Annotated in this window: 54 protein-coding genes and 1 tRNA gene; 20 read left to right on the top strand and 35 right to left on the bottom strand. The window is 53.9% G+C overall.

The features are described 5' to 3' along the window. The first annotated feature begins 469 nt into the window (after positions 1-469). A complete protein-coding gene (locus F3F93_RS07880; RefSeq protein ID WP_176958725.1) occupies positions 470-931 on the top strand; it encodes a hypothetical protein in 462 nt (153 codons plus the stop codon). Between the two features lie 4 nt (positions 932-935). Here F3F93_RS07880 and ggt read toward each other — a convergent pair whose 3' ends face one another. Genes ggt through F3F93_RS07855 form a run of 5 tightly spaced genes read right to left on the bottom strand, consistent with a single transcriptional unit; the run spans position 936 to position 5,358 of the window. Then, a complete protein-coding gene (gene ggt / locus F3F93_RS07875; protein WP_176958637.1) occupies positions 936-2,558 on the bottom strand; it encodes a gamma-glutamyltransferase in 1,623 nt (540 codons plus the stop codon). After that, entirely contained in the window at positions 2,555-3,508 is a 954-nt protein-coding gene (locus F3F93_RS07870; RefSeq protein ID WP_241697043.1) for an A/G-specific adenine glycosylase, read from the bottom strand. Before F3F93_RS07870 ends, ggt begins: the two co-directional genes overlap by 4 nt. Then, positions 3,486-4,397, bottom strand: coding sequence for a TonB C-terminal domain-containing protein (locus tag F3F93_RS07865; protein WP_176958635.1), 912 nt, complete (start codon positions 4,395-4,397; stop codon positions 3,486-3,488). Before F3F93_RS07865 ends, F3F93_RS07870 begins: the two co-directional genes overlap by 23 nt. Continuing rightward, entirely contained in the window at positions 4,384-4,920 is a 537-nt protein-coding gene (locus F3F93_RS07860; protein ID WP_176958634.1) for a Gx transporter family protein, read from the bottom strand. The genes F3F93_RS07865 and F3F93_RS07860 overlap by 14 nt, the downstream gene beginning before the upstream one ends. A gap of 3 nt (positions 4,921-4,923) precedes the next feature. Next, positions 4,924-5,358, bottom strand: coding sequence for a NusG domain II-containing protein (locus F3F93_RS07855; RefSeq protein ID WP_176958633.1), 435 nt, complete (start codon positions 5,356-5,358; stop codon positions 4,924-4,926). A 48-nt stretch (positions 5,359-5,406) separates the two neighbouring features. Here F3F93_RS07855 and F3F93_RS07850 point away from each other — a divergent pair, with 48 nt between their 5' ends. Together F3F93_RS07850 and F3F93_RS07845 are read left to right on the top strand one after the other, a co-directional pair. After that, complete coding sequence (locus F3F93_RS07850; protein WP_176958632.1) at positions 5,407-6,075, top strand: SDR family oxidoreductase; 669 nt, start codon at positions 5,407-5,409, stop codon at positions 6,073-6,075. Positions 6,076-6,300: 225 nt separating this feature from the next. Continuing rightward, complete coding sequence (locus F3F93_RS07845; RefSeq protein ID WP_176958631.1) at positions 6,301-7,119, top strand: mechanosensitive ion channel domain-containing protein; 819 nt, start codon at positions 6,301-6,303, stop codon at positions 7,117-7,119. 170 nt (positions 7,120-7,289) lie between these two features. Here the strand turns inward: F3F93_RS07845 and F3F93_RS07840 are convergent, their stop codons facing one another. The 4 genes from F3F93_RS07840 to hcp all read right to left on the bottom strand — a co-directional run bounded on the left by F3F93_RS07840 (position 7,290) and on the right by hcp (position 13,085). Further along, positions 7,290-8,414 (bottom strand): hypothetical protein, encoded by a 1,125-nt coding sequence (locus F3F93_RS07840; RefSeq protein WP_176958630.1) that lies wholly within the window; start codon positions 8,412-8,414, stop codon positions 7,290-7,292. A 46-nt stretch (positions 8,415-8,460) separates the two neighbouring features. Next, positions 8,461-10,044: a phosphoenolpyruvate carboxykinase (ATP) gene (locus F3F93_RS07835; protein WP_176958629.1), complete on the bottom strand. Its 1,584-nt coding sequence runs from the start codon at positions 10,042-10,044 to the stop codon at positions 8,461-8,463. 134 nt (positions 10,045-10,178) lie between these two features. Further along, a complete protein-coding gene (locus F3F93_RS07830) occupies positions 10,179-11,225 on the bottom strand; it encodes a 2Fe-2S iron-sulfur cluster binding domain-containing protein (protein ID WP_176958628.1) in 1,047 nt (348 codons plus the stop codon). A gap of 198 nt (positions 11,226-11,423) precedes the next feature. Next, a complete protein-coding gene (gene hcp / locus F3F93_RS07825) occupies positions 11,424-13,085 on the bottom strand; it encodes a hydroxylamine reductase (RefSeq protein WP_176958627.1) in 1,662 nt (553 codons plus the stop codon). 269 nt (positions 13,086-13,354) lie between these two features. Between hcp and F3F93_RS07820 the strand changes: the two genes are divergently transcribed. Beyond that, positions 13,355-13,750, top strand: coding sequence for an Rrf2 family transcriptional regulator (locus F3F93_RS07820; RefSeq protein WP_176958626.1), 396 nt, complete (start codon positions 13,355-13,357; stop codon positions 13,748-13,750). A 33-nt stretch (positions 13,751-13,783) separates the two neighbouring features. Here F3F93_RS07820 and lipA read toward each other — a convergent pair whose 3' ends face one another. Then, a complete protein-coding gene (gene lipA, locus F3F93_RS07815; protein WP_176958625.1) occupies positions 13,784-14,707 on the bottom strand; it encodes a lipoyl synthase in 924 nt (307 codons plus the stop codon). Positions 14,708-14,839: 132 nt separating this feature from the next. On the opposite strand from lipA, the gene F3F93_RS07810 reads away from it, so the two are divergent. After that, positions 14,840-15,295 (top strand): RNA-binding protein, encoded by a 456-nt coding sequence (locus F3F93_RS07810; RefSeq protein WP_176958624.1) that lies wholly within the window; start codon positions 14,840-14,842, stop codon positions 15,293-15,295. Positions 15,296-15,365: 70 nt separating this feature from the next. On the opposite strand, the gene F3F93_RS07805 is transcribed toward F3F93_RS07810, so the two are convergent. Continuing rightward, positions 15,366-16,436 (bottom strand): 3-deoxy-7-phosphoheptulonate synthase, encoded by a 1,071-nt coding sequence (locus F3F93_RS07805; RefSeq protein WP_347239229.1) that lies wholly within the window; start codon positions 16,434-16,436, stop codon positions 15,366-15,368. A gap of 172 nt (positions 16,437-16,608) precedes the next feature. Between F3F93_RS07805 and F3F93_RS07800 the strand changes: the two genes are divergently transcribed. Further along, complete coding sequence (locus F3F93_RS07800; RefSeq protein ID WP_176958622.1) at positions 16,609-17,172, top strand: hypothetical protein; 564 nt, start codon at positions 16,609-16,611, stop codon at positions 17,170-17,172. Here the strand turns inward: F3F93_RS07800 and yegQ are convergent. The 13 genes from yegQ to miaB form a co-directional block, all read right to left on the bottom strand. Then, a complete protein-coding gene (gene yegQ / locus F3F93_RS07795) occupies positions 17,156-18,511 on the bottom strand; it encodes a tRNA 5-hydroxyuridine modification protein YegQ (RefSeq protein WP_176958621.1) in 1,356 nt (451 codons plus the stop codon). The genes F3F93_RS07800 and yegQ overlap by 17 nt on opposite strands. Positions 18,512-18,514: 3 nt before the next feature. Continuing rightward, the gene (locus F3F93_RS07790) at positions 18,515-19,777 is read right to left on the bottom strand and encodes a TAXI family TRAP transporter solute-binding subunit (RefSeq protein ID WP_176958620.1); all 1,263 of its coding nucleotides are present in this window, start codon (positions 19,775-19,777) and stop codon (positions 18,515-18,517) included. Between the two features lie 18 nt (positions 19,778-19,795). Continuing rightward, complete coding sequence (locus F3F93_RS07785) at positions 19,796-20,314, bottom strand: histidine phosphatase family protein (RefSeq protein ID WP_176958619.1); 519 nt, start codon at positions 20,312-20,314, stop codon at positions 19,796-19,798. A gap of 87 nt (positions 20,315-20,401) precedes the next feature. After that, positions 20,402-21,025 (bottom strand): thiamine phosphate synthase, encoded by a 624-nt coding sequence (locus F3F93_RS07780; protein ID WP_176958618.1) that lies wholly within the window; start codon positions 21,023-21,025, stop codon positions 20,402-20,404. 3 nt (positions 21,026-21,028) lie between these two features. Next, on the bottom strand, positions 21,029-21,433 hold the full coding sequence (locus F3F93_RS07775; protein WP_176958617.1) for a DUF2782 domain-containing protein: 405 nt from the start codon (positions 21,431-21,433) through the stop codon (positions 21,029-21,031). Positions 21,434-21,499: 66 nt separating this feature from the next. Further along, positions 21,500-23,467, bottom strand: a complete 1,968-nt coding sequence (locus tag F3F93_RS07770; RefSeq protein ID WP_176958616.1) for a bifunctional aldolase/short-chain dehydrogenase — start codon at positions 23,465-23,467, stop codon at positions 21,500-21,502. 27 nt (positions 23,468-23,494) lie between these two features. Continuing rightward, complete coding sequence (locus tag F3F93_RS07765; RefSeq protein ID WP_176958615.1) at positions 23,495-24,013, bottom strand: Smr/MutS family protein; 519 nt, start codon at positions 24,011-24,013, stop codon at positions 23,495-23,497. After that, a complete protein-coding gene (locus F3F93_RS07760) occupies positions 24,014-25,003 on the bottom strand; it encodes an NAD(P)H-dependent glycerol-3-phosphate dehydrogenase (protein WP_176958614.1) in 990 nt (329 codons plus the stop codon). A gap of 25 nt (positions 25,004-25,028) precedes the next feature. Next, positions 25,029-26,486 carry an apolipoprotein N-acyltransferase gene (gene lnt / locus F3F93_RS07755; RefSeq protein ID WP_347239228.1) on the bottom strand — a complete coding sequence of 486 codons (1,458 nt, stop codon included), beginning with the start codon at positions 26,484-26,486 and terminating at the stop codon, positions 25,029-25,031. Further along, positions 26,479-27,321 carry a hemolysin family protein gene (locus tag F3F93_RS07750; RefSeq protein ID WP_176958613.1) on the bottom strand — a complete coding sequence of 281 codons (843 nt, stop codon included), beginning with the start codon at positions 27,319-27,321 and terminating at the stop codon, positions 26,479-26,481. The genes lnt and F3F93_RS07750 overlap by 8 nt, the downstream gene beginning before the upstream one ends. Next, positions 27,318-27,803, bottom strand: a complete 486-nt coding sequence (gene ybeY / locus F3F93_RS07745; protein ID WP_176958612.1) for an rRNA maturation RNase YbeY — start codon at positions 27,801-27,803, stop codon at positions 27,318-27,320. Before ybeY ends, F3F93_RS07750 begins: the two co-directional genes overlap by 4 nt. Then, complete coding sequence (locus F3F93_RS07740; RefSeq protein WP_176958611.1) at positions 27,800-28,750, bottom strand: PhoH family protein; 951 nt, start codon at positions 28,748-28,750, stop codon at positions 27,800-27,802. Before F3F93_RS07740 ends, ybeY begins: the two co-directional genes overlap by 4 nt. A gap of 18 nt (positions 28,751-28,768) precedes the next feature. Continuing rightward, on the bottom strand, positions 28,769-30,127 hold the full coding sequence (gene miaB / locus F3F93_RS07735; RefSeq protein ID WP_176958610.1) for a tRNA (N6-isopentenyl adenosine(37)-C2)-methylthiotransferase MiaB: 1,359 nt from the start codon (positions 30,125-30,127) through the stop codon (positions 28,769-28,771). A gap of 101 nt (positions 30,128-30,228) precedes the next feature. On the opposite strand from miaB, the gene F3F93_RS07730 reads away from it, so the two are divergent. Then, positions 30,229-31,353, top strand: a complete 1,125-nt coding sequence (locus F3F93_RS07730) for an HDOD domain-containing protein (protein WP_176958609.1) — start codon at positions 30,229-30,231, stop codon at positions 31,351-31,353. 53 nt (positions 31,354-31,406) lie between these two features. Here F3F93_RS07730 and F3F93_RS07725 read toward each other — a convergent pair whose 3' ends face one another. The 5 genes from F3F93_RS07725 to F3F93_RS07705 all read right to left on the bottom strand — a co-directional run bounded on the left by F3F93_RS07725 (position 31,407) and on the right by F3F93_RS07705 (position 38,878). Next, positions 31,407-32,261, bottom strand: coding sequence for an HDOD domain-containing protein (locus F3F93_RS07725; RefSeq protein WP_176958608.1), 855 nt, complete (start codon positions 32,259-32,261; stop codon positions 31,407-31,409). A 1-nt stretch (position 32,262) separates the two neighbouring features. Continuing rightward, entirely contained in the window at positions 32,263-34,236 is a 1,974-nt protein-coding gene (locus tag F3F93_RS07720) for a GspE/PulE family protein (protein WP_176958607.1), read from the bottom strand. Positions 34,237-34,296: 60 nt separating this feature from the next. Beyond that, positions 34,297-37,770, bottom strand: a complete 3,474-nt coding sequence (gene smc, locus F3F93_RS07715) for a chromosome segregation protein SMC (protein ID WP_176958606.1) — start codon at positions 37,768-37,770, stop codon at positions 34,297-34,299. A 150-nt stretch (positions 37,771-37,920) separates the two neighbouring features. Then, positions 37,921-38,607: an ABC transporter permease gene (locus tag F3F93_RS07710; protein WP_176958605.1), complete on the bottom strand. Its 687-nt coding sequence runs from the start codon at positions 38,605-38,607 to the stop codon at positions 37,921-37,923. Positions 38,608-38,802: 195 nt separating this feature from the next. Beyond that, positions 38,803-38,878 (bottom strand) — tRNA-Ala (locus tag F3F93_RS07705). Between the two features lie 74 nt (positions 38,879-38,952). On the opposite strand from F3F93_RS07705, the gene trpE reads away from it, so the two are divergent. Genes trpE through trpC form a run of 4 tightly spaced genes read left to right on the top strand, consistent with a single transcriptional unit; the run spans position 38,953 to position 42,756 of the window. Next, positions 38,953-40,383 carry an anthranilate synthase component I gene (trpE, locus tag F3F93_RS07700; RefSeq protein ID WP_241697042.1) on the top strand — a complete coding sequence of 477 codons (1,431 nt, stop codon included), beginning with the start codon at positions 38,953-38,955 and terminating at the stop codon, positions 40,381-40,383. Next, on the top strand, positions 40,380-40,946 hold the full coding sequence (locus F3F93_RS07695) for an aminodeoxychorismate/anthranilate synthase component II (RefSeq protein ID WP_176958604.1): 567 nt from the start codon (positions 40,380-40,382) through the stop codon (positions 40,944-40,946). Before trpE ends, F3F93_RS07695 begins: the two co-directional genes overlap by 4 nt. Next, positions 40,943-41,974, top strand: a complete 1,032-nt coding sequence (gene trpD, locus F3F93_RS07690; RefSeq protein WP_176958603.1) for an anthranilate phosphoribosyltransferase — start codon at positions 40,943-40,945, stop codon at positions 41,972-41,974. Before F3F93_RS07695 ends, trpD begins: the two co-directional genes overlap by 4 nt. Then, positions 41,971-42,756, top strand: coding sequence for an indole-3-glycerol phosphate synthase TrpC (gene trpC, locus F3F93_RS07685; protein WP_176958602.1), 786 nt, complete (start codon positions 41,971-41,973; stop codon positions 42,754-42,756). The genes trpD and trpC overlap by 4 nt, the downstream gene beginning before the upstream one ends. A gap of 40 nt (positions 42,757-42,796) precedes the next feature. Here the strand turns inward: trpC and bamC are convergent, their stop codons facing one another. Both bamC and F3F93_RS07675 read right to left on the bottom strand, forming a co-directional pair. Next, positions 42,797-43,489, bottom strand: a complete 693-nt coding sequence (gene bamC / locus F3F93_RS07680; RefSeq protein ID WP_176958601.1) for an outer membrane protein assembly factor BamC — start codon at positions 43,487-43,489, stop codon at positions 42,797-42,799. Positions 43,490-43,642: 153 nt separating this feature from the next. Further along, the gene (locus tag F3F93_RS07675) at positions 43,643-44,986 is read right to left on the bottom strand and encodes a hypothetical protein (RefSeq protein ID WP_176958600.1); all 1,344 of its coding nucleotides are present in this window, start codon (positions 44,984-44,986) and stop codon (positions 43,643-43,645) included. Positions 44,987-45,277: 291 nt separating this feature from the next. Here F3F93_RS07675 and F3F93_RS07670 point away from each other — a divergent pair, with 291 nt between their 5' ends. Continuing rightward, the gene (locus tag F3F93_RS07670; protein WP_176958599.1) at positions 45,278-46,999 is read left to right on the top strand and encodes a tetratricopeptide repeat-containing sulfotransferase family protein; all 1,722 of its coding nucleotides are present in this window, start codon (positions 45,278-45,280) and stop codon (positions 46,997-46,999) included. A 56-nt stretch (positions 47,000-47,055) separates the two neighbouring features. Beyond that, the gene (locus tag F3F93_RS07665; RefSeq protein WP_176958598.1) at positions 47,056-48,399 is read left to right on the top strand and encodes a glutamate--cysteine ligase; all 1,344 of its coding nucleotides are present in this window, start codon (positions 47,056-47,058) and stop codon (positions 48,397-48,399) included. A 27-nt stretch (positions 48,400-48,426) separates the two neighbouring features. Here the strand turns inward: F3F93_RS07665 and F3F93_RS07660 are convergent, their stop codons facing one another. Further along, positions 48,427-48,783 (bottom strand): VOC family protein, encoded by a 357-nt coding sequence (locus tag F3F93_RS07660; protein ID WP_176958597.1) that lies wholly within the window; start codon positions 48,781-48,783, stop codon positions 48,427-48,429. A gap of 1 nt (position 48,784) precedes the next feature. Then, positions 48,785-49,711, bottom strand: a complete 927-nt coding sequence (locus F3F93_RS07655) for an ROK family protein (protein WP_176958596.1) — start codon at positions 49,709-49,711, stop codon at positions 48,785-48,787. A 38-nt stretch (positions 49,712-49,749) separates the two neighbouring features. On the opposite strand from F3F93_RS07655, the gene folD reads away from it, so the two are divergent. The 6 genes from folD (at position 49,750) to F3F93_RS07625 (ending at position 55,637) form a co-directional block, all read left to right on the top strand. Continuing rightward, entirely contained in the window at positions 49,750-50,631 is an 882-nt protein-coding gene (gene folD / locus F3F93_RS07650; RefSeq protein ID WP_241697041.1) for a bifunctional methylenetetrahydrofolate dehydrogenase/methenyltetrahydrofolate cyclohydrolase FolD, read from the top strand. Beyond that, positions 50,631-51,722, top strand: coding sequence for a glycine cleavage system aminomethyltransferase GcvT (gcvT, locus tag F3F93_RS07645; RefSeq protein WP_176958595.1), 1,092 nt, complete (start codon positions 50,631-50,633; stop codon positions 51,720-51,722). The genes folD and gcvT overlap by 1 nt, the downstream gene beginning before the upstream one ends. Positions 51,723-51,764: 42 nt before the next feature. Next, a complete protein-coding gene (gene gcvH, locus F3F93_RS07640) occupies positions 51,765-52,139 on the top strand; it encodes a glycine cleavage system protein GcvH (protein WP_176958594.1) in 375 nt (124 codons plus the stop codon). 84 nt (positions 52,140-52,223) lie between these two features. Then, positions 52,224-53,582 carry an aminomethyl-transferring glycine dehydrogenase subunit GcvPA gene (gcvPA, locus tag F3F93_RS07635; RefSeq protein ID WP_176958593.1) on the top strand — a complete coding sequence of 453 codons (1,359 nt, stop codon included), beginning with the start codon at positions 52,224-52,226 and terminating at the stop codon, positions 53,580-53,582. Then, positions 53,579-55,066: an aminomethyl-transferring glycine dehydrogenase subunit GcvPB gene (gene gcvPB, locus F3F93_RS07630; RefSeq protein ID WP_176958592.1), complete on the top strand. Its 1,488-nt coding sequence runs from the start codon at positions 53,579-53,581 to the stop codon at positions 55,064-55,066. The genes gcvPA and gcvPB overlap by 4 nt, the downstream gene beginning before the upstream one ends. An 82-nt stretch (positions 55,067-55,148) precedes the next feature. Next, a complete protein-coding gene (locus tag F3F93_RS07625) occupies positions 55,149-55,637 on the top strand; it encodes a hypothetical protein (RefSeq protein WP_176958591.1) in 489 nt (162 codons plus the stop codon). Here F3F93_RS07625 and F3F93_RS07620 read toward each other — a convergent pair. Together F3F93_RS07620 and F3F93_RS07615 are read right to left on the bottom strand one after the other, a co-directional pair. Continuing rightward, a complete protein-coding gene (locus F3F93_RS07620; RefSeq protein WP_176958590.1) occupies positions 55,591-56,037 on the bottom strand; it encodes a hypothetical protein in 447 nt (148 codons plus the stop codon). The two genes, F3F93_RS07625 and F3F93_RS07620, sit on opposite strands and share 47 nt — an antisense overlap. After that, positions 56,034-57,221 carry an FAD-dependent oxidoreductase gene (locus tag F3F93_RS07615; protein ID WP_176958589.1) on the bottom strand — a complete coding sequence of 396 codons (1,188 nt, stop codon included), beginning with the start codon at positions 57,219-57,221 and terminating at the stop codon, positions 56,034-56,036. Before F3F93_RS07615 ends, F3F93_RS07620 begins: the two co-directional genes overlap by 4 nt. A gap of 143 nt (positions 57,222-57,364) precedes the next feature. On the opposite strand from F3F93_RS07615, the gene F3F93_RS07610 reads away from it, so the two are divergent. After that, positions 57,365-57,517, top strand: coding sequence for a hypothetical protein (locus F3F93_RS07610; RefSeq protein ID WP_176958588.1), 153 nt, complete (start codon positions 57,365-57,367; stop codon positions 57,515-57,517). Positions 57,518-57,671: the final 154 nt, after the last annotated feature.

Genomic DNA, 57,671 nt, shown 5'->3' with positions numbered 1-57,671 from the left:
AAATAACACCTGTATCAATTATCCCATAGGTGCCATCGATGGGTAGTTGCCACGTGACAACTTTCATCTGTCCAGTCGTGGACAAAACCTCAATACGCTCAGTCTCAGGAGCTTGTCCAAGCGTGGACAAGCTCTTTCCATTTATTTTATCACTGTCCAATGTTGGACAGTTGCCTTGAGGCAACTTTCGACTGTCCAGCCGTGGACAAGCTCTTTTCGTTTATTTTATCACTGTCCAATGTTGGACAGTTGCCTTGAGGCAACCGGCACGGTGAAGCGAAAACCAAAGCAATAATTGCACCCAGTTAATATATGCCACGCTGAAATCACCACAGTTTTTTCATCTCACTTTTGCAACCATTTTCAATCAATCAGAAGGGTGTTATCCGGTTGCATAAAAACTCGATTATAGAAGTCTATATAATGGTTTAGCGATGCAACTATTTTTCAAACATAATAAAATGGCGATATCGATGCCCACCACGGCGATGGCGTCTTCTACGCCTTTGAAAATGATGCCGATCTATGTGTTGTCGATCTCCACGAGGATGGTGCCCACCTCTATCCCGGTACGGGTTTCGCTGATGAAACAGGCAGAGGAGCTGCAAAAGGCACCAAACTGAATCTGCCGATGCGACCCGGTGCAAACGATGCTGATTTCCTCAATATCTGGCCCGAAGCCGAAGCTTTTATCCGCGCATTCAATCCGGAATTCATCATCTTTCAGTGCGGTGCTGACTCCATAGCCGGAGACCCGATCACCCATATGCAGCTCACACCAAAATCCCACGCCCTCGCCGCCGCCAGCCTCTGCAGAATCGCAGATGAATTCAGCCAGCGCCGCATCATCGCCCTTGGTGGCGGTGGTTATAATCGAAAGAACTTAGCAGCAGCATGGAATGCCGTGCTTTCAGCCTTGAGTGATAGCTGACACCCTACTTTTCTGTGATTGAAACACCTTCGCCACGGGCATCTGTAAGTCCGGTAAGCTGGCCTGATTTTCTATCGAGGACTATCGCGTGCATATTGCCGTACTGGCGATTCATCGGCTTGAAAATGTGCCCACGACTCTGGAGTTCGGAGGTTAGTTCTGCTGTAAATGCACCCTGTTCATGCTGAATAACATCGGGCAAAAACTGGTGATGATAGCGCGGAGCATTCACCCAGTCGGCTGGAGCACTCTCATCAAGCATAAAACCGAGGCTCGCCAGCAGTACCATCGAGATAATGCGTGAACCGCCGGGAGTGCCGACAATAAAGGTGCGATCAGGGCCGATCACAAAGGTCGGGGTCATGGAGCTGAGCATGCGTTTACCCGGTGCAACAGCATTGGCTGAACTCTGCACCAAGCCGTAGGCGTTGGGTTTGCCGGGGCGGGTGGCAAAATCATCCATCTCATCATTCATTAAAATACCGGTAGAGGGAGAGACATAACCGGAGCCGAAGGCGTAGTTGATTGAGAGCGTGGCTGAAACCATATTGCCTTCGCTATCGATGACAGAGAAGTGAGTTGTGTCAGTGCCCGGCCCTATGGCATCAGTAGTGCTGCCAAGCTCGCTGCTGGGCGTAGCACGATCCATGCGGATGCCAACCCTCAATTGCTGCAAACGATCCGCATTCAGAAGGTCTGGAATATCGACGAAATCACTGTCACCCATATGTGCATTACGATCCAGGTAGGCGCGCTTCATAGCTTCGACAAGCAGATGAACCCGATCAGTCCGCTCCATTGCTTTGAGATCATCATTTTTCAGCTGCCCGAACACATGCGCCAGCGTCATACCACCGGATGATGGCAGTGGTGCAGAGATCACCCGATAGTTCTTATAATCGAAGGTGACAGGCGTGCGTTCAATGACCCGATAGGCGGCCATATCAGCTTCGCGAATCAAACCACCATCACGTTTCATATCTGCAATCAGTCGCCCGGCTGTTTCACCGCGATAGAACTCTTCAGATCCACCTTTGGCAAAGCGGGCAAGTGTATCAGCCAGCGCCTCCTGCTTGATCTGTTGGCCGGATATGAAAATGTTACGCCCTGTCTCATTAAAGACTTTGCCGCGCCAGTTCAGCATTGATCTCAATCGAGGCCCGACCTCAAAACCATCTCTGGCCAGATCAATGGCTGGCCGGGTGATCGCTTTTCGGCTCAATTTCCCGTAACGGCTAACAAGATGATCGACTCCGGCAGCCAGACCCGGCACTCCTGCTGATTGTGGCCCGTCAACACTGGATTGCGTCGCATAGACTTCGCCTTTGCCAGCAAGACCCGGTGAGGTCTCGCGCGCATCCAGCATCACATAACGCTTCTCCTTGGCGATATAGAGCAGAAAGAAACCGCCTCCGCCAATGCCCGACGATCCGGGCTCAACAACACCCAGAGCCAACGCTGTGGCTGCTGCCGCATCAAAGGCGTTACCGCCCTTTTTTAACATCTCAACTCCTGCCTCGGCAGCACTCTTCTGGGCGGCCACGACCATGCCTGCCTCTGCGCTGAGTGCAGATGAGGTCAGTAGCAGTAGAAAAGCAAAAGTCAGAAGGGTACGAACTGATCTCATATCATCTTATCCAGCAAGCGATGAATGCCCGTAGGTAGTGCATAGCCTTCGATGGAGGGAACCCAGCGGCCATCACCAGTCGGATCGCTATCGGATTGAAGCGGGTAGAGGTGCAAACGCCGGTGGGTCAGCTGATGGATATGGGTCGGTTCTTCATCAGGGCGATCTTCCAGTTCGGTGATCGGTGGTGACCAGAGGCCGCCCCAGATACCGGCATCAGGGCGCTGGGTGAGCCAGATGCCCTTCTCGGGGCAGGTGAAGAGATGAATGCGCCAGTGCAGATCAACAACAGCCACCTGCTTGCGCAGCTCTTTTGCAACGTCGACACTGAATGCTGAAGCGCAAAACGTATGCACAGGGCAACTGCTGCAGTCTGGAGATTTGGCGGAGCAAGTAGTCGCCCCCAGCTCCATCATCAACTGATTCCATGTGGCTGGGTCACCTGAAGCATCAATAACCTGTTGAGCCCGCAACCAGAGGGTCTTGTCGCTGGCTTCCGGCTCTGCATACCAGCGTTTGAGTACCCGTTTCACATTGCCATCGAGTACCGGCGCAGATTGATTGAAACAGAATGAAGCAATCGCGCCAGCGGTTGAGCGGCCAATACCGGGCAGTTTCAAGATATCGTCAAAACTGGTGGGGAACTGGCTGGCAAAATCGCTGACAATCATCTGCGCGGCGCGGTGAATAAAGCGGGCACGGCGATAGTAACCCAGCCCCTCCCACGCCTTCAAAACATCATCCACAGATGATGCAGCCAAAACCTCCACGGTCGGAAAGAGATCAAACCAGTTGCGATATCGTGGCAGTACAGTTTTCACCTGTGTCTGCTGCAACATAATCTCGGAGATCCAGATCTGATAGGGGTCGGTTGTTTGCCGCCAGGGAAGCTGGCGGGCACTGCTGGCATACCAGTGAAGAAGTATTTTACCTTGCCGGTCGGAAAACAAACCTGTCCTCAACCACCTCGAAGGTGAGATAAAAGCTGACGCGATCCAGACCCCACGATGATGGCAGCACCTTAAACGGGGCCGCAGCATTGATCGCTTCGACCGCACTGTTATTAATCTGCGGGATCGGACTCGGATTGAGGATCTCTACACCGACCAGATTGCCATTTCGCTCAATGGTCAGCTTCATCAGGGCGCGACGTGCCTCCTGTGGATACTGATCATAGTTCGCCTGACCGGGTCGCCACTGCTCCTCTAGTGCACGCACCAGTGCCTGCGCATACGGAGCATACTTGGCCTGACGGGTGTTGATCGGAATATCAGCCTCTTTGCTGAGCTTCTGCTTCATGCGCCGCTCGCGCTCAAAATCCCGTGAGAGCTGCGACAGCGCCATCGCTGATGGCATCAGGTTAGGCAGTGGAACATTTGCCGCTTGTTTGGTGGGCTGCTTACTCTTCTCTACCTTCTTCTGCTTTTTAAGCTGACTGCTATCAGGAAAAGCACCGCGTTTGGCCATCATGCGGGTACGACTCTCCAGGCTGATCGGTGGCGGTGTTTTCGGTTGTCCCGGCGGTGTTGGCCGCTGCGGTTGCTGCTGGCCGGTCATCGGCGCTTTGGCCTGACGGGTGACATTATCCTCGGCCTTGCTGCTACCGCCGGTGGCACTGCGATTGGACATAGTACGGGCATCTTTCGGCGCCTTTTTGGATGGCGACTTCTTCTCATCGAGAAGCACCACATCCATAATCTTCGGCGTATCCTTTTTCGGCAGTGCCCTGTTCTCATCGGCATAGTCGATCATCACCACCAGCAGCATATGCAGGGCGATTGAAGCGATAAATGCGCTGCCAATGCGGCGCTGCTGTGAATTCAGATCAATTTTTTTCATTAGGGAACTCAAGTCTCGCCGCAATATACCCTGCCAGCACACCATTTAGCCAGCCGGTAATCGTTGAGAGCAGCAGCAGTGGTGGCAGTGCAAAATAGAGCAGACTCTGCTGAATGAAGAGCGTCTCCACGGTTACAAACTGGGCGACCATATGAGCCAGTGCCCCGAGCAGACTCACACCGACCAGACTTATGCCGGGTATCGAACGCCACGCGGCAAGCATGACAACGGCTGCAACAAGGGCCCCGGCCATACTGATGACAAAGGTCGGCGTAAACAGTGTGCCGATAAAGAAGCTGCCAACCACTACCCTGCCGATAGCCAGCAGGAAAGCAGCCCTTGGCCCCAGCCAGAGCAGTGCCAGCAGTGTCACCAGATTGGCCAGCCCCGGCTTAAACCATGGGCCAAGACCTGGCAGTGCCGCTTCAAAAACGTGCAGACCAACTGCCAGCAGCAGCAGCGCCAGCCAGTTTGCCTTCTGCTGCAACTCAGCCAAAGGTGGGCGCATCATCTCCTGACTCATGCGTTACTCAACAATGGCGTCGAAACGGGATTTCGCACTGCCGCGAATGGTAATCAGAATCCGATTGGGCACACAGGCGATCATATCTCCGGCATGGCGATGCGCGCCGGAGTAGACACAGCGCTGAGCCGAGCAGGGAGAGGAGAGCATACGCACACCATCGGCATCGAGCAGGATTTCGGCGGAGCCCAGTTCACCCTCAATCTTAAAAGATTTTGCCGGCTCGCCTGCCAGTGGCAGCGGATAGGTAGCAAGTAGCACCTTGCCATGATAAACCTCGGCAACTGCAGGTCCTGATGCCACCACGGCCTGCACAACAAACCAGGCCGCAGCAATAGCTGCCAGTGAGACGGCAAGCAGGATGCGGTCTGCCAGAGTTCCCTTGAGCAGGGTCAGAAAACTCTTATGCGAGATATGGGGCTTCACTGAATCGACCATGGGCCCTATGGTAGCAGTTCAGTAGCACATGAATCCAATGGAGGTCACATGAACGTAGTGATTACCGGTGCAAATCGAGGCTTAGGGCTCGGTTTTGTAAAACATTATCTGCAACAGAGTGCATCTGTCTGGGCCTGTTATCGCTCGGATGCGGGTGAACTTGCCAGCATAGGGTCGGAGAGACTGCACACCGTCTGCTGGGATGTAGGCAGTGATGAACATCCACAAGGTGACCTGCCTGATACGATTGATCTGCTGATCAATAATGCCGGTATCTACGGACCGGGCAAGGATGGACAGTCACTGAACCGGGTGACCGGCAAGGCGATGCTGGAGGTGTTTAATGTCGATTGTGTCGGCCCGCTCAGGGTTGTACAACTTCTGGCGGAGCGAGTGATTGCGAGCAAAGGTGTGATTGCCAATATCAGCTCAAAGATGGGCTCTACAAGTGATAACAGCAGTGGCGGCACCTACGCCTACCGTGCCGCCAAAGCAGGGCTGGTGATCGTTTCCAAATCGATGGCTGTTGATCTGGCACCCCATGGCGTTCATGTCATTACCCTGCATCCGGGCTGGGTGATGACAGATATGACCCATAACACCGGCCTGATCGATGTAACGACCTCTGTGGCTGGCATGAGCGCCGTCATTTCAGATGCCCGCAATTATCCTGCCGGTGAGTTTGTAGCATTTGATGGTAAAACTGTGCCCTATTAAACGCGGTGAGGGCGCCTGTGCAGCACCTTTTAAACTCTTCTGTCCTGAGATGTGAAATAGTTCACGCCCATTCTCCTGCTTGCGCATAAACAATGCGCCCGGCTAAGCAGTGTTACTTTTACAAGCCCATCGACTACGAATACTGTTGTAGTTGGCGGCCAATGTGTAATATTGCACAGCTGAAAGGGAGATCATCCCTTTTTATCTCTAAATTTGGAGGCTCCCATGCCTGAAACATCAAACATCCAGGAGTTCATTGATCTCTACGCTATTCCGTGGGGCATCAATATCATCATGGCCCTGGCGATCTTTATCGTTGGTCGCTGGATAGCCAAAGCGCTGCTTAACGTTGTTGATACAATGCTCAACAAAGCTGGCATGGATCCTATGCTGGTCAGCTTTGTACGCTCGATCCTCAATGCGCTGCTGCTGCTGTTCATCATTATCGCATCACTCGACCAGCTTGGCGTTGATACCACCTCATTCATTGCACTGATCGGTGCCGCAGGTCTGGCTGTCGGTCTGGCACTGCAGGGCTCACTGCAGAACTTTGCTGCAGGCGTACTGCTGATTGTCTTCCGCCCGTTCAAGGTGGGTCACTTGATTGAAGCCGGTGGCGCAAGCGGTGTGGTTGAAGAGATCGGCATCTTCAGCACACGCATGAAAACCGGTGACAACCGTGAAATCATCGTACCTAACGGTGCTATTTATGGCGGTACCATCACCAACAACTCGGCCCGTGATACCCGTCGTATTGATATGGTATTCGGTATCGGTTACGACGATGATATCCGCAAAGCCAGAGAGATCATGCAGGGCATTATCGATGCCGACGAGCGTATCCTCAAAGAGCCTGCTGCTCTGATTGCCGTGGGTGAACTGGGTGATTCGAGTGTCAACTTCAATGTGCGCCCGTGGGTCAATTCAGGTGATTACTGGGCAGTTCTTTTCGACCTCAATGAGAAGATCAAGATCGCCTTTGATGACAACGGCATCTCCATCCCCTACCCACAGATGGATGTTCATATCTCCAAAACGGAGTAACCCTTGTCACAATCAACAACAAAGGGGCGGTTATTACCGCCCCTTTCTATTTATTCAGTAAACTAAAAACCGGGCGTGCCTGCGGCACGTCCATGATTCTGCTGGAAGCAGGAATAACACGCTTTAGCGCCCTGAAAGGGTGTTACACATGGATGTACAATATAATTCATCTACCCTGCTGATTTGTTGGCGCGTACCGCGAATGATAAAGCTTCACCCGGTTCATCGCCCAGACAGGTGACAGCGTGCCATACGCAGGTATCAAGATCCCGCTGTGGCATAAGCAGGACATCACCTGCATTGAGGATATAAGCATAACCTTTTGCAACCAGATGGCTGGTAAACAGGGCAGAGCGGTCCATCACCGCTTCAACCAGCTCATGATCAAACTCATCCATATAGGCAGCCAGCCCGGCACGATCACTCAGTAGCTCTGCCAGCTGCAGACGATCGGCAGATTCAGGCAGCAGACGGGTAATCTCACTGCTGTTATTCGGATCTGTAATGAAATCGATCAGCGCATCGATCAGTTCAGGCTTGGAGAGTGCCAGCCAGAAGGTGCTTCCAGAGAGCTGTGCGAAAACCACACCATCATGGCCACGTTCAACATCGTGGTGCATCTGCGCGCCACCGTTGGGGGCATTGAAGTAAACAATACGCTCCACAAACGCCGGTTCACCACCAACGATCCTCTCAAGGTTCGCAAGGATTACAGGGTTCTCAGTGATCGCTGCGGATTCCGGGAAAATTGTATCACAGAGGCGCCCCGCCCAGAGCTGACGCTCAGGATCAGCAGCCACATCTTCCATGCACTCCATACCGAATGAGAAGCGGAAGCGCAGCGAGGCATCCTCTTCGATAAAAGATAACCACGATGCCTTACACCAGAGATTCTCAGCCAGTAGCTCTTCACCCTGTTCAGCATCGAAATAGACCTTCTCAATACCCTGCTCGTCATGCTCTTCAAAGGAGGATGCAACCAGCGGAAAAAGGGGCGCAAGGCGACTGCTATAGGGCGGCTGCTCCAGCAGTGAAGAGAGCTCATCCGCATCCAGCGTGGCTTCCATCAGCTTGTGTGCCGCATCAATCTCGGACTTCCACGCAGTGACATCGATGATGCCCGGCAGCATAACAGCCTGATCATTCGACCAGCGCCTTGCGCTCTGCTCGGCAGTCGGCATATCAGGGCGCTTACCCTGACTCACCCAGCCAAGCTGAAAGCCGCGCCGCAGTAGCGGCAACCACTGCTGCTTCTCTGAAGGGTCTATCTGTTGTTCATCGGTAACGTATCGCATAGCGCGAATCATTCATGATCAACAGCTATTTGTATATCTGCCGGGTTTAACGCGGGCCGGCAGCCAGCACTTCATCCGCAATCGCCCCTTTAAACTGAGCCATCGCCGCCTTGATGCTGGTGGCAAGCTTCTCGGCATTCTCCATGTAATGTTTGGGGTCAGACCAGGTGGTAATCGGATCGAGTGTCTCCGGCATCTGCAACCCGAAAATCGGGTGGCGCTGATATTTGATATCGTTAAGTGCGCCGGAAAGCGCTGCGCTGAGCAGCGTGCGAGTCAATTCGATATCCATGCGTGCGCCGCTGCGACAGTCACCACCGCTCCAGCCGGTATTGAGCAGCCAGCACTGCACACCTCCTCTGCGGATCTTCTCACCCAGCATGTTGGCATAGACCACCGGATTCTGAGCCAGAAATGGCGCTCCGAAACAGGGGCTGAAGGTCGCCTCCGGCTCCTTCACATCCTCCTCAATGCCGGGGATATTGGTCGAATAACCGAGCAGGAAGTAGTACATCGCCTGTTCGGGCGACAATCTGGCAATAGCAGGCAATACACCAAAAGCATCAGCAGAGAGCAGCACCATATTCGATGGCTGAGCCGCCACCCCCGGCCAGATGGCATTTGCAATCGCATCAATCGGATAGGCAGCCCTGATATTCTCGGTCAGACTGGTATCCTTAAAATCGAGCCTGCGACTCTGGGTATCAAGCCCCACATTCTCAATCAGGGTACCAAAGCGCTGCGTTGCCTCATAGACCATCGGCTCCTTCTCTGCGGAAAGATTGGCGATTCTGGCATAACAGCCCCCCTCAAAGTTGAAGAGATGGCTCTGGCTCCAGCCATGTTCATCATCGCCAAGCAGGCGGCGCGAAGGGTCTGACGAGAGCGTTGTTTTTCCTGTACCGTCCAGACCAAGAAAAACGCCCACATCACCGGACTCACCGACATTGGCCGAGGCGTGCAGCGGCAGGACATCCTCATCCGGCAACAGATAGTTCATAATCGTAAAGATCGACGTTTTAATCTCACCGGCATAGGCGGTGCCACCAATCAGAGCGATACGACGCCCCAGATGCAGAATCACAAACGCTTCGGAGTTGGTGCCGTCACGACTTGGCATAGCATGGAAATGGGGCACATGAATGACAGTAAATTCAGGCTCTTTATAGGCAATATCTCGCCCCAGATCAGCCGGGCGCACATACATAATACGGGCAAACAGCGAGTGCCAGGCATCCTGGGTAATGACACGTATCTGTTTCTCATATCCGGAGTCCGCGCCTGCAAGACAATCTTCAACATAGACCTGTTGACCCTCAAGATAGCGCTGCACCCGTTTGTAGAGGGCATCAAAACGCTCTTCAGAAAAGGCACTGTTATAATCACCCCACCACACCTTGTCACGGCTGGATGGCTCATCAACGATGAACTTATCCTTCACCGCCCGGCCGGTGAAATAACCGGTACGCACCACCAGTGCGCCTCTGTGCGCCACATGCCCTTCATGGTTCCGGATGGCGTGCTCATACAGGCGCGGTGTTGGCAAATTCCAGTAGACATCTTCCAGGTTTTTCAGGCCTAAATGACTGATCGCCAGCTCTTCACTGATCTGCTTTTTGTTATAGGGCATACTGCACCCTCCCGAATGATAACTTCCCTTCACCCCCACGGTGAGGGATGAAGAGGTTGTCATCATTGTCCCGGGAGAACAACTGGCAATTCATAAAAGGGTTAAGCCCCCTGCAATGGCAGGGGCAGCTCAGGCTAACCGGGCAGGAATCGCTCGCTGAACAGGCTGCTGTAGGGCAGACCAAGCTCGTCAGCTACAGCTTCAGCCGCATCAATCAGTCCCGGAGGGCCACAGAGGTAGACATCCGGTTGAATGCCTTTGGCAAGATCGGCTTGCAGATCACGTTTGAATGCATCAACAGGTGAACCGGTAAATCCCTGCCAATCGCCTGCAGGTTTCCAGATGCACACCTCGGCAGTGAGATTTGGCAGAGAACTTTTTAGCTCTTCAATCTCTTCAATGGCAAACAGATCGGCTTCCGAGGTGAGTCCGAAATAGAGATGGGACTCATGTGGCTCCTGAAACTCCGCCATCTGACGCAGCATTGAGAGCATCGGCGCAACACCGGTACCGCCGGCAACAAAACGGCGTGGCGCAATACCGGCCTGATGCAGCAGGAAGCTGCCTTCCGGGCCTTTTGTGTTGAGCCGGTCACCAACCCTGGCAACATCAGTCAGCCATGTGGAGAACTTACCATGCGGTTGCAGGCGGATCATAAACTCCAGCTCGCCACTCCAGTTGGGCGCATTGGAGATCGAGTAGGCACGACGAACATCTGTGCCCGGAATCTCAAGCTCCATAAACTGGCCCGGTTCAAATTCTGAGTGCACAACACCCGATTCATCAGGCAACACCTTCAACAACAGGCGTCGAACCTGACCGCCCATATCATCAACTGCCAGCACTTCACACACCGGCTCCGGTACAGGGCCGGAGGTGATGTGGGAGAGGTCAGAGGTTACTTCAACGACCATATTGCCACGTGGATGCGTGCGGCACATCAGAATGCCGCCGTGCTCTTCATCCTGCTTGGAGAGAGCACCGGAACTATGCGATTTCTGTTCGTAGTCACCACTTCGGCAGTGACCATGACAGGCGCCGCAGTTACCTTCATGGCAGACCGCAGGCAGTGTGATATTGGCCCTGGCAGCGGCATCAATCAGGTTTTCATCTGCTGTGCAGTCAAAACTTATCTCTTTACCATCCTGAGTGTTCAGGCAAATGGAATAGGTCTGGCTCATCGAATCATCCTTTGAATTCTGAATTAAAAGAAAACTGGAGCGGGATAAACCGCCCCAGTTTTTAGCCTTAGCAGATGCGACCCACGGATGGGTCGCCTAAATCAGGCACGTAAGTGCATGGTTTAGTGAGCAAAGGTAAAATGACACTTTTGCCTTTGCTCATTGAATAAGTGCATGGAAGCTCTTATTCAATTTCAATCAATTTGCCGCCAGTGCAGCAGCCAGATCAGCTTCCGGTGTGGTATTGGCCTTGATATCAAATGCTTCTACCAGCGTATTGAGCACTGGTGGTGTGATGAATGCCGGCAGTGTTGGCCCAAGGGTGATACCCTTGATGTTCAGCGCCAGCAGGGTCAGCAACACTGCTGCAGCCTTCTGCTCAAACCATGAGACAAACAGGGAGAGTGGCAGCTCATTAACCTCACACTCAAACGCTTTGGATAGCGCCACTGCAACCTGAATTGCAGAGTAGCTGTCATTGCACTGACCCATATCCAGCAGACGCGGGATGCCACCGATATCGCCATGATCCTTCTTATTGAAACGGTACTTGGCGCATCCCAGTGTCAGAATCACACTATCCTTTGGCGTCTGATCAACCAGATCGGAGTAGTAGTTACGGCCTGATGCAGCACCGTCACAACCGCCAACAAGGAAGAAGTGTTTGATCGCACCAGCTTTCACCGCATCGATCACAACATCGGCAACACCAAGTACGGCATCACGGCCGAAACCAACAGTTATGGTCTCCTCTTCAGAGTCTGCGGCAAAACCGGGCATGGCGTTGGCGGCCTGAATCAGGGTTGAGAAGTCATGATTTTCGATATGACGCAGGCCGGGCCAGCCAACTGGGCCGGCAGTGAAGATACGACGACGATAGGAGGCGGCAGGTTCGATAATGCAGTTGGAGGTCATCAGAATCGGGCCCGGGAAGTTGGCAAATTCAGTCTGCTGATCCTGCCATGCACCACCGTAGTTACCGGCCAGATGTGCATACTTCTTCAACTCAGGATAGCTGTGTGCAGGCAACATCTCACCATGGGTGTAGACATTAATGCCTGTGCCTTCGGTCTGCTCCAGCAGTGCTGCCAGATCGGCCATGTCGTGACCACTGACCAGAATTGCTTTGCCGGCAACAGGGGAGATACGTGCGGCTGATGGTTCAGGAGTGCCGAATTTGCCGGTATTACCGGCATCAAGCATGCCCATTACGGTCAGATTGGTATGGCCCAGTGCCAGTGCCTGACCAACCAGTGCATCAACATCGGTTGGATCACTGGCCAGGAAGTCCATGGTATTTTCCAGAGCGGCGTAAACCTCATCACTCTGCTCATCGAGCATCAGAGCGTGATAGGCATAAGCGCAAACACCCTTTGCACCATAGAGAATCAGGGCACGCAGACCGACGATATCTTCACCGACTTCAGCTTCACCGGCACGAACCGAAGCCATCTCTGCCTGTGCCAGAAGTTCATTGGTTGCAGCTGGAATATCCCAAACGGCAGGGCCGCTCAGCTCTTCGACAGCAACACCCTGAGCTGCCGCAGCATCTTCATAAGCCTTTTTCACAGCCGCACGAATCTCTGCAGCTTCAACCAGCATGCTGGTGAAACGGGCCGGATTGAAGTTCACATTGGTCAGCGTGGTGAACATGGCGTAGAGAATAAATCTACCGGCATCATTGCTGCCTGCTCCGAGATCACGGGCACGCCTGGCGTACTGGGCAATACCTTTGACGGCATGGATCAGCAGATCCTGTAGATCAGATGTCTGTGCATCCTTACCACAGTTTCCGACAGCCGAAGCACATCCCAAAACGCCATCGGCACGGGATGTTTGTTCACATTGATAACAAAACATAAGCAGCTAACTCCTCTTCATATAAATAGTTGTAAGTAATCCTCACTGCCTGAAAAAAATCCTGCTGCAGCGGTTTTACTTATTAGATCTGATGCCCTTCACTCTCTCTCTCTAAAGATGCATTGGCAGTGCAAGTTAGACATCAGGGTAAAACATGTCAACGAAATATATCTTTTGATTTCGATGCGTGAATCAAGCTCAAAGAAGATAAAAGAGTCATTGAACATCAGGAGTTTGCATAATATATAAACTGAATATACCTTCACCGCATGCAACTCACCTCCTACACCGATTACTCGCTGCGTGCCCTGCTCTATATCGGCAAACATCCGGATCGTCTGGTGACGGTTTCTGAGATCACCGAGCATTATGGGGTATCACGCAACCATATGGTAAAGGTGGTACATAACCTGGGGGCTCACGGTTTTATCCAGACTGTACGCGGCAAATCCGGCGGCATGCGTCTGGCCAAAAAACCGGAAGAGATCTTTATTGCTGATGTGGTGCGGCTGACTGAGCCACATATGAATATTCAGGAGTGCTTCTCCCGTGAAACCAACACCTGCCCGCTGATCGACAACTGTCATCTGATGGGTGTGCTGTATAAAGCACGCCGCGCCTTTATGAAGGTACTGGAGGAGCAGTCGCTGGCTGATATGCTGTGAAGATGAGACCTAACTGATAAAAGGCAGAGACACTTATCTTTTTTTACCGCTCAGCTTCAACCCCTGGAACACCTCATCTGCATGAAAGGATGAGCGCACCAGTGGCCCGGAGGCGACCATGCCGAAACCCTTCTTCTCGGCGATATATTTGAAATCATCAAACTCTTCAGGCGTCCAGAACTTCATCACCGGATGATGTTTTTCACTCGGCCGCAGATACTGGCCGATGGTGAGGATGTCGATGTTAGCCTCGCGCATATCATCAAGCACCTGCAGCACCTCATCACGCTCTTCACCAAGTCCCAGCATAATGCCGGACTTGGTTACCACATTAGGATCAAGCTCTTTGGCACGCTGCAGCAGACGCAGGGATGTGAAGTAACGAGCCCCCGGCCGCACTGAGCGATAGAGGCGGGGCACGGTTTCAAGGTTGTGGTTAAAGATATCGGGGCCGGCTTCGATAATCGTATTCAGGCAGGAGTCAGGCTTGCGCTGAAAATCAGGAGTGAGAATTTCAATGGTTACATCCGGCTGACGGGCTTTGAGCTCCCGAATCACGGTCGCATAGTGGCCTGCACCGCCATCTTTGAGATCATCGCGATCCACCGAGGTGATCACCACATGTTTAAGGCCGATCTCAGCCACAGCTGTGGCCAGGTTCACCGCTTCATCAGGATCAACAGGATCAGGTCTGCCGGTTGCCACATCACAGAAGGCGCAAGTGCGAGTACAGACTCGCCCGAGAATCATGAAGGTAGCCGAGCCCTGTTTCCAGCAGCCGCCAATATTGGGGCAGGAGGCCTCTTCGCATACTGTATTAAGCTTGAGTTTGCGCATCATTTCGGAGATGGATTTGTACTCGCGCGACATCGGCGCACGCACCTTCAACCATTTCGGTTTGCCAATCATCGGCTCACCCGGTGTTTCAACCTGAATCGGAATCACTTTTCTGCTCATGGTCGCATGCTAGCGAATCAGGCTGCTGCGTACATCCACCCTGTTTTATGGATTAACGTGCGTTCAGACATCTTTGTTGGCAGTCTTCGCCATGATTTTTTTCCTGCAATCCTGCAGGCATGGAGTATAACAATGAGCTTTTCCTGTTTTATTAAACTGTTTGTGGCGGCGATCGTCGTTTCCGTCATTGGCAGTTACGCTATCCAGCTGGTTGGACTGGACGCTATCCACCCCTCATCACTGTTTGCCAGCGGCCTGACCCTCGGCACGATATTCGGTGGTCTGCTCGTCGCACTCTACCCCTCCGGAGAGAGTTCAGGCAGCAAAGAGAGTGGCACCAGCAATATCTATGTTGGCAATCTGCCTTTTAATGTCGGTAATGAAGAGATCAAAAACATCTTCTCCCCTTTCGGTGACGTGGTCGATATTCGTCTCGTAAAAGATCGCCGCAGCCGTCGTTTTAAAGGTTACGCCTTTGTCGAGATGAACACGCCTAATGCCAAAGCCGCTATTGAGCATCTCAACGACACCGATTACGCCGGTCGCACCCTGCGTGTGAATGAGGCGAAGAAGAGAGACGAAGATTAATTCAGACCATTGAAGCATAAAAAAGGGCGCAGTTTTCACTGCGCCCTTTTTTGTGTCGTTTCACGATTGTTTATTCGGCAGCTGCAGACCTGCGTTTGCGTACGGCTTCAGCCAGCGTATGAAGCAGGGCCTCTGTATCTTCCCAACCCAGACAGGCATCGGTAATACTGATGCCGAATTCAGGCTGCTCTCCCGCCACAACATCCTGACGGCCTTCATGCAGATGCGACTCAATCATCACGCCTGTGATACAGTGATTTCCGTCGGCAATCTGACCCGCAATATCTGCCCCCACATCGATCTGACGTTTGAACTGCTTGCTGCTGTTGGCATGACTGCAATCGATCATCAGGCTGCAGGAGAGTTTGGCGGCCTGCAGTTCATTGACAGCACGCGCCACACTCGCCGCATCGTAGTTCGGCTCTGTGCCACCGCGCAGGATGATATGGCAATCATCATTGCCTGCAGTTGAGAAGATTGCAGATTTACCCTGCTTGGTCAGCGAGATGAAGACATGTGGATGTTTGGCCGCATGCAGCGCATCAATGGCGATCTGAAAGCCACCATTGGTGCCATTCTTGAAACCAACAGGACAGGAGAGACCACTGGCCAGCTCACGATGGCCCTGTGACTCGGTTGTGCGCGCCCCGATTGCACCCCAGCTGACCAGATCAGCCACATATTGCGGTGTGATCAGATCGAGGAATTCAGTGCCTGCAGGTACACCCATCTCGTTGACATCAAGAAGAAGTTTACGGGCCAGGCGGATGCCTTTATTAATCTCGAATGTCCCATCGAGATTCGGATCATTGATCAAGCCTTTCCAGCCAACCGTAGTACGTGGCTTCTCAAAGTAGACGCGCATAACAATAAGCAGATCATTTCCCAGCTCTTTACGCATGCGCTGGATATGAGCTGCATATTCCAGAGCTGCATCGGGATTGTGAATCGAGCACGGGCCAACCACCACGAGCAGGCGGTCATCCTCACCATGCAGTATCTCATGGATGGCAACACGTGCATCATGGGTAGTGCGCGCAGCGGTTTCACTGATCGCATACTCGGCATGCACCTCTTCCGGCGCAGCAATTTCGCTCAAGCCGCTAATGCGAAGATCATCTGTATTGTACTTCATCGCCATAACTGTCAGGCCCCCGAACACCTCTGGTTGTGGCCAGCTTGCGCCAACCGCGCGGCAGTATCGCAGAAAATTGACAAAACTGTTAGCCCTGAACCGTTTCCAGTGAACCCATTGGTCTCAGAGAGACTATTCAACCATTGAGAATTCGTCGTAATCGGTGGATATTTGCTGTATGTATGACCATAAAACTGTTATCGCTGCCGAGTTGACCAAGGATGAGCAGCTGCTCTGGAGTGCGCAGCCAAAGCAGGGGTTCCTGCTGCACCCTTCAGATCTCTTTTTGGTCCCCTTCAGTCTGCTTTGGGGTGGCTTCTCCATTTTCTGGGAGTATCAGGTGATCAGCGGAGATGCGCCGCTGCTGATGGCACTGTTCGGCCTGCCATTTGTCTTCATCGGTCTCTACATGATTGCCGGACGCTTCTATTACGATATCAGACTGCGTCAGAAGACCTTCTATGGCATCACCGATCAGCGCATCATTATCCTTTCCGGCATCCGCACCAAACAGAGTCGCTTTATTGCCATCAGCGACATTGAGAACCTGCAGAAATTTGAGGATCGGAATGGTTCCGGCTCAATCATTCTCGGCTTTGAGGAGATCACCTCCGCCTATCAGAGCCAGATGCTCTTCCCCGGCCAGAGAGAAACCACACCGCGCCTGAACAATCTGACCAATGCAGGCGAGCCCTTTGCCATTATCGAACAGCTGCGCCGGGGGATCAGCCCGGCAGATTAACCGCCAGCAGCGCCAGTTCAGCAGGTTTTACCGGCACTGGGATTTTGACCTGATGACCACTGCCCGGAGCCACATCCATCGGATTGCCGTAGCGGGCGTCGTTGATCGATTCGACGATAAAGGTGTGGTTGCCATCGGGATTGATCAGCTCAATCGAGTCACCCACCGCGAATTTGTTCTTCACGATCACTTCGGCCATCTTCTTCTCTTCATCATAACCGACCACTTCACCAACGAAACGCTGTGTAAGCCATTGCGAGTTTCCGGTTTCATAGTTCTGGGTGCCTGATGAGCGTTTGCGGGTATAGAAACCATCGGTGTAACCACGACTGGCCAAACCATCGAGCTGGAACATCAGCTTCTCATCAAATGGCCTTCCCGCCACGGCATCATCAATCGCCTGCCGATAGGTCTGGGCTGTGCGTGCCACATAGTAGTGGGATTTGGTGCGGCCCTCGATCTTCAGTGAGTCGACACCGATCTTCACCAGTCGCTCAACATGCTGCACGGCGCGCAGATCCTTGGAGTTCATAATGTAGGTACCATGCTCATCTTCAAAGATAGGCATCTGCTCATCCGGACGGTTGGGTTCGGTCAGAGTATAGACTCTGTCCCCCAGTGGATGTCGCTCCACACTGCCTGTATCGGCAAATGGCTGGGCGTTCATACCATCAAGCACCTGAATCGGAATAATGTCACCGGAGATATCCTCTGCCGCCTTCTCCATGCCATACTCCCAACGGCAAGCATTGGTGCATGAGCCCTGATTCGCATCACGATGATTAAAGTAACCTGAGAGCAGACAGCGACCTGAATAGGCCATACAGAGTGCGCCATGAACAAACACTTCCAGCTCAATATCAGGACACTGCTGACGGATCTCCTCCACCTCATCCAGCGAGAGCTCTCTGGATAGGATAATTCGCTTCACTCCCACCGACTGCCAGAATTTGACTGCTGCCCAGTTCATTGTGTTGGCCTGCACGGAGAGGTGAATATCCATCTCCGGCCAACGTTCGCGCACCATCATCATCAGGCCGGGGTCGGCCATGATCAGTGCATCAGGCCCCATATCAATCACCGGCTGCATATGCTCCAGATAACGTTTAAGCTTGTTGTTGTGCGGCAGAAGATTGCTGGCGACAAAGAACTTTTTGCCCAGCGCATGCGCTTCATCGATGCCGGTCTTAAGATTGTCCAGCTGAAAATCGTTGTTACGCACGCGCAATGAGTAGCGCGGCTGTCCTGCATAGACGGCATCCGCACCAAAGGCGAAGGCATAGCGCATATTGCGGATGGTGCCTGCCGGAGCCAGCAGTTCAATAGGTCGGTCAGTCATGATTTATCCTTGTATTTTTTCAGCAGATTCACGGATCAGGACAAGATGCATACGCAGATTGTACAGCTCATCAGAGTAGGAGAGCGGCACATGCACCTTCCTGATCTCAGCTTCGATACGATCCAGCTCATCCAGATATGACTGATCAAAGCCATTGCCCAGCGCCTCATCGATACGATTTAACTCATCATACCAGCGATAGATTCTTGAACGCACACGCCAGCGATAGAGCGGTGGCATCACCTTAAACAGTGGAATAAGCAGGGCAATAAAGGGTAGCAACATCACCTTCAATCGATCCACCAGCGTAGCCGCCCAGAATGGCAGGTAGCGTTGTAGAAATGACGGGCCTGATTTGTAATACCGTGATGCCTCTTTACTTAGCGGCAGTGCCGTATACAGCGGTGTTGGAAATTCTCCGGCAGTAGAGAAGAGACTCCTACCCCCGTGCACATGGGTGGCTGCCTGCATCAACAGATCCTGCAGTGCCGGGTGCAGCGACTCACGCACCAGCAGAGTAGCCGTGGCAGCCAACAGTTTCATATCCTGCTTCGGTTCATTAGCACCAAGATCGAGGGAGCCCTGCGGCAGAGTCAGCGCCGAGAGGGTTGCAATGCGCCGGGTATAGGCATCAGCACGATCAAAGCTGAACAGTTTTGCATTGGCATTGCGGTTCAGTTGCCATACCGCGTCTGCAGTGGCTGCAGCGACCAGGAATATCGCATCAATTTTACCGCTGTTCAGCGCCTCGGAAGCAGCGCTTCCTGAGAGAGGCAGCAGGGTTGCAGTTGTCTCATCCACACCATTCTCTTGCAACAGCTGCAGCGCCAGAACGCGACTGCCACTGCCTTGCGGGCCGATAGCGATCGACTTTCCCTTCAACGCATTGAGTGATCTGATGGTAAGACCAGAGCGCACAAAAACCCAGAGCGGCTCATAATACATGCTGCCAAGTGAGGAGAGTTTGCTGCTTTGAGGGTCTGCAATACCGCTCTGTACAAAAGCCACATCGGCTTTGCCCGAGGTTAAAGAGTCAACATTTTCCAGAGAACCGGCCGACTCCAGAATGGTGACTGTGATGCCACGCTGCTTGAGGTAATCGCGGTAGGAGATCGCATGGGCGTAATAGGCACCCTCTTTTGAACCTGTTGCAAAGGTTAGTGTGCTCGGTGGTGCCGGATCAACAAACTGATAAGCTATCACGAATCCAAGCAGCGCCAAAACGACTGCCGGAGTAAATGTTTTTATTTTGTCGCCAATGCTCATGGCGAAACACTCTAGAAGCTATGGCTGCTGTTGCAATGCATCTTCCGCAAGAGCCCGTTTCGGATAATCGAAGTCGAGCAACAGCGCCCTGCCACCAACCTCGTTCCATGAACTGATATCCATCTCAAGAATAGCCAGACCACAGGTGGGAACATTATTAATATAGGTTCTTGCCAACCTGTTAGTCAGCTCGGTAATGCCCGGGTTATGGGCCAGAAGAGCCAGCCGCTGAACATGATCCGGGGTCTGACGAATCGCTTTGAGCATGGTGCTGGGGCTAGCCAGATAGAGCTCATCCTTCAGCTCAATGTCTGCGTGAGAAAAAGCAAGCTGATCCGCCATCAGATACGCTGTGCTTCTGGTGCGCCGGGATGAACTTATCATAAAAGCATCAGGTTTAAAGCCTCGTCTGGCTAACCGTTGCCCCATCTCCTGAGCATCGCAATGACCGCGATCATTGAGATCCCGATCAAAATCTCTGGCACTTAGATCATCCCAGCTGGATTTTGCATGTCGTACAAGAATTAACTGCTTCATCTCTAGAACCCCTTCTTCTCATCCGTAAGAGGGGCCAATGATAACGCCTTGAAAAAAAAGTGTTGTCCCCCAAATGGGGGACAAGCATCAGCCCTGCGAGCTCTGTTGATACAAACGGGTCGCAGTCACAGCGGGGTCATCCGCAGCCAGAAGGGCAGAGATCACGGCTATCCCATGGCCCCGGATCTCCTGGCAGTTCTCTTCATCAATGCCGCCCAGTGCGAGGACCGGAAGCGAGCTCTGCGCAGCCAGATCGATAAACGTATCGGCGCCAAGGTGCGCTGCTCCCGGATGAGAGGCAGTGGGAAAAACAGGGGAGAGAAAGAGGAAATCGGCGCCATACTGCTCCGCCATTCTGATCTCGGCGAGCGAATGACACGAGGTCGATACTGTTTTATTCGCATCATTGAGCCAGCTGCGGATAGCCTGGATATTGCTCATATCACCACTGGCCAGATGCACACCATCAGCATCCACTGCCGCTGCAATATCGGCCTGCGTATGAATATAGAGTGCCGCCCCGAATGCTGCAGTAAGCTCGCGTAGTCGCGAGGCCAATGCCAGCAGCTTTGCCGAGCTCAGCTGCTTTTCACGCAGAAGAACAGCGTCCACGCCATGACCCAGCGTCTTCTCCAGCACAGCAAAGAGCAGATCATCCGGATATCGGCTGCTGTCAGTAATCAGGGTAAGCGACGGGATATTAACCCGCACGGATCAGAACTCTTTTACAACCCAGCTCGGTGGGGAGAGCGGCTTGCCGCCACCGGGCAGGCGCCGCTCGAAGGTACCATCACCATCACGGTCATAGAGATAATAGGCAGGTAAACCACCGGGAGGTTGTACTTTGATCTTATAGACACGACCGCGCACAGCATACTCGGTAATTTCAGCACCATCCTTGCGCTGATAAGAGCGGACATCGATGGTGGTGTCACTATTGGTGGTTCCCAGCTCATCGCGAAGATTGGGAGCACTCTCCCTCATCTCATCAGCCTGAGCGGGCTCAACAGGTGCTTCAACACCAACATCAGGCGGCGGCAGGGCCGCATCTTCCGCCAACGCATGGGAAGAGAGCAGGAAAGTCAGTGAAACAGGTAGTAGGAGATATCTCATTTTCATGCAAGTACTATAACGCAGGATTCCGGTTCAGACAGCATTATTTAGTCAGGGGCATCCCTCACCAATTCAGATGACCCGTTCATTGCCGCCATCAACAGGTAGCTGTGCTCCGGTTGTACAGGCAAACAGGTTCCCGGCCATCGCACAGGCCAGCTCACCCACATGATGCGAGGTCACTTCACAGCATAAGATATTATTTCTCTTGTACTGATCCACACTCAAACCATAACTGGCAGCCCGTTTCTCCAGCACCTCATCGTTCCATATTGCCGTATCATATACCGCATTGGGATGCAGCATATTGACGCGCACACCATCTTTACCCAGTTCAAGGGCAGCCACCCGCCCAAGCTGGGTCAAACCCGCTTTGGCTACAGAGTAGGCAGCAGCTCCAGGCCCCGGAGCCGGCACATTTTTAGAGGCAATGATCACCACTGCCGGATCGATACCCTGTTTCAGGTAGGGAATCGCCTCCTGCAACAGCACCTGATGACTGGTCAGATTGAGATTAAGACTCTGCTGCCAGAGATCCGCATCCATCGCTTCAATGTCACAACTGACCGGAAAAACACCTGCATTACTGATCACAATATCCAGCCCGCCGAAGCGGCGTATCGCTGTTTCAATTGATCGTTTCAACAGTGCCCTGCTGGTCACATCACAAACCAGACCAAGCAGGTTAGGCGCATTCATATCGATAATCTCAGGATTAATATCCAGCGCCACAACCACAGCACCTCTGGCCAGCAGTGACTCGACACAGGCTCTGCCGATACCACTTGCTCCGCCGGTAACCAGGGCAACCTTGCCCCTGAATTCAGGGGCTGAGCCACCCTTGTTCAGTTTGGCCTGCTCCAACTCCCAGTACTCCAGCTCGAAAATATCTTTCTCAGGCAGCGCCTGCCAGCCACCAAGGGCCTCGGCGCGGGAGATCGCCTGCATCGTATGGCGACTGATATCGGCGATAATGTCACACTCTCCCGGCGTCGTGCCGAAAGCCACAGCCCCGCAGCCCGGCCAGAGTGCCCAGCGTGGCGCCAGATCGAGGCAGGTAAGATCGCTACTGTTATTGCGATTGAAATAGTTGCGATAGTCATCGGCAAAGGAGTGCACACTGGCAACCGCATCATCAGCGACGACCATCGCGGTGCGCTTGGTGCGAATGACATGATCAGGCGTAAGCGGCCCGCGCCCGGCAATCGCGGCAACATTGCTGCGGGCCGAAAATGAAACGGCGTCAGCATCACTGATCAGCCGGGCAAGCATGGCAGAGCCGCGCACCTCTGATGCTGCCCTGCGCATCGCTGCCATCTGCTTTAAGTCAACGGCATCAGCCGTTGCAAGCACAGGCTCAATGGCAACATGTTCAGCCAGATAGGCCTCAGCTTTGGAGACCAGATCGATCATATTTTCGTAACTTTCACGCGCATCATCAGAGAAGGTGAACACACCGTGGTGCAACAGCACAATACCCTTGAGTTTTGACCAGTTGATGCCTGCCGTAAGTTCATGGACCTGACGTGCCAGCACAAAACCCGGCATCACATAGGGCAATAGCAGCACTTCGTCCCCGTAAATCTCCTGCAGCCGCGTCTCTCCATCCCGAGCATTACTGATTGTCACCACCGCATCGGCATGGGTGTGATCGACAAAAGCGGATGGGATGATGGCATGCAGAATCGCTTCAACCGAAGGGTTGGGCGCATTCGGATCGGTCATCGCTGCACGCTGGGCATTGACCATATCGGAATCGCTCAGCGCCTGCAGTTCCGCCATCTTTTTCAACACATCCAGTCGAACCGGTGCAAAACCGGCTTTCTCAATCGTCGCCAGATCCCAGCCACTGCCCTTCACATAGAGCACCGTTTCCGACTCTCCGAACAGATTCACCGCTTCAGCCTTAACCGAGGTGTTGCCACCACCATGCAACACCAGCGAAGGCTCCTGACCCAGCAGCCGCGAGCTGTAAACACGCTGCGCCAACAGATCACCCGCAAGCTCCTGCGCATCACTCTCATTCCACAGACTTTTCATAAATCCCCTCCGTTAGATGCCAATAGCTTACGTGCCCTGTCTGCGCAGCAGAACGAGACAGGCCCCGCCACCACTACCCGGCTCAGGAATCGCCGCCAGCACTGCATAGGCAAAAGGGCCATCTTGCAGCCAGTGATAGAGAGCCTCTTTGAGAATCGCCTTGCCGTGGGAATGCAGACCGCGCCCGTGAATAATTCGCATGGCACGCTGCCCGCCCTGCAGCGCAGCTTCAAAGACTAAAGCCAGTTGGCGCTGCGCCTCATCGCGCGTGAAACCGTGCAGATCAAGCGTATATTCAACAGGTGGCTCGCCGCCAGCCAGTCGCCGCAGCCGTTCGCGGGAGACACCATCGGCAACCAGTCGCCACGGATCTTCTGAGCGCTCAGGTGAACAATCCTGGCGTGGCGGATTGATCAGACCCGTTCCGACTTTGATCGGAACCACCCTTTTTCTCTTTTTCCGCAGCGCTGACCCTATCTTGTTGGATGGGGCAAGTGGGCGAATTTCACCCACTGCCTCGACAAACAGATCATCCTCATCGGCCATCTATTCCGGCCGCTCCGGCCTCGCCATCAACTGTGTCACTGCCTCTTTGATCGCAATGCTACCACTTAAAATGTGGTGAACACTCTGCATCAGCGGCAACTCAATATTCAATTTCTCAGCCAGCAGGTTGGCAGCCTTGGCTGTGCGGACACCCTCGACAACCTGACCAATCTCCTCAATAGCAACAGAGCAGCTTCTCCCCCTGGCAACAGCGATACCGAACTGGCGATTGCGCGACAGCTCACCGGTACAGGTAAGCACAAGATCTCCAAGCCCTGAAAGACCCATCATCGTCTCTGTTTTACCACCACAGGCGACACTCAGGCGCGCCATCTCGGAGAGGCCTCGCGTCACAGCTGCAGCAACCGAGTTGTGGCCAAAACCGAGTCCATCAGCCATACCTGCAGCAATGGCAATAACATTTTTAAGCGCGCCACCCATGGCCACACCAACGAGATCATCGCTGGGGTAGATGCGGAAGTTGGTATCATCAAAATATGATGCTGCGGCTGCAGCCAGCCCCAGATTTTCTGCCGCCATGGTAATGGCGGTGGGCTGCCCCTTTGCCACCTCCACTGCAAAAGATGGCCCTGAAAGCAGCGCAATACGCGAGCTGTCGATATATCTGGCCAACATCTCATCAGTGCGGATCAGCGTCTCCGGATGCAGCCCCTTACAGGCGGCAATGACCGGATAGTCGCCACTGCCAAGCAGCGGCAGATAATCATCCACGGCAATGCAGGGCAGTGCATAGACGCAGGCATCGATATTCGCGATAGCCAACCCGGTATCTGCAGTGATACGGATATTTTCAGGCAGGGTTATACCCGGCAGATAGTGGCGGTTCTCGCGACTCGATGCGATGGCAGCCACCTGCTCATCATCGCGTGCGACCAGCCAGACATCGCGCGCACCACTGCGGGCCAGCACCAGCGCCAGCGCCGTTCCCCAGGATCCCGCACCCAACACACAAACCTGCTGTCTGCTCATAGAATTTCCCCTTTCATGGATGCACTTATTCACCTTTTCTGAATATCAGAGGGATTACTAACAAAATCAACAGAGCCAGCAAAGGAGTATCTCCCCATTTCACATAGGGGGTTACCGCCTTGGAGAGCCTGAACTCACCAACCAGAGACTGTTTGGTCCACCACGGGATAGCGCTTCTCACCTTGCCATCAGGTCCGATAATCGCTGTCACGCCTGTATTGGCCGCACGCAACAGATAGCGGCCACTCTCCACCGAACGCATGCGGGCAGCCTGAAAATGCTGCCAGGCCGCCGGAGTAGTGCCGTACCATGCATCATTGGTGACATTGACCAGCACCTGTGCACCGTTCTGTACCCGCAGGCGCGCCTGTTCAGGAAACAGCGATTCATAACAGATCAGTGAGCCGTAACTGACACCACGCAACTGCACGGTGCCTGAATCTTCAGCAGGCCTGAAGTTGGCGATAGCCGGAACCAGTGCTCTCACAAAGGGCACCCATGACGGCACATACTCACCAAATGGCACCAGGTGCTGTTTACCCGCAAACTCACGACTGCTGCCAGCCGGTTCTTCAGCAAACAGACCGTTATTGGCCGTACTCTCTCCGGTCAGCTTCAACCCGCCAAAGATCAGCGGCACCTGCCAACCAGTAATATTACCACTAAGCCAGCTGTCCCACTCCGGTGCGCGCTCCAGAAAGAAGGGGATTGCAGCCTCAGGCCAGATAATCACATCACTCTTCCCTGCCACCTGCTCAGAGAGCTCGGCATATCTGAACATCGTCTCATTAAGAAAGGCGGCATCCCATTTCTGATCCTGTGGAATATTGCCCTGAATCAGCGCGGCGTGGTAAACCTCTTCACCGGTTGCATCCAGGGGTTGCGGTGCAGCCAGCACCAATAGCGTGGAGATGAGAAGGCCGCCTGCTCCCCACTTTTTCTCTTCATGGGTAACCAGCAACAGCAGTGATGCCGCCAGCAGAGCCGGTATAAAGGCCAGACCGTATACACCGAACCACGATGCCCAGCCGATGGCCGGTGTATCAAGCATCAGATTACCCAGTGCAGTCCACGGCAGGCCGGTAAATATATGCCCCCGCACCCACTCCTCAACCACGGCAACGCTCGGAAAGCTGACCAGAATCCAGTGTGTTCGTCCACCATCCCTGGCTGCCAGCCAGGCCCACAAGGCCGGTAACAGTGCCATCACGCAACCGACCACCAGCACACAGAACCAGGCCACTGCCCACGGCAGATGGCCGAAGGTGTGCAGGGTTGGTGCCAGCCACCAGGCGCCGAAACCGAACCAGCCGAAACCAAAGGCGAAACCGATGCGAAACGGAGCCCCCTGACAGAGCAGCCATAAAAACCCGGCCAGAGCCGGTATCGCCAGCCAGGCGTAATCAAAGGGGGAAAATGCAAAAGGCATCAGCCCGCCCAGAGCCAATGCCAGCAGCATCTGCAGTTTGCGGGAGTCAGCCACCAGAACTGTCGGGCTGTGAGTCCTGCAAACGCAGCATACGCACCTTCGTGATACGTCGCGGATCAGCCTCTACAATATGAATCTGAAACCCCTCCAGCGTGATCACTTCACCGACTTGCGGGATGCGTGCCAGCCGGTCGGTAAGCCAGCCACCCACAGTATCATAATCGCCCAGCGGTAGTTTCACCCCGAGCTCTTCACTGAGATCTTCAATATGCATCAGCGCCAGCACGATATAGCTGCCATCGGACTGAACATGACACTCACTCTCATCCTCTTCGCTCTCATCGCGGATCTCACCAACAATCTCATCCAGCAGATCAGAGAGCATCACCAGTCCGGCTGTACCCCCATACTCATCCAGCACCATGGCAATATGACACCCTTCGTCCCGCATCTCTTCAAGCAGGCCGGAGACCTTCTCCAGCTCCAGTACCCGCAGACAGGGGCGCAGGATCGCAGCCAGAGATGGCGACTCACCACGCACACGGGCAGCCAGAACATCCTTGGTATGCACAACACCAAGCACATGGTCGATATCTGATTCAATTACAGGCAGGCGGGTAACGCCATGCTCAATCAGTGCAGCTTCCACCTCGGCAAGGGATGCATCCACATTCACGGCATGGATCTCCGAGCGCGGCACCATCACTTCACGCACGCGGGTATCATTAAAGGCCACCACCTGCTCCAGCATGCTGCGCTGCTCATCCGACTGTACCGCTTCGGCGCGCCCGAGAACCGCCAACAACTCCTCATCATCTCGCCCCGGACGAAGGTGTTCAATCAGTGACTCACGCAGCTTACGTGTCCATTTCTGGAATGTGGAACTCATATCTTCTCCGGATTCTCTTTTGTTTGCACTGGATAGGGGTCGTGCAGACCGATCTTTGACATGATCTGCCTCTCCAGCGCCTGCATCTCATCTGCATCGTCATCATCAATATGATCAAAGCCCAGAAGGTGCAGGGTAGCATGCACAATCAGGTGCAGAGTGTGATCTGCCTGTGGCAGCCCCAGACGCTCAGCCTCATTAAGGATAAAGGGAACGGCCAGCGCAATATCACCGAGCGACTCGGAAAAGTCGAACTCAGGGGCCTCCTGCATGGGAAAGGAGAGCACATCAGTCACGCTATCCTTGCTGCGCCAGGTCGCATTTAGCTCCTGCACCACCTCATCGGCTGCAAAACGGATACACATTTCAGGCTGCTCTCCTGAATGACCGGCAGCTTCACAGGCTATCAACACAGCACTCTCGATACCTTCGGGAGCGCTGAATGAGGCTTCAAGCTCATCATCAATAACAACGTCGATCACGGCTCCTGCTTCTCCATCCCTTCATAGGCATTGACTATCTTCTCAACCAGCTGATGGCGAACCACATCACTACTGCTCATGCGCGATATACCGATATCGGTGACATGCTCCAGCACCTGCAGGGCATGCAGCAGCCCACTCTGCTGATGGCGGGGCAGATCGATCTGGGTGACATCACCGGTCACCACCATCACCGAACCAAAACCGAGGCGGGTGAGAAACATCTTCATCTGTTCACGCGTGGTGTTCTGCGCTTCATCGAGGATCACAAATGCATCATTGAGTGTTCGTCCACGCATATAGGCAAGCGGAGCAACTTCAATGCGCCCCTGCTCCATCATGGCATTCATCTTCTCCACGCCGAGCATATCGGAGAGTGCATCAAACAGCGGACGCAGATAGGGGTCGACCTTCTGCTGCAGATCCCCGGGAAGAAATCCGAGCTTCTCACCAGCCTCCACAGCCGGACGGGTCAGGATAATGCGTTCAACGCGATTGCTGCTGAGAGCAGCCACAGCTGCGGCTACAGCCAGATAGGTCTTTCCTGATCCGGCCGGGCCAACCGCCAGCGAGAGTGTGTTGCGCTGAATAGACTTAAGATAACTGCGCTGGTTGGCTGTTTTGCCACTGATATGGCGCCGACCGGCGATCAACACCCCTTGTTCGACTTCGCTCTGGCTACTATCGCTCACCTGAACATCCTTCAATACACCCTCCACATCAACATCACTGAGTTCACCTGGCTGTGAGGCGGCCCTTGCAGCAAGCTGCAGCATTGCTGCGCGCGCAGCTGCAGCCTGCGCACCGTCAATATCCCAGGCTCCGGGCTGACCATGAAACTGTACCTGATAGAACGTCTCGATCCTGTTGACGATGCGGTTGCCGGCACCGCACAGGCGCTGTAGAGAAATTGCATCACGCGCCTCAAGACGCAGGGAAACTGTCATAACAGGGTAATCATGCCTTTAATCATCAGCAAGAATCAACTCGCCCCTGAGCGACTGACCATAGGCCTCAGTGATACGCACCGGCATAATCTGTCCGATCTGACGCTTCTGACCCTTGAAATGGACAATTTTGAAATCGGCCGTGCGCCCGGCCATATCGCCGGCATCGCGACTCTCTTTCTCAACCAGCACCGCAACCGTTTTTCCGACCTGCGACTGCATAGCCTCCCGTGTCTGTTCGCGCGTCAGCGTTAGCAGCTGCTGCAGACGAGCATCTTTCACCGCTTCAGGCACGCTGTCCTCAACCTTGGAGGCGGGCGTTCCCGGCCGTGGTGAATACTTGAAACAGAAGGCGGAGTCGTAATGAACACGGCGTACCAGATCGAGTGTCTGTTCAAAATCCTCATCGCTCTCTCCCGGATATCCGACAATGAAATCGGAAGAGAGGGCAATATCGGGGCAGTGCTGACGCAACTCATCAATAATACGGAAATAGGTTTCACGATCATGGCCGCGATGCATCACTTTGAGCAGATGATCCGAACCGCTCTGTACCGGCAGATGCAGATAGGGCATCAGCTGCGGAATCTCGGCAAAAGCGACACAGAGTTCACTGGTCATCTCCATCGGATGGCTGGTGGAAAAACGCAGACGCTGAAGGCCGGGGAGTGCAGCCACGGCATAGAGCAGCATGGTGAAGTCCCACTCCTCTTCATCCGGTCCCGGACCACGATAGGCATTCACATTCTGCCCCAGCAGACTGATCTCCACTGCGCCTCCGGCCAGCAGTTCGCGACACTCATCAAGAATATCTGTAACAGGCCGTGATATTTCAGCACCGCGCGTATAGGGCACCACACAGAAGGTGCAGAATTTATCGCACCCCTCCATGATCGTCACACAACCGACTGCACCATGACTCTCCGCTTTGGGCAGATGATCAAACTTCTCGATCTCCGGCATATCAATTTCGGTCAGGCAGACACGATCACGGCGAATCTCTTTGATCATCTCAGGCAGGCGATGGTAGGTCTGCGGGCCGAACACAATATCAACGTAGGGCGCACGCTTCTGAATGCGCTCCCCCTCCTGCTGACCGACACAGCCACCCACACCGATAATCATGTCAGGACGTTTCTCTTTCAGCTTTTTATAGCGGCCAAGCTCGGAGTAGACCTTCTCTTCCGCTTTTTCGCGCACCGAACAGGTATTCATCAGAATCACATCGGCCTGATCCGGCGTTGCCACAAGCCTTAGGCCATAGGCCTGCTTCATCATATCCGCCATACGGCCGGAGTCATATTCGTTCATCTGGCAGCCGTAAGTTTTAATAAACAGCCTGTCCAGACCTAGTAGTTTTTGGCTCTCTTGTTTCATCAGGCGACGCAGGCTAGAGCGCCACCATATCCGAGGCAACTTATGGCACTGAATTTGCTGTCAGAAAGGAGTGCGCAGCAGCTGGCACCTTGGGGGTTCCTATGTCCTGGTTGGCAAAAATATTTGGCAAACGCAGTCGTGAAAGTGAGCGCAGCACAAGACCATCCCGCACCACAACCAGAAAATCCGTAGCCACCCAAACGGTGCAGATCAATGCGTGCCCCCCCAACTCACTCGGAGGCGTTCTTGCCAGCTGCCCCTCTTCACTGCGTCACAACTCCGCATATGATCTGAGCAAACCTCCCCGCCTAAATGGCGAGATACTTAAACATCTGCGCTCCAAGATTCATGAGATTCCACCGATGCCGGAGATCTGGCACAAGATTCAGCAGATTCTGGAGCAGCCCGACGCCTCAGCCGGAGAGCTGGGCGCAGTCATCGCACAGGATCCGATCCTTACCGCTCAGATTCTCAAGGTGTGCAACTCATCCGCCTATTCAGTGCCCGGCAGCTCCGAGATCAGCAATATTCCTCTGGCCATTGCCCGTCTCGGACTGGATGAGACCAGCAATGTCATCTTTAAGAGTCTTGCCCCTGAACTGGGACAGAGTGAGAAGATGCGTCAGCAGGTTCGTTATATCTGGATGCACTGCCAGTCGATCTCCAGCCTCACCCGACTGCTGGCTGAATCATGTCAGAAACTGGAGCGCCATGACGCCAGTCTGATCGGCATGCTGCATGACATCGGCAAGCTGGTGATCCTCAACCTTGAGACGGATGAGAAGCTTGCACAGTTAAAGACGGCTATCGACTCAGGTACTGATGCCCTGCAGGCTGAATATGAGCAGCTGGGTTACACCCACATTGATGCCGGTGTCATCCTTGCCCTGCACTGGCAGCTGCCAAAAAAGGTACAACACTTCATCTCATACCATCACCACACCGGCACGCTGCCCGTCTCCGCAATACCCAAAGAGCTGCAGCACGCCATGATGGCATTGAATCTTGCACATCTGATCTTCGACCATTTTGCCAAGGATGCATCTACCATGGCCAGCGAACTGGTCTGGAGTGGTCACTGCTGCGGTTTCGCCAGGGTGAATGAATCGTTCATTACAGATGAACTGCAGCTGCCCATCGAAAGCGCTGCTTTTTATCGTCAGCTGGAGGGAGAAGTATCCCGAATCAAAATCAGCTTCCCGGATCTCTTTGAGGCCACTGAATAGGCGGCTTCCGTTCTGAAAAAACTACATGGATGTCGTTTTCAGAGTTCCCCTGATCAACCGAGCTGGCTGAATATCTGCTCCAGCTCGGCCACACCATCTTCCAGTTCCACCTCCACAGCAGCCAGATGGGTCTCATTCACATTCAGTCTGCGCATCGGAGGATAGTGCAGCGCATCAATGCCCTCCGGCACATCATCAAAGGGTAGCGAATGGCCGCTGGAGTCGAGCATAAACTGCACGGCATCAATCAGGTCGATCAGATTCTCTCTTGGTCGATCATCGGCCTCAACGCCATGGTGAGACGCCAGTGCGATAAAGGCATCAGGCATATCCCAGTAGGTGAGCAGGCGACCACCCATTTCGCGATGCAGCTGCTTGAGGATAACCTTCTGCTCTTCAGGGGCACACTTAATGATCTCATCAGGTACGGCACAGATAATGGCCGAGACACCGACATCAAACAGCATGCCGCCAAGAAATGCCTCTTCAGGATCAACCGTGCGTGTCAAACGTGCCAGATGCTGGGCTGCAGTGGCCACCAGCAGAGCGTGGCGGGTGCTGTCGCGCAGAACCCCCTGCAGCTGCTTGTTTTTCACCGCCAGATGCACCTGACTTGAGATAGCAGTCAACAGCTGCAGCGTCCGGCGTCCACCCAATCGCTGAATCGCCATGGGAAGGTTACGGATCTCAGCTCCCCCGGCTCTAAAGCGGGCAGAGTTGGCAATACGCAGCACAGTGGTGGAGAGCGTTGAGTCTTTTGCCACCACCCTGGCAATATCGCCGGCGCCCTTGTTCTCGTCATTGACGATTTTGCGCACCTCCATCACCGCTTCAGGCAGTACCGGTAGCTTGGCGTCGCCTTGTCGAAAGCGGAGGCGAATCTCTTCAGCCAGTTGAAATGCGTCCATTCTATTCCCCATGTCCCATTAATCGGTAAATATCTTCTACTGAGCGCGTCGAGAGTGAGCGCGGCGCAATGCGATACACCTCTTCAGCGGTGGTCAGCCCAAGCAGCACCTTATAGAGCCCATCCTCCATCAGCGAGAGCAGGTTGGTGGTATCACAGCTGATCTGTCTGATATCGTGCGAACTCTTATGCGCCAGAATCGCCTCACGCACATCCTCATTGAGCACCAGTAGTTCATGCAGGGCAGTACGGCCATGATAGCCGGTACCGTAGCAGGTGCCACAACCTGTACCGCGATAAAAGGTACTGGTGCGCAATGTCTCATCATCAATGCCGATAAGGTTGGCAATACGTTTGTTCGGCATATAGGCCTGCCTGCACTCCGGGCAGATGGTGCGAATCAGTCGCTGAGCCAGAATACTGACCACGGTGGATGAGATCAGGAAGGTCTCAATGCCCATATCAATCAGACGCAACAGACCGCCGATCGAGTCCTCGGTATGAAATGTGGTCAGCACCTTATGACCGGTCAACGCCGCCTGTACAGCCACCTGAGCCGAGGGGCGGTCACGCACCTCACCCATGACAATAATGTCAGGATCCTGACGCATCATCGCTTTCAGTGACTGATCAAACGAGCGACCAGCCGTTGCATCCACCGAGCACTGCATGATACCGGGCACGATAAATTCGACAGGATCCTCCACGGTAATGATTTTGGTGGTTGGACGATTCAGGTAATCAACCGCGGCATAGAGGGTGGAGGTTTTACCTGAACCTGTCGGCCCGGTAATCAGCACCACGCCGGTCGGCACATCCAGCGCCTCATGTTTGAAGCGATCCAGCACACCACGACTCATACTGATCTGTTCGATATTTTTGATACCGCCGGAGCTGCGCAGAATACGCATCACCATGTTTTCGCCATAGATTGTCACATAGGTGGATACTCGATAATCCGCCCTGACATTACTCACTTCGCGGGTAAAGCGGCCATCCTGATGGCGACGGCTATCGGAGATGTCCATCTCTGCCAGCACCTTCAGACGTGCCAAAACGCGCTGCGAAAGTTCCGAGGGCAGATCCATTTTATGAATCAGCACACCATCGAGACGGAAACGCACGCGTGCTAAACCATCCATCGGCTCAATATGAATATCACTGGCATGATCGCGAATAGCCGCCAGCAGAATACTATCAACCACATCAGCGACCTGATCTTTCGCCTCACCGCCCCTGCCGCCTGCCGACTCAAGCTTACTGAGCAGGGAGAGGATCGCACTCTCTGCGGCAATCGAAACCACCGCCTTCTTCTGCATCCGTTTTTCAATCTCCTGAATTGCCGTGTTATTCAGAGGATTGGCTGTGGCGATTGAAACCTTGGTGCCACTGGCCTCATAGGGCACAGTCATATGCATACGCATAAATTTAATGGCAAACTGGGTAAGCACGGTGCGATCAGCGGTATCAATATCGAGATGAATCAAGGGCATCGCCAGCTGTTCAGAGAGCGCCTGGGCAAGCTGCCGATCTTCGATCAACCCCATTTCACGAATGACTTCGCCGATACGTTTCCCCGGAGAGCTTACAAGCTTCCTCTCCGCCTCCTGCAGCTGCTGCAGGGTGATATAACCCAGCTCACAGATCAACTCGCCAATGCGGAATTCTCTGCCATGTTTGCGGATAATGCGACGGTGTTCATCTTCAGTGAGAATGCCCAGCTCAGTGAGAATGGTGGATACAAGCTTACTGCTGCCCAGCTTCTCCTGTACACGCATCGCCTTTTTGACATCGGCAACACTCATCACACCATCCTGAACAAGGATGGCCGCAAAATGACCTCCGGGACGCTCTTTCAGGCCCGGTATCGACATCGCTTCTGATTGTGGGGTATCCGGCATGCATCCTCCTGCCCGACCAGCTCCATCATTGAGCAGGTTTCGTGCCAGTTGCCTGACCCGAATCATTGCATGCATGCAATGATGCTCTACCTGAGCTGTTTGGCACCTGGCACACTGCTGTCGTCAACAAGATCGTTAGTGCGGAACTGATTCCATATCGACAGCAACAATCTTGGATACGCCCGGCTCAGGCATTGATACACCGATCAGGCGATCGGCCTGCTGCATGGTAATTTTATTGTGTGAGATAGAGAGGAACTGCACCCGGTCGGAGAGCTCACGCACCATCTCGCCAAAACGCGCCACATTGGCGTCATCAAGCGGCGCATCCACCTCATCGAGCACACAGAACGGTGCCGGTTTAATCTTGAATATCGAGAACACCAGTGCCACAGCTGTCAGCGCCTTTTCACCACCGGAAAGCAGTGTGACATCCTGCAGTCGCTTACCCGGCGGCTGGGCAATCACCTCAACACCGGCGGTAAGCACATCATCGGAATCCAGACGCAGCTCGGCACGACCACCGCCAAAGAGCTGTGGAAAGGTCTGTTTAAAGTAGGCGTTGGTCTGCTCAAACACCTCAAGGAAGCGCTGGCGGGTAGTCCGGTCAATGCGTGTGATAGTGTCGTTGAGCGTTGCCAGACTCGCTTCCAGATCCGTAGCCTGCTCAGAGAGGAACACCTCCCGCTCGCTGGCCTGCTCAAACTCATCAATCGCCATCAGATTGACCGGCCCGAAACGCTCCAGACGATCACCCAACTCGTGGCTGCGGGCGATCATCACATCGGCATCTTCAAGATCGCCCATGCTTTCGATGCGCTTTAGAAGATCCGCTGCTGATCTCTGACAACGATTTTCGATCTCCTCTTCGAGATCCTGCAGGCGTGTTGCATCCTGAGCCTGTGAAAGCTCGATGGCCTGACGCTGTTCGCCGGCCAGCTGCAGCTGCTGGCGCGCCTGACGCTCGCTGCGCTCAGCCTCATGCTGTGCCTGCTGAAGCTCATGCCCCTGCTGGCGAATCTCATTCATCGCCTGATGCTGCTTCTCCACCTCAGTTGCCGCAGCAGCCAGCTGCTCATCCAGATCACTGTGGGCACGAACCTTGGCCAGCTCTGCCTCAGCCTGAGTAAGTCGCACCCGATCAGATTCGATCTGACCGGTTAACCGCGAACGCTCCTGCAGCAGCCGTTCACATTCACGCTGCATATTACCCCGGGCCTGCGCAAACAGAGCCAGTGACTGCTCGGCCTGTGACAGCCCTGTACGCGCCTGATTCAGTGACTGTTCACACCTGGCAACCTCACTATTCTGCTCATCAAGACGCCGGCGTGCGAGATCAAGGGCTTTCTGGTCCACACCGCCAGCCCGGTCCAGCTGCTGCTGCCAGTGATGGCGCTCTTCCGCAGCCTCATGGATATCACTCTGCAGACGCTGCTGACGCTCATTCAGGGACAGCTGCTCTGATTTTGAACGTGAGAGCTCAGCCTGAGACTTATGCCAGTCGCCTTCAGTTCTTGTCACCTCAATATGGGCCTGCTGCCAATCTTTCTGCTGCTTCTCCAGAGTCAATTCCGCTTCGGCAAATGTTTCAGAGACAGACAGCAGAGCCACTTCAGCCAGAGTCAGCTCACCTTCAGCATCGCGAAGCTTGCGCTGTGTGGCCAGACGGTTTGCAGTTCTGTTTCCGGCCGGCGGCACCAGCCACCCTTCCGGCTCATAACGCCAGCCATCACGACTGACACACTGCCCGTCACTGCCAAAGCCCTGAGCTATCTCATCAACCAGCCTGATCGGAGCAAACAGATCATAGAGCGGATGTTTAGGGTCTACACCGATGGCATCGGCAAGAGAATTTGCGGTAACGCTCTGACCTGCGCTACCGTTACCGGCAAACAGGGCGATCGGAGCGGCAGCCGAACGAGTCAGCATATCTCTCCAGCTATTCAGATCTGCATCAACAGGAATACGTACATCGGCAGAGCCTCCGCGCAGCGCCGCAGCCACCGCCGCCTCCAGCCCCTCGGGCACATTCAATGACTCATCAACCCAGATGCCACCCGATGCTCTCAGACCGTCACGCAGACCATCCGGAATATCCTGATTTTTGGTGCGTCCGCGCAGCTCCTGTACAGCGCCCTTTAACTCACGCACAGCAGACTCCTGCTGCGCCAGTGCCTGCGCCGCATTTTCCCGGCTTATCCTGCTCTGATCCAAGGCCTCCTGCGCTGATGCAACATGCTCTTCGGCGCAGCGATAAGCCTGTTCATTGGCACTGAGAAGCTTCTCAGCCTCCCCCATCGCTGCACTATTACGACTGATCTGCCCCTCTATCTCACAAAGCTGTTCTGCCAGTCGCGCTTCACGCTCAGCCAAACGAAGCAGTGCAGCCTCTGCCTTGTCGCGCTGCTGCCTGGCCTGCTCACCGCTATGTCGTAAGCGCTCATATTCAGAGAGACAGCCATCACGCTGCAACCCCTGCTGCTGAAAGCTCAGTTGCGCCTGCTCGAGGCTTGTGATGGCCATTGCTTTGAGAGCTTGCAGTTCGGAGTCATCCTGCTCAGCAAGGCGCTGTTCAGCCATTGCCAACTCTTCACAAACCCGACTACTGAATTCAGTCGCCTCCTCAATACGCGAGTTCAGCGCTGCCTTGCGCTCGGTAAACAGCCGGCGTTCGCCGGCAATACGCTCAGCCTGCTGCTGCAGGTCTGCACGGCGACGCTCTGCCTCGCGCAACTGATCCTGTAGCGACTGCGCCTCATCCTCATGGGCAACAACCTGCTGTCGCCGTTCTGCTACCTGTTTCTCAAAAACCGTCAGTTGCTGACCTGCTTCAGCCTCTGTTGCACGCGCCTGTTTCAGACGCTGCTCTATGGCCACGAAGCCCTCTTGCAGGTTGCGATAGCGCAGACCAAGACTGACCGACTGCAGATGCGTGAATTCATCCTGCAGCGTCTTGAAACGTTCTGCGCGTGATGCCTGCTGCTTGAGACTGCGACACTGACTGCGCACCTCTTCCAGAAGATCGAGCACGCGATCAAGATTCTGCTGTGTATCCTTCATGCGGCGACTGGCCTCTTTGCGTCGCGAGCGGTATTTCATCACCCCTGCGGCCTCTTCAAAGATCACACGACGCTCTTCAGGCTTGGCCGTTACCATGCGGGCAATCGAGCCCTGTTCAACGATGGCGTAGGCGCGGGTGGAGATGCCGGTATCGAGAAACAGATCAACAATATCTTTCAGCCGCACCATTTTGCCATTAATAAAGGCGTCGGAACCACCATCGCGCGTCAGCCGACGGCGAATACTGATTTCACTTAACTCGTGGTAGGGGCTGGCAAGGGTTCCTCTTTGAATGGCAAAGGTAAGTTCGACATCACAAACGGCCACCGGCGGACGGGTGTCGGATCCCTGAAATATGAGATCATCCATAACGCCACCACGCAGATGTTTTGCCGAGTGTTCACCCAGCACCCAGCGCAGCGCGTCAACAATATTTGATTTGCCACAACCGTTAGGCCCGACAATGGCAGTAATGCCACGATCCAGATCGATCTTGGTCGGATCAACAAATGATTTAAATCCGGCCAGCTCAATACGCTTCAGCCGCATCTGAAAATCACCTGCCGCAGACTAACATTTGCAGTTCTCCTCTCCCGTCTCATAAGCCAGAGGGTCGCAGGAAAATGCGCTCACATCAAGCAGTGAAAAGAGAGCAGTCAGGGCAGCTTGCCTGCCTCTTAAGAGCTGATAGCCAGTGCCTTACGCCTTACGTTTGTTCAGGTGATTCATCATCAGAAAAGTAATCAGGCAAGCTGTAAAACTGGAGGTCACCACCATGTAGAGCACAATCAATTGCGCCACTGCAGCATCGATTGCCGATGCACCCGCCAGCACCATGCCAACAAAGATACCCGGCATATGCACCAGCCCCACCACACGCAGCGTATCAATGGTTGGAATCATAGCTGTCTTCAGGCCATCACCAAGCTCGCCGCCTGATTTCAGACGTGAAAACATGATAGAGATCGCATTCATGCCATTGGCTGCAATCATACTACCCAGTGGCACCAGCGTTCGGGTATCATCAGAGATTGAACCGGTCACTGCCAGCCATGGCAGGGTAACAAGGCAGGCACAGATCAAACCGATCGCGCAAGCTATCCATGTGGTACGCGCACCATCTTGATGAGACGCGCTGTTATGGCCAGCAAGGATACAGAACCCGGCTATCAGAGCGGCTTGCGCCAGATGCGACTGGATATCGAATATCCAGTGCAACACAAACGCCAGCGCCAGCAACTGCAACAGTCCTCGCCCTGAGGCGATGAGCATCTTTTTCGAGAGCCCCAGCCCTTCACGATTGGCCCAGTAGGCAACACCGGCAATCAGCAGCCAGGCGGCAAAGAGCTTAATCAGTGTGTCGGCAATATTCGCATCAAAATCCATTGACCGATTCGAATGCATCCACACCTTTAATGCAATGAAATTGCTCAGTAGAAGCAGCAGTGAAAAACCATGAATTGGGGATAGCCCGATAAAGGGAGAAAATATAACCTTCGCGACAATGAATATTTCACAGCGCATCGGCTCAGAAAAACAGGGGCATAAAAAAACCGGACACAATGTGCCCGGTTTTCAATATGGTGGAGCCAAGCGGGATCGAACCGCTGACCTCCACACTGCCAGTGTGGCGCTCTCCCAGCTGAGCTATGGCCCCGTTTCCTCGCAGACAGGTTATCTCTCCTGTCCCGAAGGCGGCGCATTTCGCCACAGTAGGGTAACCTTGTCAATATGAGCGCGACCATGAAACTTTTCCGCCGCACCCTTTCCGCCGACTGCTTCACGCCGCCGGGCCTCTTTTCGCGCCTGGTAAATCGTGGTGACTGCTTCATGTTCGAGTCCGCTGAAGGCGGCGAGCAGTGGGGCCGCTACAGCATTCTCGGCATCAGCCCTGCATGTCGCGCCACCTCGAATGGTGACACCACGCATCTGCTCTACCGTGATGGCCGCGAAGAGCATTTTAATGGTGGCATTCTCGACTGGTTGCGTGATTTTGTGCTGCAGCAGGAGTTCATCCCTGAGGATGACCTGCCGTTTGCCGGTGGTGCTGTCGGTTATTTCGGCTATCAGATCGTCTCCCGGTTTGAAGATATTCCAGCCGACCTGCCCGACCCTGTCGGCGCACCTGAATCAGCCTATCTGCTGGTCGATCGATTTATGGTTTTTGATAACCTGAAAGGTACGCTGACCTGCTGTGTGCGCCTGCCTGCCGATCAGGGAAAAGATGCAGCCTCTGTACTGGATGGCATGGAGGCCAGCCTCTATGAGGGTGATATGGCGCAGGTGCTGAAACTTGATGCCGACACCACGCTGACAGAACCGCCGGTGGCGCAAACCACGCAGGCCGATTTTGAAGCGGCAGTATCCAAAGCCCGTGAATACATCCTTGCCGGTGATATTTTTCAGGTGGTGTTGAGCCAGCGCTTCTCCAAAAAGCTGACCTGTGCGCCCTTTGACGTCTACCGCGCAGTACGCCACATCAACCCATCACCCTATCTCTTCTACCTGCACATCGGTGAGACCATTCTGGTCGGCTCATCACCGGAGATTCTGGTGCGCAGGGAGATGGATAAAGCGGTGGTTCGCCCGATTGCAGGCACCCGGCCGCGTGGCAAAACCGCGGCCGAAGACAAGGCCCTGGAAGCGGATCTGTTGCAGGATGCCAAGGAGCTGGCTGAACATGTAATGCTGGTTGATCTGGGTCGCAATGATCTGGGACGGGTCTGCAAATATGGTTCGGTCACACTGACTGAATCGATGACCATTGAACGCTACTCGCATGTTATGCATATCGTCTCGCAGGTTGAGGGCGATCTGAGAGAGGATGCAGACAGCCTGGATCTTCTGGCAGCCACATTCCCGGCGGGCACGGTATCAGGCGCTCCGAAAGTGCGCGCCATGCAGGTCATTCATGAACTTGAACCGATAGCGCGTGGCCCCTATGCCGGCACAGTCGGTTATATCGGCTTTGGCGGCCAGCGACTGGATACTGCCATTGCCATTCGCACTGCGGTTATTCACGGTGGAGAGATCCACATTCAGGCCGGGGCCGGCATCGTTGCAGATTCGGTTCCCGAGCGCGAACACACTGAGTGCGTCAACAAGGCAACGGCCATGTTCCGCGCCGTTGCACTGGCCGAAGCACAAGGCAGGAAATCATGATCCTCGTTATCGATAACTACGATTCATTCACCTTCAATCTGGTGCAGTACCTGGGTGAACTGGGAGAACAGCCGCTGGTCTACCGCAACGACAAAATCAGCCTTGATGAGATTGCCGAACTTGCGCCAGACCACATCCTTGTCTCTCCCGGCCCCTGCACGCCGCATGAAGCTGGCATCTCGATGGATGTAATTCGCCGTTTTTCCGGCGTCATTCCGTTACTCGGTGTCTGTCTTGGCCATCAATCGATGTCCGCAGTATTCGGCGGAGAGGTAATCAGGGCACCACGCCTGATGCATGGCAAAACCAGTCCTATTGAACATGACGGCGAATATATCTTCAAAGGGCTGCCCTCTCCGTTTACCGCTACACGCTACCACTCACTGATTGTGCCTGAGCCACTACCGGATTGCCTGATTAAAACAGCCTGGACCAAGGAGGGGGAGCTGATGGGACTGCGCCATCGTGAACACCCCACCTTCGGCGTGCAGTTTCATCCTGAATCGATCCTCACCGAACACGGCCACCAGATGCTGAAAAACTTCCTTGAGGCCAGGGCATGAGCAACGCGGTCACAGCGATCATTAAAGACCTTCAGGCTGGCAGCTGCATCTCAGAAGAGGCTTCAGAGGCAGTGTTCTCAGCCATCATGAAGGGTGAGGCAACCTCCGCTCAAACTGCAGCCATACTAATGGGACTCTCCATTCGTGAAGAAACCGCCGAGATCATTGCCGGCGCAGCCCGAGCGATGCGCAGTGCATCCACCAAAATCACCCCGCAGGCCACCGGCCTGATCGACACCTGCGGCACTGGTGGTGATGGCGCTAAAACATTCAATATCTCTACAGCCGTCTCGATGGTCGTTGCTGCTTGCGGCGTACCCGTTCCCAAGCATGGCAATCGAGCCATGTCATCAAAATCCGGCGCCGCAGATGTACTCGAAGCGCTCGGTGTAAACCTGAATATCACACCCGAACAGGTGGCCGAATGCATTGACCAGACCGGTATCGGCTTTCTCTTTGCCCAGCACCTGCATCCGGCCATGAAACATGCCGGCCCCGTTCGCCGCGAACTGGGCGTACGCACGATCTTTAATCTGCTTGGCCCCCTGACCAATCCGGCCAATGCTAAGTATCAGGTACTTGGTGTTTACGCCAAAGAGAAACTGGCGCTGGTCGCAGGCGCGCTTACCAAGCTCGGCTGCAAACGTGCCCTGATTGTGCATGGCCGTGACGGGCTGGATGAGATTACCACTACCGATATTACCGATGCAATTCTGATTCAGGCCGGTCAGCAGCCGATCAGCTTTGAGATTGATCCGGCCGCTTTTGGCATGCCTTACGCTACGCCTGCAGCACTGGCAGGCGATGATGCCGCCACCAATGCTGCAATCCTGAAACATATCTTTGCCGGTCAGGCTGGTGCCGGGCGGGATATTGTACTGCTTAATGCTGCTGCAGCGCTCTGGGTGGCGGGTAAAGTGGATGGCATTGGCGATGGCATCGCAATGGCTGCAAACGCCATAGATAACGGGCGCGTGTCTGAGATATTGAACAAGCTGATTGCGTTCACCCAAGGTGTAGCAGTATGAGCTCAATACTGAATGAAATCGCAGCTTATAAGCGTGAGTGGGTAGACGCCTGCAAACTCCAACGCAGTGAAGCTGAACTACTTGCCGTTGCGAAGCATAAGTCTCCCCTCAATTTCTCCGGAGCACTGCAAGTAAAAGTGGCCAGCAGACAAAATGCTGTTATCGCCGAGGTGAAAAAAGCCAGCCCGTCCAAAGGCATTATTCGCGCCGATTTTGATCCGGTTGCAATTGCAAAGCGCTATGAAGCCGGTGGTGCAACCTGCCTCTCCGTTCTTACTGATGTGAAATATTTTCAGGGTGATGATGCTTATGTCACAGCCATTCGTGATGCTGTCTCTCTGCCTATCCTGCGCAAGGATTTCATGCTCGACCCGTATCAGATCATTGAAGCCAAAGCGATGGGAGCAGATGCCATTCTGGTGATTATGGCCATGCTGGATGATCTGCTGGCTGCAGAGCTGACTGCATGTGCTCATGAGCTTGGCCTCTCCGTACTGCCTGAAGTGCACAATGCAGCGGAGCTGGAACGGGCTCTGAAACTGGATACTCAACTGATGGGCATCAACAACCGCAATCTGCACACCTTCGACGTGACACTTGATACGACCATAGAGCTACTGGAAAAGATCGGCAATGACAAAACTGTCATTACCGAATCCGGCATATTCACCCCCGATGATATCAGGCTGATGAATGAGAACAGCGTCTACGGATTCCTGATTGGTGAATCACTGATGCGCCAGCCCGATCCGGGCCTGGCACTGAAAGAGCTGATAAAATAACAACGAGCCTGCCGAACAACGCTCGGCAGGGCTGTTGATTCTACTGCGCAGTGTCTCCGACTGTTTGGCCAGTTACACCCTGTTGCATACGCTGAAGCTGCTCGTCCACACCCACAAACAACTGGTCGGTCACCTTCTGCTTCATGGCTTTGTTGACCCAGGAACGATTAATTGCCATCTGCCCATGGACACGAACCTCAAGCTTGGTGGCTTCATCACGTCCTTCTATTTTTGCCCGGTAAACCCTTACGATGTAGCGATGGCGTGTCGGAGTACTTGCTGAAGTAGAACCGAAAAATTCAAACATCGATGCAGAAGCATCGCCTCTACGGATCCAGTCAGTCGTAATGATGCCACTTGGTGAATCCACCGAATCAACGGGGATATTCAAACTGGTCATAGCATCCACGACCGCAGAGAAGACCTTGGCTGCATCAACCGGATAGATTTTGGCATCCAGCGCAATCGCCTTGCCAGCCACTGCATCCTGATAATCTTTAGAGAGCACCGTCTCATCTGCTCTGCTGGCAATTTCGCCTGCCATCGGCACTTCAAGTTCAGCCTGCAATTCAGGCGGCACATCCAATGGTGCACGCGGCTTTCCTGCTACTGGATCCTCACCATTACCCAACGTATATGCAGGCCCCTGCTGATCATTGGGGTAGAAAAACTGTTTACCCTCACATGAGGAGAGTAGTAAAACGACTGGAATAAAAAGAAGGTATTGTTTCATAGCCGCGCATTACAGCCAGTTGCAGGTGCCGGGTCAAGGCAAAAGGAGGTTCACGCCACTTCATTGGAGCGTAGTGCACTTCACATTCCGGCTTTTTAAGGCATAAAAAAAGGGGCCCCGAAGGGCCCCTTTCCAAAGCTTCCAAAAGGAATCTTAGTATACGTACTCAAGCTGCAGAGTAGTAGCGTTCAGCTTAGAAACAGTACCAGCAATGCCAGTGCGTTTCTGTGCATCATACTCAAGATCCAGCGTGAAGTTCTGAGCCAGGTCGTACCAGGCACCCACAATAACCTGAGTATCCTTACGAGTCAGGGCACCACCAACTGTAGCAGTCTGCTTAGAGTAGTCGTAACCAAGACGGATACCAGCAGCGCCGAAAGCGATGTTTACGTAAGGCATGAAGCCAGTAACTTTCTGGCTAGCAGCCATAGTACCAGTCAGCAGGCCATTCCAAGCAGCATCAGTCTTAGAGGAGATAACTACAGGCATGTAGAAACCAACAGAAGCAGCGCCGATATCGCCCTGCAGCTGAACGTCAACACCCAGCTCCTTACGTGAACCTTTACCAACGCCAGTCATTTTATGGATTGGGTTGATAGAGTTAGCGTACCAACCACCAGCAACTACGTCAAAGCCAGCGAGCTCACCCATGAATGCAGCACGGTAGTACTGACCAACTTCAAGATCAACACCGCCGCCTACTACAGCACCGCCGCCACCAGAAACGGTTGCGCCTGCAGCGAAGTAGATAGAGTTAGCAACGATACCGTACACACCAACACCAGTCATAGCGTTGTGGTGAACAGTGTCACGCATTGCACGTGCACGAGTCTGTACGCCGCGAGTGTTACGAGAGATTGCGTTTGATGGATCATTGAACACAGAAGAGAGACCCAGAGCGTCAGAAGTACCCAGAGCAACAGCGATCAGGCCGCCGTCGATGTCTACTACGTATGCAACTTTGTAACCCAGCATGTCCATAGCCGCACCGTTGTAGCCCATTTCAACGAACATACCAGTGTGCTCGCCCAAGCGACCACCGAACAGGAATGCAGTCTCATCAGGGAACTGCAGAGCAGTAGTTGATGGAGTGCCACCAGGGATAGCAGTAGCAGCAGTACCGGTCAGACCCAGAGCAAGACCAGAGGTAGCTGCAGTGCCGATCAGACCACCACCAGCAGTTACAAGGCCAGCAGCGTTTTTAGTAGTGCCGTTAGAGATACGAGCTTTCATCAGGAAAGCCATGTTGAATACCGCTGGAAGTGACAGGTGCTCGTCTTCGATGAGACCCTGCTCACCCATGTCACGGAAAGCGTTCATACGGAAAGAACGACCGAAAGCGGTCATTCGTGGAATTGCCTGGAAGTGGCAGTTCAAGCATGCAGCGCCGGTCTGGCGAGCGAATGCAGGAACAGCTTCAGAAGTAGTTGGAGCAACTGCAACAGCAGAAACAGCAACAACAGCGAAAGCAGCAGCAGAAAGAAGTGTCTTCTTCATGTTGTGATATCCTCTATTAAAAAGTTTATTTAACCCCTACTGGGGTTAGTGCAAATATTTCCATCCCTCGTTTCAAACCCTTTCGCAGATCTAGATCGCTGAAAAGGCTCTCCCCCATGGGATGACGTTGCGAACATTGCGTGATCCAGGTCACTGGGTCAACACGCCACATCTTGTGTGTGTCATTTTCCCACACATGGATTTTAGCCTGTTTATATTAAAACAATGATGTTGACTTGATGTCGCATCAACCCAATATGCCACTACTACTTATTATTACATGGTGAATAATTGAAACAACGTAAACTAAACATGCAACAAACAAACAGGCTTAATGCATTGCTCCATAATGCCCAGCATGCCTATATATCTAATGAATTTGAGCAGGCCGCTCTGCTTTGCCAACAGATTATGGCCTTCAGCAAAAACAACCCCGATGCTCAAACCATCCTCTCCCGAATTGACATGAAACAGGGTCAGCCGGACAAAGCTGAATCCGACCTGAGGTTGGCCATTAAACAGCATCCAAGGCATCCCGGCTTAATTGCCTGTTTGGGAACCCTGTATCGAGAGCAGGGGAATTATTTGCAATCGCTAACTTACTGGAAGCAGTACACTCGGCTTTGCCCCAGAGGCGCTGAAGGGTGGCAGGCCCTGGCTACAACCCTTTGTGACCTTAGTCGCTGGAGTGATGCCGATACTCCAGCCCGGACTGCTCTTAAGCTTGCCCCCAAGCACAGCCCTAGCCATGCAAACCTTGGCCGGATTTTGCAGATGCAAAACAGGTACGATGAAGCCAGTGTTTACATGCGGAAGGCTATAGAGCTAGCCCCTGACAACACCAAGGGCTTATATAATTTAGCAAGACTGTTAATGGAAACAGGAGAGCTTGACGAAGCCAGACAGCGGTTACTCCAACTCCTTGAAATTGAACCTGAGCATGCCAATGCAATATATTTATATTGTCGCCACACCAAATTCACCGCCTTCGATTCCATACTGAATATAGCCGAAGATATTTTATCGAACGAAAGTCTTCCTTCGCGCAACCGGGGCATCATGGGATTTTCCCTTGGGCAAGCATGGGCAGACCTCGGTGATTATGATAAATCTTTCGCATACTATAAGCAGGGAAACCAACACTTCCGAAACGAAATAGATTATAACATCGACGATGATCGACGCATGCTGGAAGTGATTTCTACCACTTTCACCAAAGAGCTGTTTCATGCCCATGCCGATAGCAACAGAGGCAAGAATCTGATCTTTGTTCTCGGCATGCCAAGATCAGGATCATCACTGGTCGCACGAATTCTGGATGCGCACGCTAAAACTGTTGACACCGGAGAAACTGACACCCTGGGCTTTGCCGTCCACAACATACTCAGCCCCGGGGAAGCGTTTTCTGAGGTTCGAGATTTCCCGTTTCCCAACATTTGCCATATAACACCGAAGCTGATAACGCAGGCAACAACAGAATACTCTAATGCTCTACATGCAGCATTCGGCAAACATGCACGCTATATTGATAAAACGCTCTACCATCACTGGCTGGTGGGTGTAATACATATCCTGTTTCCGAAAGCAAAGATTGTCCATGCTCATAGAGACCCTCTGGATAACTGCCTGTCGATTTACTCAACCTCCTTTGAAGGCAGATTCTTCAAATTTGCCTATGATCTCAAAGAGCTGGGAGGGTACTATCAAATCTATTCAGAACTTATGGAGCACTGGCGCACCACCTTGCCTGAGGGTGTAATGTATGAAATTGCCAACGAGTCGCTGATTGCCGACCCTGAGGGGGAGATGCGCCGCCTGGTAGCGTTCTGTGAACTTGAGTGGGACGACAGCTTCCTCAAATTCCATGAGAAACGTGGCGTCGTGAAAACGCAAAGCCTTTCCCAGGTGCGCAGCGGCATCTCTAACAAGTCGATTGGCCGCTGGAAGCCGTATGAAAAACATCTGCAGCCGCTGATTGATGCGCTAGGGGATGCTATCCAGCAGTCACGGTGATTTATCCACACAGCAACCATCTACTATCTATATATAGAATAGGTTAAGCTGTCGCCATGTCATCGCATCTCTCCACATCTGACCTGAGCAACTGGTTCAAACAGGGTTGCAAACCGCGTGCAACGTGGCGCATCGGCACCGAACATGAAAAGGTCGGTTTCTGCATGGATACGCTCAAGCCGATCCCTTATGAGGGGGAGCGCAGCATCCGCAACCTGCTGACACTGCTAGCCAGTCAGGAGTGGCAACCGGTCAGGGAACATGGAAATATCATTGCACTGAAAAACGGCATGGCCTCGATCACCCTTGAACCGGGTGGTCAGCTTGAACTCTCCGGCGCCCCGCACGCCACGATCCACCAGACCTGCGAAGAGACCACCGCTTACCACAAAATCCTCAAAAGTGTGACTGATGAGCTGCGCATCGGTTTTCTCGCCATGGGCTTTCAGCCCAAGTGGCAACGCGATGATATTCCGTGGATGCCGAAAGCGCGCTACAGAATCATGCGCAACTATATGCCGAAGGTTGGCAGTGGCGGCCTGGATATGATGCTGCGCACCGCAACCGTACAGGCCAATATCGATTTCGAATCGGAGGCGGATATGGCGCAGAAGATGCGCATTTCACTCTGCCTGCAACCGCTGGTCACCGCCTTGTATGCCGCCAGCCCGTTTGAAAATGGCAAACCATCGGCTTACCTCTCCCGCCGTGGTGCCTGCTGGCTTGATACCGACTCCAATCGTACCGGTATCCCGGCCTGTGCCTTTGCTGAGGATTTCGGCTTTGCCGCTTATACCGAGTGGGCGCTTGATGCGCCGATGTACTGCCTTATTCGCGACAATGAATATATAGATTGTGCCGGCGCCAGCTTCCGCGATTTCATGGCCGGCAAGCTTGATCAGCTGCCCGGCCAGTTTCCGACCATTGCGGATTGGGAACTGCATGTCTCCACCCTCTTCCCCGACGTGCGACTGAAACAGTACATGGAGATGCGCGGCGCCGATGCCGGGCCATGGCCGTGGATCTGTTCGCTGCCCGCCCTCTGGAAAGGCTTACTTTATGACCAACAGGCGCAGCAGCAGGCCTGGCAGATGATAGCCGACTGGAGCCATGCCGAGGTGGTTGAACTGCGAGCCAACACCCCGAAAACTGCACTGGCCACACCGTTCAGAGGGACAACCGCACTGCAGCTCTGTGACCAGATGCTACAGATCAGCCGGGCAGGTCTTGAGCGCATTGATGCCCGCAACAGCAGCGGCCAAAACGAGACCATCTTTCTTAAACCACTGGAAAGTGCCATTGCCGCCGGTCAGACACAGGCTGAATTCTGGCTTGAGCTCTATCACGGTGCATGGAACAAAAACATCGACCGCGTCTTTTTTGAGGCGATGCATATTTGATTGATACGGCTGCGGGCCAATCACCAATCAGGCCATCAGTTCAATCGTATTACCATCAGGATCACGGAAGAAGAGTGCCTTACGCCCTGACCGGCTCATGGTGTATGGGATAACCACAGAATCAAGACGCTGGCGAATCTTGTCGAACGCATCACTTTGCAGAGCGATGTGGTTATCGCGTCCACCATGCTCCGGCTTACTGCAGTCGGCGTATGGATTATCAAGCAGCATCAGATGCAGCTCACTGCCGCCATCAAGCCCGTACCAGAGACCATCAAAGCCGAGATCAGGGCGCGCAATCTTCGTCAAACCAAGGATAGATTCATAAAAATCTGCTGCCCGTTTCAGATCGGATACAATCAGTGCCATATGCATAAACTTCATATTAGTTCCCCTGGCTCCATAGCCATGCTGCCCCGCGTACGCCGGAAGAGTCACCGAACTTCGGAGCGACAAGGCGTGTGCGCACCTCATCTGAGAAGATATAACTCCCCCATAAGCGTGGCACTTCATCATAAAGCGGCTTGATGTTCGACATACCACCGCCGAGCACAATGGTATCGGGATCGATGATGTTGATTACACCAGCCAGCGCTCTGGCCAAACGATCACAATAACGCGCCACGCTCTGCTGACAAGATTGATCACCCTCTCCTGCCAACCTGACAATCTCTTCAGCTGATACACTGACCTGCTCATGTCGCCGGTGGTCAGCACTCATCGCCGGCCCGGAGAGCCACGTCTCAATACAGCCATATCGCCCACAATAACAGGCTGGTCCCGGCAGCTCATCCGCTTGCGGACAGGGCAGCGGATTATGGCCCCACTCACCGGCAATACTGTTGGCGCCATTGAGCACCTTGCCATTGACTACGATACCGCCACCGACCCCGGTGCCGAGAATCACGCCGAACACCATACCGGCCCCGGCGGCTGCGCCATCCACCGCTTCGGAGAGCGCAAAACAGTTGGCATCATTGCTCAGGCGCACCTCTCGGCCAAGCTGCCGCTGCAGATCCTGCTGCAGTGGCATGTCGTTCAGGCAGGTCGAGTTACAGTTTTTCATCAGCCCGCTTTTCAGTGATATCGCACCCGGTGTACCGACACCCACGCTGGCCTCTGCACCCAGGTCGGCTTCCGCCTCTGCAACCATGGCTGCGATCAGCTGAACCGTCTGCCGGTAATCGCCAGCGGGGGTGGCACGGCGGAAACGCAGCAGTTCAGAGCCGCAGGCGTCCAGCGCAATCAGTTCAATTTTACTGCCGCCAAGGTCGATGCCGATGCGCAGTCCTGATTCAGGAAACACGTTCATGCAGCTTATCATTGTCTGAACCGAGCCTTACTGCAACAATGCGCAGCCTTATGAACGCTTCAACTGCAAACATCCTCAACGGCAAAGCCCTCTCCGACCGCATGCGCGGTGAAATCGGTGTGGAGGCTGCCGCACTTAAACAGAAACATGGTCGCGCACCCGGCCTTGCCGTGATCATTGTCGGCAACGACCCCGCCTCGCATGTCTATGTCAAAAACAAGAAACTGGGCTGTGAAAAGGCGGGCATCCGCTCCTTTTCACACGAACTGCCTGCCGACACCACCCAGCTGCATCTGCTTGGCCTGATTGCCGAACTGAACAACGATCCCAAGGTGGATGGCATTCTGGTTCAGCTTCCGGTTCCTGATCACATCAACTCCGAGACGATCCTCGAAGCGATCGATCCGGGCAAGGATGTTGACGGATTCCACCCTTATAACGTCGGACGCCTGACTGCCCGCAAACCTGCACTGCGCTCCTGCACCCCCTACGGCTGCATGAAGCTGCTGGCTGAAACAGGCCTTGATCTGCATGGCATGGAGTGTGTGATTGTCGGCGCATCGAACATTGTCGGTCGCCCAATGGCGCTGGAACTGCTGTTGGCCGGTGCCACCGTTACCGTCTGCCACCGTTTCACCAGAAACCTTCAGCAGCATATTGAGCGTGCCGAGATTGTCGTGGCAGCGGCAGGCAAACGCGGCCTGATCAAAGGCGAATGGATCAAAGAGGGTGCCATTGTCATTGATGTGGGCATCCACCGCCTTGAAGATGGTTCGCTGACCGGAGACGTTGAGTTTGAAGCCGCCAGCCAGCGCGCCGGCTGGATCACCCCTGTTCCCGGTGGCGTCGGACCGATGACCATCACCATGCTGCTGGCCAATACCGTGCAGGCATTCAAAACACACGTAGGCGACGAATAGTGAGCGAACTGGCTAAAACCCCGATCTTTGATGAGCACGTAACGCTTGGTGGCAAGATGGTGCCGTTTGCCGGCTTTGAGATGCCGGTACAGTACAAAAACGGTGCCCTGAAAGAGTACACCTTTGTGCGTGAAGGTGGCGCAGGCCTTTTTGATATCACCCACATGGGGCAGGTGCGCGTCGCAGGTGCCGATGCACTGGCTTTCCTGCAATATGTCACCACCAACGATGTCTCAAAACTGGCAGAAGGACAGGTGCACTACTCGGCCCTGCTCAATGATGCAGGCACCTTCATCGATGATATCACCACCTACAAAATTTCAGATCGTGAATATTACCTCTGTATCAATGCCGCCAACCGTCATAAGGATGTGGCACATCTGCTGCAGCAGGCTGCGGCATTCGATGTGCAGGTGAGTGATGAGTCAGACGATACCACGCTGCTGGCGCTACAGGGTGCTGCCGCTCAGGCTGCACTGCAGCCACTACTTGAAAGCGATCTGGAGAGCATCGGCTACTATAAATTTGCACAGGTAAGTATCGCTGGTCGCAACAGCATTATATCACGCACCGGTTACACCGGTGAGGATGGCTTTGAGATCTATATCCCCAACGCCATCGCAGTAGAGGTATGGCAGAAGCTACTTGCCAATGGCGCTGAACCGATCGGCCTTGCCGCCCGCGACATGCTGCGCACCGAGATGGGTTATGCCCTCTACGGCCACGAGATCTCTGACGCGGTTACACCGGTTGAGGCCAAACTGATGTGGATCACCAAGCTCGATAAGGGTGACTTTATCGGTAAAGCTGCGGTTGAGGCACGCCGTGCAGAGGGGGCACATCAGCGTCTGATCGCCATCAAACTGACCGAACGCGGTATCCCGCGTGAGCACTACAAGGTGTTTGCCAATGGCGTGGAAACCGGTGAGATCACCTCCGGTATGTTCAGCCCGATGGCTGGCGGCGTTGCCCTGGCCTATGTGAAACCGGAACACGCTGAGTCTGCTCCATTAACGGTAGAGATTCGTGGCAAAGCAGTCCCTGCTGAGCGCACAACTTTACCGTTTGTGCGCAGCAACGTCCGGCGCTAACTTTAAGACCAATTTATTTTTCTAGCTGAGGAAGGAGAGGCCATGACTATTCCTGCTGATTTGAAGTATACCAAAGACCATGAGTGGGTTCGCATTGAAGGTGATATTGCCACCTTCGGCATTAGTGACCATGCCCAGGAAGCACTTGGTGATATCGTATTTGTTGAGCTACCTGAAATTGGCCGCACCATTGATGCCGGTGAAGCCTATGCCGTGGTTGAATCGGTCAAGGCTGTTTCCGATGTCTATGCGCCGGTCGCCGGTGAAGTGATTGAGGTGAATGAAGAGCTCGAAGGCGAACCTGAAAAGGTCAACAGCGATGCATACGGAGCAGGCTGGATCGCCAAAGTGAAGATGAGTGGTGAGACCCTTGAACTGATGAGTGACGACGAGTACACCACCTTCCTTGAAGAGTAACCACGCACCACTGTGATCATCGAAGCTCGGATAGCCACGCTGCTTTCCGGGCTTTTTAATTTTAATCGATAAACCGGGAATAACATGAGATTTTTGCCACATACGGAAACTGATAGACGCGCAATGCTTGAAACGATGGGGCTTGCCACAGTGCGCGACCTTTTCGCCGATGTTCCGGCAGAGTTCCAGATGGATGCCGGCAGCCTTGAGCTTGCCGATGCACTCTCTGAAGCAGGTATTGTGCGCAAGTTCACACGGGCATCGCAGAAGAACCGCAATGCCAGCAACAGCGCCTATTTCCTCGGTGGCGGCACCTACCACCACTTCGTCCCTGCCGTTGTCGATTATGTCATCTCACGCGGTGAATTCCTCACCGCCTACACCCCCTACCAGCCGGAAATCTCACAGGGTACACTGCAGGCACTGTTTGAATTCCAGACCATGATTGCGCGTCTGACCGGCATGGATGTCTCCAATGCCTCGATGTATGAGGCAGCCACTGCCACCGCCGAAGCGGCTCTGATGGCACGACGTGTAACCCGCAAATCACGCGTGGTGATGGCCGGATCGGTCAATCCGCGCTACCGCAGTGTTACCGCCAACTACCTTTCACGTCTGGAGGGTGAATATGTCGAAGTCGGCATGGGCCAGTCGGGAACGAACTTCGGGACTGATCTGGAGAAGGTGATTGATGCTATCGATGCAACCACCGCCTGTGTGATCGTGCAGTACCCGGACTTCTACGGCTCGGTTTATGATCTGGCACCACTGCGTGCGGCCTGTGATGCAGCCAAATGTCTGATGGTGGTCGCCTTCTCCGATATCTCGGCCTTCGCTCTGATTGAATCACCCGGAGCAATGGGTGCCGATATTGCTGTCGGCTCCGGCCAGTCGCTCGGTATCCCGATGGGCTTTGGCGGCCCGCATCTGGGTCTGTTCACCTGCAAGCAGAAGTATCTGCGTCAGATGCCCGGTCGCGTCTGCGGCATGACCTCGGATGTGAATGGCAAGCGCGGTTTTGTGCTTACCCTCTCCACCCGTGAGCAGCATATCCGTCGCGAAAAAGCGACCTCCAACATCTGCTCCAATCAGGGGCTGATGTGTACCGCCGCTGCCACCTATATGACCCTGATGGGCGATGCAGGTCTTGCCAGGGTAGCCAGACACTCTGCCGCGGCACTGCAGTCACTGCTCTCGCAACTGCCTGCGCATGTCAGCGCAGCCAATGGGGCACGTTACAATGAAACCGTTTTAAGCTTTACCGATAAGAGTGCGCGTGAACGCTTCCTCGCTGCAGCGCGTACGCAGGATATCTTTGCCGGTATCCCGCTTGAGCAGATTGATCCGGCAGCCGCGAACAACCACCTGCTGGTCGCCACCACCGAGATGGTGGAGCCGACTGACATCACCGGCTTCCTGGCTGCACTGGAGGTGGCCAAATGATTAATCCGGACTACAAATACTCAGGCACCAACGGCATTCAGCATGAGGAGCCACTGCTCTTTGAACATGCTCATGAGGCACCGGAATCGATCAGTCTGCCGGGCGTGGATGGGCCACTTTCTGATGCACTGCTTGCCTTTGCGCGTAAAACTCCCGCCAACATCCCGGGCCTCTCCGAGCCGGAAACCGTTCGCCATTTTGTGCGCCTGTCGCAGTGGAACCACGGCATTGAGACCGGCTTCTATCCGCTGGGCTCCTGCACCATGAAATACAATCCGCGTGTTAACGAGCAGGTGGTTCGCCTGCCGGGACTGGCGCACATTCACCCCGATCAGCCCGAGGATACAGCTCAGGGCGCCCTTGAACTGCTCTATGAGACACAGCAGTGGCTGGGTGAAATTTCCGGCCTTCCGTATGTCACGCTGCAGCCAGCCGCTGGTGCACACGGTGAACTGGTCGGCCTGATGATGATCAAGGCATACCTCGATGCACGCGGTGAAAGCAATCGCCGCAAGGTGCTGGTGCCGGACTCTGCGCACGGCACCAACCCCGCCTCTGCCGCCCTCTGTGGCATGCAGACGGTTGAACTGAAATCCGGTGCTGATGGCCGTATTGATCTGGATGAGCTCAAAGCACATCTGGATGAGAATACCGCCGCCCTGATGATGACCAATCCGAACACTGCCGGTGCCTTTGAGTCCGATATCAAGGAGATCTGCCAGCTTGTGCATGATGCCGGCGGCATGGTCTATGGCGACGGAGCCAACCTCAATGCACTGGTCGGTGTTGCTCGTCCCGGTGATATGGGTATCGACTGCCTGCATATCAATGTGCATAAAACCTTCTCCACCCCGCATGGCGGCGGTGGCCCCGGTGGTGGCCCTGTTGCGGTGAATGAGGCACTGGCCCCCTACCTGCCGGTGCCACGCATAGTTAACAATGGTGACAGCTACGCTCTGGTGCACAGTGATGAAAACTCTATCGGCCCTGTGCTCGGTTCAGCCGGTCAGATCGGCGTGCTACTGCGTGCCAACGCCTATATCTCCGCCTTTGGCCGCCAGCATCTGCATCAGATTGCCGAGGATGCGGTACTTAATGCCAACTATGTGCTGCATCGTCTCAAAGATCGTTACCATGTACCCTTTGAGGGGCTCTGCAAACATGAGTGCCTGCTCACCGATGAGCTTCAGCATAGCCACGGCGTGAAAACCCTCGATATCGCCAAGCGGCTGATCGATCTCGGTTTCCATCCGATGACCGTCTACTTCCCGCTGATTGTGCATGGCGCGATGCTGATCGAACCGACAGAGACCGAATCACGCGAAACACTCGATGCCTTCTGCGATGCGATGTTGGAGATTGCCGATCAGTGTGAGGCCGGTGATACCGAAATGCTGCACGAAGCACCGGTCAAACCATTCCGTCGCAGGCTTGATGAGACACAGGCTGCCCGCAATCCGGTCCTGACCTGGAAAGAGCAGTAATTTCTCATAGCAAATAGCCGGATCTCTGCTATTAATAAGCGTACAGCAGCATGCTGCCGTACTTTTTTGAGCAGGGAGATACATGGGCTTTTTCATCCATCATGATCCGCAGAAGAACTTTCTACTGACCATCTTTCATGGCTCGATGAAAGCGACTGATCTGAGTGATTACACAACCGAAATCCTTGGTGATCGCTATAGCTGCCCGGGAAAAAAACGACTTACCATTCTCTGTGAAAATGCCTCAGCCCACCGCCTTGATCACCACGCCGTCTATGAAGCCGGCAAGCAGCTGCAGCAGGCCCGTTTCCGCCCCGGTGGCAGGCTGGCCATTGTTGCCAGGAACACCATTGGCTTCGGCATGGCCAGGATCTATCAGCTGGCCAGTGAGGTGGAGGGACTGGATGAGATCAGGGTGTTTCATGGTCACGAGCTTGATTCAGCCATCCAGTGGCTGGGTGCCGGTGAGGTCGTCAGGGTGGTTCAAAAAAACATTGCCGTCCATGAAGCGCTAAGCCTGGAAACTATTTTACCGCTTCGACTCCATTCAAACAGCGCTTCTCAACCATAAAATAACCATGCGTGGAGGGCTCTTCGTGGTAGCTCACAACGATCTGTTCAGTTGCGCTGAAGGTCTGGCTGCTGCCGAAGATGACGTTCTCGACATGCGTCAGTTCAGAGTCAATCGGGTAGGTGAAGGCCAGCTCCTTTTCTGATGACCAGCGCACAATCGCATCATAACCATGGCGCATGGCGAAGCTGAACATCGCATCATTAAAGGCATCGCTGGCAGGCCGTACATTCAGTCGGGTCTCGCGATCGATCTCACGCGCACCATCTGAGACCCGGTAGAGGGTGGCAATCAAACTGCCATCGGGGGATGGGCACTCATACAGCACATCGGTTTTTGCGCCCGCGCCGCAACCGCTCAACAGCAGCAGCACTGCCGTCAGAACCACGCTGATTTTCATTGCATCAGCCGCTTGAACTCACGCTCCACACGCGCCAGACAATCCTCGACCGCCACGCCCTCAAAATAGTTGCCCACCAGCGCCAGCGGTTTGCCGGCCAGCAGCTCATCCACCCTGGCGATCACTGCCCCATGCCCCATATCCGGGCTTGGCAGGCGATTGGTTTTGTAGAACACCCGCTGCAGTTTGGTGGCATCAATCTCCAGAAGCGAGCAGATGCGTTCAATCTTCTGCCCCTGATCAAGCAGCCCCGGTTTAAAGTGGAATGTCATACCGCGATAGTGCGGATGATCAACAATATCGCGCGATACCGATGAGTAGAAATCACCATCAGCCGCAATAATACCCGCTACCGGCTCAAGCGGCAGATCAGCCTTGTTGACCACGATACCGACCGATTCAATCTCAACCTCTGCCACCCATGCCAACTGCTCGGCAATCTCGCTAAAGCTCTCATACAGCAGACGCGAGGCGGCAAGCACAGGTGCCGCACAAACCAGTTTATCCGCCGCAACGGTTTCATCGTCGATCTGCACAGAGAAACCCTCTGATTCATCAAACGAGATCGCATGAACAGTCACCCCTTTACGGCAGCCGACCTGCTTCTCCAGCTCACTGATAATGCGCCCCAGCCCTTGCGGAAAGGTGTAGCTGCGCATCACCTCTTTATCACGTGGCCGTTTGCGAAACAGCATATCCGATGGCACATCATCGGCCTGCTGGCAGAGCACCGCATTAAAGGCGTGCCGGAACACATTGCGGTAGTTCTTCGCACCAACAATGGCACTGTAGTACTCGGCAACCGACTTGCCCTCTTTCTTGGCAGAGAAGATGCGCCAAGCGTTGGTAAAGAGTTCAAAAAAGCTCAGGCGTGAAGGAATCGAGCAGAGTTTACCCTCAGCAAGCATCTTGTAGCGCAGCTTCTCACGCGCCGTGAGTTGATCCATAAGCCCGAGCTGCTCAAGGATTTTCAACAGGCGGCCATAGGAGTTAAAACAGGTGTGTGTCCCCATCTCCAGCCAGAAAGGAGTGTCGCCATCAACAATGGCCGACTCAAAGCAGCCTCCGGCCCGCGCCTCCTTCTCCAGCACCAGCACGCTCATGCCAGCCTGTTTGGCCTCAAAGGCCATCGCCAACCCGGAAATTCCGGCACCAATCACAATCAGATCATATCTATCACTCATGCCGTGACTCTAGGTCAATTGTGCAGACAGGCCAACGCAAAGCATCAGGCCGTGTCGATTTGATTTATCTCATATTTGATCTATAACAGTAACAATAATAAATATGAAACGGTTCCAGGGAGGGAATGAGAATGGGGGGAGTCATGTTAATCGCATGGGTATTGGCAATCATAACCGGGGTAGCTCTGCACTTTCTCGGATTCAGTGTGGATGACCTCTTTCTAGGCACCCTGCTCTCCTTCGCCCTCACACTTCTGGTCCATATCTTCTTCCTGAAAAGAGAGTTTAAGCATTAAATCTAGTCTTATGTGAACTTCTGCTTGCGGCCCAGAGTGTGTGAAAACGCTGGTCAATAATGGTATAATTATCTCACAACGTCTTGTGGGGTATTTGCATGAAACGATTTGTTATTGGAGAAAGCCGCAGCCAAAGCACGCTGTTTCCTGAGCT

The sequence above is a fragment of the Mariprofundus sp. KV genome (assembly GCF_013387475.1).
Classification (GTDB): domain Bacteria; phylum Pseudomonadota; class Zetaproteobacteria; order Mariprofundales; family Mariprofundaceae; genus Mariprofundus.
This window is presented reverse-complemented; position numbering and strand designations above follow the sequence as displayed.

Bases quoted from the DNA above. Each gene is read 5' to 3' on its own strand.
- ggt (WP_176958637.1), bottom strand. From the start codon at position 2,558: ATGAGATCAGTTCGTACCCTTCTGACTTTTGCTTTTCTACTGCTACTG.
- F3F93_RS07860 (WP_176958634.1), bottom strand. From the start codon at position 4,920: ATGAGTCAGGAGATGATGCGCCCACCTTTGGCTGAGTTGCAGCAGAAG.
- F3F93_RS07770 (WP_176958616.1), bottom strand. From the start codon at position 23,467: ATGAAAAGTCTGTGGAATGAGAGTGATGCGCAGGAGCTTGCGGGTGAT.
- F3F93_RS07840 (WP_176958630.1), bottom strand. From the start codon at position 8,414: ATGCGATACGTTACCGATGAACAACAGATAGACCCTTCAGAGAAGCAG.
- F3F93_RS07865 (WP_176958635.1), bottom strand. From the start codon at position 4,397: ATGAAAAAAATTGATCTGAATTCACAGCAGCGCCGCATTGGCAGCGCA.
- F3F93_RS07775 (WP_176958617.1), bottom strand. From the start codon at position 21,433: ATGAAAATGAGATATCTCCTACTACCTGTTTCACTGACTTTCCTGCTC.
- F3F93_RS07720 (WP_176958607.1), bottom strand. From the start codon at position 34,236: ATGCATGCAATGATTCGGGTCAGGCAACTGGCACGAAACCTGCTCAAT.
- F3F93_RS07850 (WP_176958632.1), top strand. From the start codon at position 5,407: ATGAACGTAGTGATTACCGGTGCAAATCGAGGCTTAGGGCTCGGTTTT.
- F3F93_RS07730 (WP_176958609.1), top strand. From the start codon at position 30,229: ATGTCCTGGTTGGCAAAAATATTTGGCAAACGCAGTCGTGAAAGTGAG.
- F3F93_RS07725 (WP_176958608.1), bottom strand. From the start codon at position 32,261: ATGGACGCATTTCAACTGGCTGAAGAGATTCGCCTCCGCTTTCGACAA.
- F3F93_RS07660 (WP_176958597.1), bottom strand. From the start codon at position 48,783: ATGAAGTTTATGCATATGGCACTGATTGTATCCGATCTGAAACGGGCA.
- F3F93_RS07820 (WP_176958626.1), top strand. From the start codon at position 13,355: ATGCAACTCACCTCCTACACCGATTACTCGCTGCGTGCCCTGCTCTAT.
- F3F93_RS07740 (WP_176958611.1), bottom strand. From the start codon at position 28,750: ATGACAGTTTCCCTGCGTCTTGAGGCGCGTGATGCAATTTCTCTACAG.
- F3F93_RS07665 (WP_176958598.1), top strand. From the start codon at position 47,056: ATGTCATCGCATCTCTCCACATCTGACCTGAGCAACTGGTTCAAACAG.
- F3F93_RS07800 (WP_176958622.1), top strand. From the start codon at position 16,609: ATGTATGACCATAAAACTGTTATCGCTGCCGAGTTGACCAAGGATGAG.
- F3F93_RS07830 (WP_176958628.1), bottom strand. From the start codon at position 11,225: ATGAGCCAGACCTATTCCATTTGCCTGAACACTCAGGATGGTAAAGAG.
- F3F93_RS07765 (WP_176958615.1), bottom strand. From the start codon at position 24,013: ATGGCCGATGAGGATGATCTGTTTGTCGAGGCAGTGGGTGAAATTCGC.
- F3F93_RS07620 (WP_176958590.1), bottom strand. From the start codon at position 56,037: ATGAAAATCAGCGTGGTTCTGACGGCAGTGCTGCTGCTGTTGAGCGGT.
- F3F93_RS07750 (WP_176958613.1), bottom strand. From the start codon at position 27,321: ATGAGTTCCACATTCCAGAAATGGACACGTAAGCTGCGTGAGTCACTG.
- yegQ (WP_176958621.1), bottom strand. From the start codon at position 18,511: ATGACTGACCGACCTATTGAACTGCTGGCTCCGGCAGGCACCATCCGC.
- F3F93_RS07615 (WP_176958589.1), bottom strand. From the start codon at position 57,221: ATGAGTGATAGATATGATCTGATTGTGATTGGTGCCGGAATTTCCGGG.
- F3F93_RS07855 (WP_176958633.1), bottom strand. From the start codon at position 5,358: ATGGTCGATTCAGTGAAGCCCCATATCTCGCATAAGAGTTTTCTGACC.
- F3F93_RS07655 (WP_176958596.1), bottom strand. From the start codon at position 49,711: ATGAACGTGTTTCCTGAATCAGGACTGCGCATCGGCATCGACCTTGGC.
- gcvPB (WP_176958592.1), top strand. From the start codon at position 53,579: ATGATTAATCCGGACTACAAATACTCAGGCACCAACGGCATTCAGCAT.
- F3F93_RS07835 (WP_176958629.1), bottom strand. From the start codon at position 10,044: ATGCCCTATAACAAAAAGCAGATCAGTGAAGAGCTGGCGATCAGTCAT.
- F3F93_RS07710 (WP_176958605.1), bottom strand. From the start codon at position 38,607: ATGGATTTTGATGCGAATATTGCCGACACACTGATTAAGCTCTTTGCC.
- F3F93_RS07805 (WP_347239229.1), bottom strand. From the start codon at position 16,436: ATGGCGATGAAGTACAATACAGATGATCTTCGCATTAGCGGCTTGAGC.
- F3F93_RS07790 (WP_176958620.1), bottom strand. From the start codon at position 19,777: ATGAGCATTGGCGACAAAATAAAAACATTTACTCCGGCAGTCGTTTTG.
- F3F93_RS07695 (WP_176958604.1), top strand. From the start codon at position 40,380: ATGATCCTCGTTATCGATAACTACGATTCATTCACCTTCAATCTGGTG.
- gcvH (WP_176958594.1), top strand. From the start codon at position 51,765: ATGACTATTCCTGCTGATTTGAAGTATACCAAAGACCATGAGTGGGTT.
- F3F93_RS07610 (WP_176958588.1), top strand. From the start codon at position 57,365: ATGTTAATCGCATGGGTATTGGCAATCATAACCGGGGTAGCTCTGCAC.
- folD (WP_241697041.1), top strand. From the start codon at position 49,750: ATGCGCAGCCTTATGAACGCTTCAACTGCAAACATCCTCAACGGCAAA.
- hcp (WP_176958627.1), bottom strand. From the start codon at position 13,085: ATGTTTTGTTATCAATGTGAACAAACATCCCGTGCCGATGGCGTTTTG.
- trpD (WP_176958603.1), top strand. From the start codon at position 40,943: ATGAGCAACGCGGTCACAGCGATCATTAAAGACCTTCAGGCTGGCAGC.
- F3F93_RS07810 (WP_176958624.1), top strand. From the start codon at position 14,840: ATGAGCTTTTCCTGTTTTATTAAACTGTTTGTGGCGGCGATCGTCGTT.
- miaB (WP_176958610.1), bottom strand. From the start codon at position 30,127: ATGAAACAAGAGAGCCAAAAACTACTAGGTCTGGACAGGCTGTTTATT.
- trpC (WP_176958602.1), top strand. From the start codon at position 41,971: ATGAGCTCAATACTGAATGAAATCGCAGCTTATAAGCGTGAGTGGGTA.
- F3F93_RS07675 (WP_176958600.1), bottom strand. From the start codon at position 44,986: ATGAAGAAGACACTTCTTTCTGCTGCTGCTTTCGCTGTTGTTGCTGTT.
- F3F93_RS07845 (WP_176958631.1), top strand. From the start codon at position 6,301: ATGCCTGAAACATCAAACATCCAGGAGTTCATTGATCTCTACGCTATT.
- trpE (WP_241697042.1), top strand. From the start codon at position 38,953: ATGAGCGCGACCATGAAACTTTTCCGCCGCACCCTTTCCGCCGACTGC.
- F3F93_RS07625 (WP_176958591.1), top strand. From the start codon at position 55,149: ATGGGCTTTTTCATCCATCATGATCCGCAGAAGAACTTTCTACTGACC.
- lipA (WP_176958625.1), bottom strand. From the start codon at position 14,707: ATGAGCAGAAAAGTGATTCCGATTCAGGTTGAAACACCGGGTGAGCCG.
- F3F93_RS07760 (WP_176958614.1), bottom strand. From the start codon at position 25,003: ATGAGCAGACAGCAGGTTTGTGTGTTGGGTGCGGGATCCTGGGGAACG.
- F3F93_RS07785 (WP_176958619.1), bottom strand. From the start codon at position 20,314: ATGAAGCAGTTAATTCTTGTACGACATGCAAAATCCAGCTGGGATGAT.
- smc (WP_176958606.1), bottom strand. From the start codon at position 37,770: ATGCGGCTGAAGCGTATTGAGCTGGCCGGATTTAAATCATTTGTTGAT.
- bamC (WP_176958601.1), bottom strand. From the start codon at position 43,489: ATGAAACAATACCTTCTTTTTATTCCAGTCGTTTTACTACTCTCCTCA.
- gcvPA (WP_176958593.1), top strand. From the start codon at position 52,224: ATGAGATTTTTGCCACATACGGAAACTGATAGACGCGCAATGCTTGAA.